The sequence below is a fragment of the Chryseobacterium sp. NFX27 genome (assembly GCF_049887855.1).
GTDB lineage: Bacteria > Bacteroidota > Bacteroidia > Flavobacteriales > Weeksellaceae > Chryseobacterium.
Genome location: NZ_JAGEKK010000025.1, coordinates 1 through 56548, shown reverse-complemented (window position 1 = coordinate 56548; position 56548 = coordinate 1). Strand labels below are relative to the sequence as shown.

Here is a 56548-nt window from a genome sequence, read left to right as displayed (position 1 = left end):
TGCATAAACAAAAGGAAATCAAAATGAAAACTTATAAAAGCAAAAACCAAAGCAAAAACAAATTTGCTCTGGTTTAATTATTTATTTTTGTCCTTTAATCTGTATCGGATTTTCAGGACGAGACATCTTTATCCGATTCAGTGTTTACTGAATCTGTAAAATACTTGAGATCTGTTCCGCCAGAGAAAGTCCGATCCTGTCCTGAGCTTCCAAAGTAGAAGCACCGGTATGCGGAGTCAGGGAAATCTTTGAATGGTTCAGTATTTCTTTAGAAGGAGTAGGTTCGTTGATGAAAACATCCAGGCCTGCAAATTTCACTTTTCCTGAATCTAATGCAGCAATTAAAGCTGATTCGTCAATAACACCGCCTCTTGAACAGTTTACAATGGCAACACCGTCTTTCATGATATCAAACTCATTCTTCCCGATCATGTATCCGTCTTTCTGAGCCGGCACATGCAGGGTAATGAAGTCTGAATGTTTCAGAACATCCTGAAGCGGTTCAGTTTCTATGTCTACATTAATGAACTGGTTGTTGTAGAATTTCACTTTAATGCTTGCCTTTCCTACATTATTATCCGCTGCAATCACTCTCATTCCTAATCCAAGAGCAATTCTGGCAACCTCCTGTCCTATTCTTCCCATTCCAACGATACCGATTGTTTTACCTCTTAATTCGATACCGGCAGTATATGCTTTTTTCAGACCCGCAAATTCCGTATCTCCTACTAAAGGCATTTTTCTGTTTGAATCCTGAAGGAATCTCGCTCCGGAAAACAAATGGGCAAAAACAAGCTCAGCAACCGATTCCGAAGAAGCAGAAGGGGTATTGATTACATGAATTCCTTTCTCTCTTGCATAATCTACATCAATATTATCCATTCCTACACCGCCTCTACCGATAATCTCAATAGACGGGCATCCATCAATAATATCTTTTCTTACCTGTGTGGCACTTCTTACCAGCAGGGCACGGATCTTGTGCTCATTAATGTAATCTACTAAAAACTCCTGCGGGACTTTTGCAGTGATCACTTCAAAACCTTTCTCAGCCAGAGCATCAATTCCAGATTGATCCAGACCGTCATTTGCTAAAACTTTCATAAATACAATTGATATTAAAAGTGAAGAGATTTAAAAATTAAAGAATTTCAGTGCGTACACTTTTTATCATTCAATTTTTAAATCTCTGTATATGTTTTCTTAATCTTCTTTGAAAACTTCAATGGTAACCTGCTTTTCTACAAGGTCTGTGAATCTGCCTTTGTATCTTGTCGCTCTTACCAGGTGGTTGTCTATCCAGTGATAATTTCCTCCTCTCGGTTTTCCGCAAAGTACACTGTGGTATTTGAAGCCATTCTTATCCAGCCAGTCGATGGTGATCTGTTTCAGGTTTTCTGTTCTTGAAGTGAAGAAGCAGATCTGATGTCCCTCGTCATACCATTTGTTGATGGTTTCAAGTGCATCAGGATAAGGTTCACAGGTAACCATTCTTTCGGGTTCTTCATTCGGAACATCGTCTGTAATGGTACCGTCTATGTCTATTAAGTAATTTTTTACTCCATCCTTAAGAATAGGACTTAAGTGCTCGATATATTCTAACTCCATCATTAAAATTTGAAATGCAAAGTTACAGCTTTTACCTGTAAGCTCAATGTCAAATTTGATATATATTGAAAATACACTGTAAAAAATGTTATTTAATGAATAAATTTAACAATACTTTATCATTAACCTAGCTGTAGTTAATTTTATTCCGTTTTTAATGTGACTTTAAAATTTTTAAATGTTACGATAAATCTGAAATAAAAAATGACCTTTAAAATTTATCTCCCAGACTGATCCGTAAACGGTTCAGAGCGTTCATCAGGGAAATACTGGAGGTGAGTTCTGCAATTTCTTTTTCTGAGAACTCTTTTTTCAATTCTTCAAGCAAGATCTTCAGGTCTTCGGTCAGCAATGTCACAGCATCCGCCCATCTTAATACCAGAATCTGCTTCGGGTCGAATGATACAGAATGTTTGTACCCCGGTATTTTATCTATTAAAGATAATTCCATTCCCATTTCTCTTAATTCATTAGCATGAAAACTGCAGCAATAGGAACATCCGTTCAACTGGGATATTCTTAGTTCAGCCAGGGCAATAAGTGTATTGTCTATTTCTGAATTTCTGATGCTTGAGTGTGCCTGATACAGATATCCTACCGTTTTTTTTGAAATCTCTTTATAATCCATTTCTTTTTTTGGCAAAGTTAGAAGTACAGCTGCTTCCGAAAGAGTATAAAAATGGGATAAATAAGTAAAAATAAAAGATCTAATTTTGCCGGATCAAGCCTGACAAAAGCATGGACCATATTCAAGAACTTATCGAGATCGAAACCGCCGAACTTACTGAATGGAAAGACAGATTCCGCAAAAACAGTTTTTTCGAACTGGTATTTATCCTGAAGGGAAAAGGAATTCAAAGTATAGAATACCAAACTAAAGCCTATGAAAAAAATGATTTTTTCCTTTTACCGCATTCTAAATGTCATGCTTACACAATTTCGGAACCCACTACTTTTTTCTTTATCCGGTTTACGGAACATTATTTCAAAAATCTTAAAAATACCTCTATAGATTATTTACAGTGGTACAGTAAGCTCAATTATATTATTGGGTTTTATGATTTCAGTACCGGCCTCTATTTCAATGATGAAAAAGACAAACGCCAGGTAAGGAGGTTATTTGAAATCATACAGCTTGAAAAAGAACAGGAATCCGAGTATTCGGAAACCTTAGTTGCCAATACATTAGCCTCTATATTAACAATAATAAGTTCAAAATTAACGGCATCCCATCATCTATACAAAAAAATTGATGATAGATTTGCAGACATCATTCAGCATATCAATCAGAATATTATTGATGAAAAAAAAATATCGGTTGTCTATCTTTCAGAGAAGTTTAACATTTCTAAGAAGTATTTCAGCGAATATTTTAAAAGAAATGCTCATGAACCATTAAAGGAATACATTCTAAAAACAAAGCTTCAGATAGCAGTTAACAGAATACAGTATACGGAAGCACCTTTCCAGGAAATTGCATGGAGCCTTGGGTTTACCGACAGCAGTCATTTAAACAAATCTCTAAAAAAGCATTTGGGGGTAACTTCATCTGCTTTAAGAAAAGAGAAAATTTCAATAAAATAATGAGGCTTGGTGCCGGAAGACATCTTAAAACAACTCTGCCCCTCCCTTCGAGAATTCTCATCTGATATTTAGCCGAACTCACGTTATGGATATTTTCAACTTCACCTCTTACCCCATATCATATGATGTTTCTCCAAAAATTTTCAAAATACATTTATTAGGCTTACATTTGTAGAAATGGAAGAATTTGTAGTTTTAGTAAATCCCGAAGATAAAGTTCTGGGCCTTATGGAAAAGCAGCAGGCTCACATCAACGGTCTTCTTCACCGTGCATTTTCCGTGTTTTTGTTCAACAGCAAAGGCGAAATGCTTCTTCAAAAAAGGGCACCCGGAAAATACCATTCTCCCAGCCAGTGGACTAATGCAGTCTGCTCTCATCCAAGAGAAAATGAAACCTATCTTGAAGCTGCCAACCGCAGGTTAAAAGAAGAACTCGGAATCGAAACGGAGCTTTCGGAAAAATTCAATTTTATCTATAAAGCAGATGTAGGAGGAGGTCTTTGGGAACATGAACTCGACCACGTATTCGTAGGGAATTATGAAGCAGATTTCAAGTTAAATCAGGATGAAGTGGAAGAAGTAAGATTCATTTCCATGGAAAATCTTGATCAGGAAATGCTGAAAACTCCTGAAAACTTCACAGCGTGGTTTAAAATCATCCTTGAAGAATATAAACACCATTTTTAAATGATGAAAAAAGTATTACTGATATCCGCTTTTTTATCGGCAAGCCTGTTTTTTGCCCAAAAAGCAAAAGTTTATGACAGTCCCGGTTACACAATTAATGTTCCTGAAGGCTGGAAATCTACCAATGACAGCGATATTGTCAATATTTTCCCTGCCAATGAAATCGGAGCCATTACCATTTCAGAATATCACGACCTGAATCTTCCGAAAGCAGAAATGAAAAAGTTTATCCTGGCTCTTTATAAATCTGAAGATCCGGAAAGCAAAATAAAGGAAACCAAAGGCAGAAAAGGATATACAGAATATTCTTACGAGTATTTTGACGAAAAAGACCAGCTTTTCTGGATCACCAGGGCTTTCCAAAAGGATAAAGATCTGTATCTGGTTTCCATCAACTGTGGCCAGAAGTACTGGAACGGAAATTATATGAGCCTTTTTAACGAAACTTTCAACAGCTTTAAAATAAAGAAATAAAATTAAATATGAAGAAAACAGCCTTATACGATAAACACGTTTCTTTGGGCGCTAAAATCGTACCTTTTGCAGGTTTTGAAATGCCTGTACAATATTCTGGTGTAACGGAAGAACATTTTGCAGTAAGAGAGAAAGCCGGATTGTTCGATGTTTCGCACATGGGACAGTTTTTTATTGAAGGACCGGGATCTAAGGATCTTTTACAGTTTGTTACAACCAACAATGTAGATGCTCTTGAAAACGGAAAAGCTCAATATTCTTGCCTTCCTAATGAAAACGGTGGAATCGTAGACGATCTTATTGTTTACAAAATGGAAGACGACAAATATTTTGTAGTGGTAAACGCATCAAATATCGAGAAGGACTGGAATCATATTTCAAAATACAACACGTTCGGGGCTAAAATGACCAATGCTTCTGATGACATGTCATTATTAGCTGTTCAGGGGCCTAGAGCTACAGAGATCTTACAGAAGCTTACAGAAACCAATCTTTCTGAGATTCCTTACTACAGTTTTACAGTAGGAAGTGTGGCAGGAGTAAATAATGTGATCATTTCGAATACAGGATATACAGGAAGCGGGGGTTTTGAGATCTACTTTAATAATGAAAATGCTGAACAGCTTTGGGATGCGATCATTAATGCAGGTGAAGCAGAAGGAATTATTCCTGCCGGGCTTGCTGCAAGAGATACTTTAAGACTGGAAAAAGGTTTCTGCCTTTATGGGAATGATATCGATGATACTACTTCTCCTATTGAAGCAGGATTAGGATGGATCACAAAATTCGACAAGGATTTTGTCTCTAAAGATACATTTGCAAAACAAAAAGAAGAAGGTGTTACAAGGAAATTAGTAGGTTTTGAGCTTCAGGATAAAGGGGTTCCAAGACATGATTACCCTGTAGTAGATGCAGAAGGAAATGTAATTGGTAAGGTAACCTCAGGAACACAGTCACCTATGAAAAAAATAGGTCTGGGTCTGGCTTATGTAGACAAGCCTCACTTCAAACTGGGTTCTGAGATCTTTATTCAGGTAAGAAATAAGAACATCCCTGCAAAAGTAGTGAAAGCTCCTTTCGTATAATTGTTCAAAAAAACATAAAAAAGAGGCTGTAATTGAATTACAGCCTCTTTTTTGTATTAATAACAGATACAGCAGAGTATTCTGTCCGGTGTACAGGCATCACCTACTCCCGGTGTATTGGAGATAGCCCCGCCTGCCGGTCCGCACAGCGTATAACAGTTGACAACAGGTCTGAACCCTCCGTTAATTTTTTTTAATGCCGATCTGTTAAGGTTTTTTGTTCGTAAAAAGTTTTTCATGATATTATTTTTTTTGTTTTATAAATATAAGTATTTAATACTGAATCCATTAAAAATAAATCACAAAATATTGATAAAATAATTTAAAAATACTTCGACTCCACTCATGCTGAGTGGAGTCGAAGTATTTTTGATCTTAAAAACCGTAATTAATCAAGAAAATTATTCCTCAACTCCAAAGAATTCTCTTAAGGCTTCAACATTTTTCTTGTCATTCCCTACAAAAATTTCATTGTCGGTGAGAAAAACAGGACGTTTCAAAAATGTATAATGATCAAGCAGTAAGTCTTTAAAATCTTTCTCTTCAAGAGATTTTGTATCCAGACCTCTTAATTTGATCTGTGTGGATTTTTTACTGAATAAGGCTTCGTAGGATTTTGTTTTTTTATACATAGCTGCCAGTTCTTCCTTTGTCACCGGCTCTTTTTTGATTTCACGGAGTTCCCAGTCTGTAAGGTCAAACTGCGCCAGAATCTTTCTGCATGTATCACATGTATTGAGATGAAATACTTTCTTCATTGTTACTTTTAAATCTGTTATGGGTTAAATTTCCTTCTTCACTGAAGTTTTATCTTTCAAAAGTAGGATTTAATCTAAAATTCTGGAAATTATTAAATAACTTTATTAAAATTTTATAAAGATGCAGAACAAACCTATTACTTTTCAGTTTATTTCAGAACCCTCGGACGTGAATTATGGAGGAAATGTACATGGAGGAAGCGTTATGAAATGGATTGATCAGGCAGGTTACGCCTGCGCCACTACTTGGAGCGGAAATTACTCCGTAACCGTTTATGTGGGTGGGATCCGTTTCTATGAGCCTATCAAGATCGGAGAAGTGGTCAAAGTAGACGCACAGGTCATTTATACCGGAAAATCGAGTATGCATATTTCAATCAATGTGTTTTCAAGAAATTTAAAACAGCCTACCTTTGATAAGAAAACCCACTGTATTATTGTTTTTGTGGCAGTAGATGAAAACGGTAAAAAGCTCCCTGTCCCAACATGGGTTCCGGAAACCGCAGAGGAAAAACAGCAGGAAGAATACGCAAAACGCCTGATGAACCTGAGAACACAGATTGAGGATGAAATGAAACCATTTTTATAATCTATGCAAAGAAAAGATTTCATTACCCTTTCATCATTAGGACTTCTGGGCTTATACTCCTGTGGGATTTCCAGCGTTAGCCGTAAAAAGCCTTTAGCTATTCAGCTTTATACCATCCGCGACGCTGTTTCGGATAATCTTGAGAAAGCCCTGGAAAAACTGGCTGCTTTGGGCTTTACAGAGCTGGAAATTTATGGTTACAATGGAACATTCTTTGGAAAAAGCAGAACTGAATTTCAGACTATTCTTAAACAAACCGGTTTAAAAGTCATAAGCTCGCACCATACTACAGGAATTATCCATCAAGACGAAGGAACTTTATTGTATGGCTGGGAAAAAAGTGTAGAAGATCTGCATTTTATCGGCGCTCAGTATATGGTATGCTCTTATATTTTTCCTGAAGAAAGAACTGTTGAAAACTATAAAAAGCTTCCTGAATTATTTGAAAAATGTGGTAAAGCAACCCAAAAAGCAGGAATTCAGTTTGCTTATCATAACCATGATTTTGAATTTGAAAAACTGGAAAATGATAAAAGTGTGTATGATTTTATTTTAGAGAATACATCTTCAGAACGGGTTAAAATGGAGCTGGATCTATACTGGATTTCAAAAGCCGGTCTTGATCCGCTGGCCTACTTTGAGAAATACCCCGGACGCTTCCCTCTTTGGCATGTAAAAGATATGAAAGCCGGTACAAAAGATTTTACAGAAATAGGAAACGGACTTATTGATTTCAAAAAGATTTTCAGTGCGAAAGAAAAGGCAGGCCTGCAATATTGGTTCCTTGAACAGGACTCCAGCGACAAAGATATTTTTGAAAGCATCCGGATAAGCAAAAAGTACATTCTTGAAAACAGTTTCTTTTGAAATAATACTTATATTTGCACGAAAGGAAATGGTGCTCTTCCTTACCCAACCGCTTTACAGAAGCTGATGACGCCTGATTAAGAGATTATTAACCAATAACTTATCAGGATTATTATGTCAAAAAAACAACGAACACTACGCAGAAAAATAATTTTCCATACTCAATACTTTTTCAGAAAATATCCTGCCCTGCCCTATATTTCAAAATGGCTTTGCATCAGCATTATTCTTGGTGCTTTGGTAGGAACGGCCTCTGCTGGATTTTTGCAGTCTCTGGAATGGGCTACAAACTTCAGGGAAAATCATATCTGGCTGATTGCCCTGCTTCCTGTTGCCGGATTTCTTATTGGCCTCCTCTATTATTACTACGGAAAGGACGTAGAAGCAGGAAACAATCTACTGATTGACAATATTCATGATCCGAAAGAGATGATCCCTTTCAAAATGGCTCCTTTTGTATATCTTGGAACTATTGTTACGCACTTCTTCGGGGGTTCTGCCGGCCGCGAAGGAACTGCACTTCAGATGGCGGGAGCTATAGCAGACCAGCTCAGCCGACCTTTTAAGCTTGACAGACACGATAGAAAAATTCTTCTCATTGCAGCAATTGCAGCAGGTTTCGGGTCCATTTTCGGGACACCTCTGGCCGGCGCGGTTTTCGGGCTTGAAGTTTTCCTGATCGGAAAAATACGGTATAACGCTATTTTCCCGGCTTTTGCATCAGCAATTCTTGCAGATCTGGTTACCAATCTTTGGAATGTGAAACATACCCATTATCATATAGATCTCATCCCAAAACTGGAATTTCTTCCTGTTTTGTACAGTATGCTGGCCGGAATTGCTTTCGGAATCTGCTCTGCAGGCTTTAGCAGAATTATCCATTGGGTGGGTTCAGTTTTTAAATCTAAAATTAAATATCCGCCATTCCGCCCTGTAATCGGGGGAATTATCATTGCTCTGGCTGTTTTTGCGATGGGAACGACGCGATATATCGGATTGGGAATTCCTGTGATTCTGGAATCTTTTGAGAAACAGCTTCCGCTCTATGATTTTGCTTTAAAAATGATCTTTACCATTGTTACTCTTTCTGCAGGATTTAAAGGCGGAGAAGTAACTCCTTTATTTTTTATCGGCGCCACTCTCGGAAGTGCTTTGTCCCTGTTTATCCCTTTACCGTTTGGTCTGCTGGCCGGAATGGGTTTTGTTGCTGTATTTGCCGGAGCAACCAACACTCCACTGGCCTGCATGCTGATGGGAATAGAGCTATTTGGTGCAGAAAGCGGTGTTTACATAGCTATTGCGTGTGTGGTTTCCTACCTGTTTTCTGGGCGCCACAGCATTTACACGAAGCAGAAAATCGGGGAAGCGAAGAACAGAAGGTATGAAAGTGACCGGGATAAATCTATTTCGGATTTATGAAAAGTTTGAGGGGTTTAAGGTGTGAATGTTAAAGTGTCTTGCTTCTAACAAAAAATTCTCAACATTATAGCGCTCAAACTTTACAACACTCAACTCCCAATTTAAAACTCCGCATAATTTTACTAAGTTTGTTAGTATAAGTTCGCAATCAAATGTTTGACTACAGATTAAAAGTTTTTCATACAGCCGCATCAAGACTCAGTTTTACTAAAGCTTCTGAGGAACTTCATATTTCACAGCCGGCCGTCACCAAGCACATCAAAGAAATTGAAAGTCAAATGGGGACCAAACTGTTTGACAGGAAAGGAACTTCGGTGCAGCTTACCCAAAGTGGAAAAATTTTATATGAATATGCAGAAAAGATCCGGAATATCTACCGCGATCTGGAATTTGAAATGAGTCAGATTAAGGAGCAGCATAAGGGAAAACTGATTATTGGAGCCAGCACCAGCGTCGCACAGTATGTTTTACCTGAAATACTGGCCAAATTCAACTCTTATTACAGGGATATTAAAATTGAGCTGATCGCTCATAATACTGAGATTATTTCCGAACTTCTGAAGGAAGGAAAGATCGACCTGGGAATTATTGAAGGGGAATCCCAGTCATCCTTTTTTGATTACAGAATTTTCAAAGCTGATGAAATTGTTCTTACGGCAAAAACAGAACATCCATTGGCTCATAAAACTTTAAACTTAAAAGATCTTTATGATCTGAATCTGATCTTCCGGGAACAGGGCTCTGGCACCCAGGAATTCATCCAGAACCGCTTAAAGGAAAAAGGGATCAACATTGAAGCGCTCAATACCGTCATGCAGCTTGGAAGCAGTGAAAGTATCAAGAATTATCTTTTACACTCAGATTGTATGGCATTTTTGTCTATCAGCACCATTTTGAATGAACTGAAAAATAACAGCCTGACTATAGTTGATATTAAAAACTTTAGCATTGAGAGAAATTTCCACTTTATTCTTCCAAAAGGTGGTCAGTCTGAAATGATTGAGCTTTTTCTGAGGTTTGTAAGGAGTTAGGTTCCAGATGTTTAAATTACAGTCATTTATTTAGATTTTACACGGATGGATGTCAATGGTGAATTTTAAGTTTGTAGAAAGAACGAATAATCAGGAATCAAGATGCCAGGCATTCAGACATCAGACGATAACTCATTAACTTTACTACTACGAACCAGTAACCATCAACTGACCACAGTACTTAACTCATCTACTCTAAAAGTTCTCACACTCATAACTCTATCACTCTCAAACTCTCCTACCTAACTCAACCCAAACCATAACCAAAAGTTATCCATTATAATAAAATACAATTTACTTTGTAATACTATATTTCGGAATTTTGGAGTCTGATTTCAAACCTTATTTTATGAAAGATTTCCGAAATGAAAAAATACGAAAAGCTGTATTTATTATACTTGCCGTTATGTGCCTTACTCCTTTACTATCTTCTCCTATAGCCTTGGCCTTAGGTTTTGGTCTTGCTGTTTTTATAGGAAATCCGTTTGAGCAGCATCTTCACAAATACATCCACTTGCTTCTTCAGATTTCCATTGTAGGATTGGGTTTCGGCCTTAAACTAAATGAAGCACTCCAGGCAGGAAAAACAGGGTTTCTTTTAACGGTTGTAAGCATTCTGACAGTAATGATTCTTGGGTATGTATTGGGAAAAGTATTCAAGCTTGAGAAAAAACTTTCCTACCTTATCTCTGCAGGAACAGCAATCTGTGGCGGAAGTGCCATTGCCGCTATTTCACCTATCATAAAGCCCGATACAAAAGAAATTTCTTTGAGCCTGGCCATTGTTTTTACTTTGAATTCTGTGGCTTTATTCATTTATCCGGCCATTGGACATCTGCTGCATCTTTCGCAGGAACAGTTCGGGCTTTGGTGTGCTGTAGGAATACATGACACGAGTTCTGTGGTAGGTGCAGCCGGAAAATATGGAAATGAAGCATTGAAGATCGCTACTACAGTGAAACTGGCCCGTGCTTTATGGATTATTCCGGTTTCTATCATTACTATGTTTATCTTTAAAAATAAAGAATCGAAGGTGAAAATCCCTTGGTTTATCGGTTATTTTATTATTGCTATCCTGCTTAATACTTACCTTCCTTTTCCGGAACACTTAACTATTTCCATTACAGCTCTTGCAAAATCCGGATTGAATCTGACCTTATTTTTTATAGGCTCTACCCTATCGATCCAAACTTTAAAAACAATAGGCTTCAAACCATTGGCTGCAGCTGTTATTTTATGGGTGGTTATCAGTATAGGAAGTCTGTCCTACATTATACGGTAATCATCCCGATAAATACTACTTACAAAACTTTACCTAACAGTATTTAAAGCTATTTCAAAGACTGTTTCTTGCAAAGCACAGATCAAAACATAATTGATAATCAACAAGATTCATACACTGATGTACATTTGAAGTATGTTTGATGTATGGCCAATTAATTCATCTTGTTTAGAATTATATAGATTTGTGTCTGAAACAGATAATAATTTTATACTTTGAAAAAACACAATGAGAAAAACAATTTTAAGCCTGTTATTTATATTTTCGTCCGGAATATTTTTTTCACAGGTAGGCATAAACACGGCACAGCCCACTGAAGCATTAGATCTGGCGAATGGTAATCTAAGAATCAGAGACATTAATACCAATATCAGCAATGACTCTACTGATAAACTGGTGGTCACTGATCCCAATGGAATATTAAAGGTAAATAATCAACTTTTCATCCCAAGCACTTCTGTAGTAGGAAATAAAACAACTCCTACCTCTAATATTGCGGCGAATTTCAATGAAACAGTTATTTTTAACACAAATCCTCTTTTAAATAATTTTACTTATAATTCAGCTACCGGAGTATATACAGCTTTAAAATCAGGATATCATCAAATCACGATAAACGTAAATAAAGATATCAGCATGAATAATCCAGCAACAGACGGATCATCTGTGGTAAGGTTATTAGTAAACAATATTATAAAAAATTCCATGATTGACGGATATCTTTCCGGAACACAGACAATTAATCAGAATTTCACATACGTTACTTATTTAAATTCCGGTGATACTTTCAAATTTATCACATCTTTTACGAGAACTTCTTCCATTGTCAGTGCGCAGGTTTCCGTGATTGCCTTAGGAGGATAAGAGCAGTATACGGGTGATCAGTTTTTATATACTTTATTCAAAATAAATAAAGTCTAGTAATACCCCTTGCCTATGGCATCTTCCATATTTTACCAATAGTCAATATTGAAAAAATATAAACATTAACAAAAAACACATATTATGAAAAAGTCTATTTTTTTAATAGTTTGTTTTGCGCCGATTCTTTTCTTTTCACAAGTTGGCATCAATACAGCATCTCCGACAACCACACTTGACATTGTTTCCAGTCCCGCTGATTTATCTAAAAAAGATGGTATTACCATACCCAAACTTACCAGACAGGAGCTAACTAATAAAGGAGACACACTATATACTGCAAATGAAAAGGCTACTATGATCTATATTACAGATGTCAGTGGAGGAAATACTACGTCTCAGAGAATAAATATCACAGCAGCAGGTTATTATTACTTTGATGGTAAAGTGTGGCAGAAAATGAGCCCTGACAAGTCAACTCCTATGCCTGCCTATTTTAAGCTCACTAATGATATCCCAAACTTTTTAGCTTCCCAGTCTAACGGTCAATCTGCAAGAATATCTAATCTTTCACAAGTAAAAAATGCAATACCCGGCCTTACTTATAATCCCTCTACTTCTACAATTACGTTTCCTCCGGGTGTATTTCAGATTACATTAGTATATGAAGCAGTCCACTTTTCAAAAGGCTGTACTTTGAGTTCATATTATGTTGATTTTCCTGAAGGGGCTGCTCCTACCAATACGAGAGTGCACAGTACGGCCAGCCACAACGAAGGAGGAACTTCCAATCATGGTGGTAATATTACCTATACAACAATGTTTACGGGAAACAGAACCTGGCAGGTCACTTTGGGAAGAGGGCAGTCCGGTAATTGTAAAGGAAGCGGAATGACTCTGAAAAAGCAATCAACCCACTTACTGATTTTTAGAATTGGAGATTAATATGAATATAGTTCGATTCAAAGTATAAACATGCTACTGCTTCAACTTTGTTTTATTCCACAGACAAGTTTCCTAATCAGAACCCAATCAGTTTAAAACAAATTGATCGTCTAAAAGTAAAAATTTTAAAATACAAAAGCCTTTTGAAAATCCAAAAGGCCTTTGTGTATTAAATGTGGAAATGTTTATTTCTTATTGAAATAAGTCTTAAACCGGCTTAATCAAGACAGTTATAAACCTGCGGGCATCCTATATACTGTACACAGTACCAAGGTCCGGTTACAGAACCTGAGCAGCTGCACCCGCAAAGTGATAAATCAGGGTTTCCGCTGATTCCTCCATTAATGTTCTTTAGATCTGCTTTTTTTAATTTCTTAGCATTTTTCATAGTGTAAATGATTTGATTTGAGATTAAACAATATAGTTTAGTTACGTTCCAAAGTTAAACAAATATTAATTATTCGCAACATAATTTAATTAAATTTTTAATAATGTATTGATTTCATTACTTTTATTATGTTATAATCGAAATAATACCGCTTAGCATTTATTAAACAATTTTATTATCCGGCCTTTTAACCCAACATAAAACCGTTCAGGAGAAGACAACAGGTTTTCTTGAAATTCTTAAGTGTAAATCAATAAAACCTTTCAATTGCTCGAAAGGTTTTACTGATTTTTTTATTAACAGGTTATTACCTGCAGACACTTTTTATACTTTATACAATATGACGGACCTGTTACTGCCCCTGTGCAGCTACATCCACATTGTGAAAGATCCGGAGTGATTACTCCACCAACTCCGCCGATAATGTTTTTAAGGTCATCCTTTTTTAACTTTTTTGCTTTTTTTAAAATTTCCTGTGACATGATGTTTTTATTTTAATTAAACAATAGAATTAATTTCCTTTACCTTCAAAATTAAACAATTAATAATTATATAAAACACAACAAAATGTTAATTTATTTATTTCATTGAATCTAAAAAGAGATAATTTTTGTTAAAAATATTATATTATTCGGTGAATTCCAGGTCTTTATTGTGCGTTTCCGAAATCGTCAGCGATGAATAGAAAGCCAGCCCAAATACAACAATTCCTACAATTGCTGCACTTATAATGACAGTGAAATTATTTTTTAACAGATCAAATGCGAGAATCATTACAGGCACCAATCCTCTTACCATATTGGGAACGGTAGTAGTTGCCGTATTTCTGATATTGGTCCCGAACTGTTCTGCCGCGAGGGTAACAAACATTGCCCAATATCCAGTGCCTAAGCCCAGCCAGACACAGAACATATAGTATTTTGTTTCTGTATTGGTATTTCCAAACAGCATGACCGCCACCCCAATTATGGTGAACAGCAGCATATAAAAAATAGCCATTTTACGTGATTTCAACGCGTGGGAAATAAAACCGCTCATCAGATCGCCGACAGAGATCCCTATATAAGCCCACATAATGGCTTTTCCAGGGTTAAGATCCTTTATCCCTAATTCCGGGGCAAACTGATTGGCTAAAACCGCCAGAATGCCTATACAATACCATGTAGGCAGGCCGACTGCTATGCATTTGAGATATCTGGTCAAACGTTCTTTATTGGTAAAAAAGGAAAGAAAGTTTCCTTTGGAAACACTTTTATGCTCAATATTTTTATAAATACCTGACTCTGATACGCTTACTCTTAAAATCAATAACATGATTCCCATAATTCCACCTATAATGTATGAAATATTCCATCCTCCAGCCAGTTCTACAGTAAGCTGGGCCACTACTGCACCCATCAATCCGAAACCGGCTACTACAGAAGTTCCTATGGCCCGCAGGCTCTTCGGCAGGCTTTCAGAAACCAGGGTAATTCCGGCTCCAAGCTCTCCGGCCAGGCCTATTCCTGCAATAAACCTTAAACCGGCGTATTGATACACGAGATGCTCTTTGGGGAAATAGGGTAAAAAACCACAGGCTATGTTGGCAAGGGAATACACCAGGATGGACCCGAAAAGTACGGAAAGCCGCCCCTTTTTATCTCCAAAAATACCCCAGAAAACTCCACCGATAAGAAGGCCTACCATCTGGCAGTTCAGGATAAAGGTTCCGTCAGCATCCGGATTCAGACCTAAAGCTTTTAAACTCGGAATTCTTACGATACCGAATAAAAGCAGGTCGTAGATATCTACAAAATAACCCAGAGCGGAAATGATAACAGGGATTGAAAAGATGTACTTCAGTTTTGAAGACAAAGACAGTTCTTGCATTTTTAAGTTTTGATAAAAATAAAAAACCTTTCAATCTCTTGAAAGGTTTTTATTAAATATCTTGATCGTGTTATTATCTTGCAATATTCACGGCTCTTGTTTCTCTGATTACCGTTACTTTTACCTGTCCCGGGTAGGTCAGTTCATTCTGGATCTTTTCAGAGATGTCGTAAGACAGCTGGTTGGCTGTTTCATCACTTACTTTTCCGCTTTCTACCATTACTCTCAGTTCTCTACCGGCCTGGATCGCATATGCACTGGAAACTCCGTCAAAGCTTAATGCTGCAGATTCAAGATCTTTCAGTCTCTGGATGTAAGATTCCAAAACCTGTCTTCTCGCTCCCGGTCTGGCTCCTGAGATGGCATCGGCCACCTGAATGATTGGCGATAAGAGTGATTTCATTTCAATTTCGTCGTGGTGAGCTCCGATTGCGTTAACAACTTCTGCATTTTCACCATATTTTTCAGCCCACTGCATTCCTAATAAGGCGTGAGGAAGTTCAGACTCCTGCTCAGGCACTTTACCGATATCGTGTAAAAGACCTGCTCTTTTGGCTAATTTTACGTTTAATCCTAATTCTGCAGCCATTGTTGCAGCAATGTTTGCTACTTCTCTTGAGTGCTGTAAAAGGTTTTGTCCGTAAGAAGAACGGTATTTCATTCTACCTACGATTTTGATCAGTTCAGGGTGTAATCCGTGGATCCCAAGATCAATGATTGTTCTTTTTCCTACTTCAATAATTTCTTCTTCGATCTGTTTTCTTGTCTTTTCTACTACTTCTTCAATTCTCGCCGGGTGAATTCTTCCGTCCGTTACCAATCTGTGAAGTGAAAGTCTTGCAATTTCTCTTCTCACTGGATCAAAACATGAAAGAAGAATAGCTTCCGGGGTATCATCAACGATAATTTCAACACCTGTCACCGCTTCTAGTGCACGGATGTTTCTCCCTTCTCTACCGATGATCCTTCCTTTTACTTCATCAGATTCAATATTGAAAACCGATACTGAATTTTCAATCGCCTGCTCGGTTCCGATTCTCTGGATCGTCTGGATAACAATTTTTCTTGCTTCGTTCTTAGCATTCAGCTGTGCTTCTTCCATAATGCCCTGAACATGAGCCTGAGCTCTGGTCTTAGCTTCTGCTTTCATAGTTTCCACCAATTCTGCTTTAGCTTCTTCTGCCGTATAATTGGCGATTTTTTCCAGGATCTCTACTTTCTTAGTGGTAGCCACATCCAGTTCCTGCTGTTTTCTTTCTAAGATCTCGTTTTTCTTGGCATAATCTGCAATCTGCTTGTCAAGGTCCTTTTCAAGTTTTCCGGTCTTGCTAAGCTCATCATTAAGCTTATGCTCCTTGTCTTTAATTCTCTTTTCAATCTCCTGCATTTTTTTCTCGCGGGACTGGATGTCTGCATCATGCTGGGATTTCAGTTCCAAAAATTTTTCTTTGGCCTGTAGATTCTTTTCTTTCTTTATGGATTCAGCTTGAACATTTGCTTTTTCTATAAGGTTTTCGGCATTTTTCTTTGCATCATCTACAATAAATTTTGCTTTGGTATTCAGAGAGCTTTTAGAGAAAAGAATCCCTAACACTGCTCCTACAACTAAGCAAATAACGCCGACTATAATGGCTGTTGTCATAATATATATTGAGTTTTAATTGTCTTACACTTATCTAAATAAAAAAACCTACAACAATTCAGGGATTGAGAGTAAACTCCTAATCAACACGATTTGAACTGATTTCCTCTGTCTGTAATCCGGGAGACCCGGCACGCCATTCAGCGGACATTTGCTCGGTAATTGTTTAGCGTTGAGTTTACCTTAAATGTGTTAGAATTATTGTAGGCAGTCTGATGGGAAAAAATCTATTTCCCAATTTCATTCAACGACTGATTAATCTGCACTAATCTTTCGTTGGTAGAATTTATATTTTTTTCGTAATTAAGAGAAACTACTTCAGCATTGGTTCCCAGTTTCAGGGCACACATAGCCAAAGCATCCTGTTTGTCTCTTACATCGAAGTTCTGTTCAAAATCTTTAATCATACTTTCAATCTGCTTTCCTACTTTACGCAGAGTTTCTTCTTCTGCGGCCGGTACGTTCAGCGGATATACCCTTCCTGCGATGTTGATGGTTATTCTTCTTACATCCATTATAGTCCACTGTTTTGAAGCTGTGCAATACAGAAATCAATTTCTTTCACCAATCTGTTGATATGGTTTTTCATTAATCTGTTGTGTTCAGGATTTCCTGATATTGCTGAATAAAGCTTTATATTTTTTTGTTCTTCTGCTAATACCTGATTTCTTCTTCTTTCCTCATCATATTTCGTTTTCAGTGCTTCATGTTCAACAGTTAATTCAGATAGTCTTTCAGTAAGATTTTTATAGTTCTTTTGTAAAAGCAAAATCTTTTTTTCTAATTCTGAAAAATTGTTTTCTAAATCTTGAAGCATTTCAGGTTTTCTATATTCTAACTAATAGCAAAAGTAAAAAAATAATAACAGTAACAAAAATAAAAGTCTCTATATTTTGATTGTGCACTAAAAAAAGGAGATGCACAAGCACCTCCTTTTATATTATATTCGTATTTTTTTATTCGAATTTCAGAACAAACATCACAGCTCTTGTCTGAAGCGTAGACATTGCCGTTGCCCAGTACGGAGGTGTCGTTGCATTATCTGCCACTTTCTCGTTATTCATGAAGAATGTTCCTCTGATAGCCGGAGTAAGTTTAAATTTGTTGAAATAAAACTGTATTCCCATTTCAGCAGACCACGCAAAGTTGTGCGTTGTTGATCTGAAAACCTGCTGCATATTGTCATCTTCAGAATCTGAATTGGACTGAAGGTTCACTATATAGTTCACCCCTGCCGCAATATAGGGTCTGGAATTGTACCATCTCTGGCCGTGAAGCTCCAGCAAAACAGGAACATCTACCAATGTAGATTTGATCTCTCTTATTCTGTCTTTTTCAGTTAAAGCGATTGGGAAAAAAGGAGGGTTCGTCAATGTTCCGGCTGCATACTGGTCATTGGACTGGGTGTTAAAGATCAACTGCCTTTGAGCAAATTGCAAGCCTGGTTCCAATCTTAGGTCCAGATAGTCATTCAGTCTCCATTTGGCGATCAAACCGGCACCAAAACTGTAGCTTTCTCTGGATTTAACAAGATTCTGATTACCTTCCGAACCATATCTTGGATGTAGGACGATACGGTAGTCCAGCCTGTTGCCGTTCAAATAAAAACCCCAACTGAATTTCTGCTCGTCAAAGTCTTCCAACTTATCCATTCTGTTTCGGGTTCTGAATTGTGCATCTGCAAAAACTGCAATATTGACTGAGGCTAAAACCAGTGCTCTTAATAGAAATTTATTCATAGGTTACTTTGTTGCTTTATAAATTGTGGCTATACCTAAACTTAGCTTTTTATATTCTACTTTCTTAAATCCTGTATCTAAAAGAATTTGCTTCATCTTTTCCCCGAAAGGAAAAGCATTTACAGAATCCGGAAGGTATGTATACGCCCTATTATCTTTGGAAACCAGTCTGCCGATGGCAGGTAATATGTTTCTGAAATAAAACATATAAAATGGACCTAAGAACCCCTCAACCTTTGAAAACTCCAGTATATAAACACTCTTGTTATCTTTAACTACTCTTCTTAATTCTGCCAAACCTTTGGTAAGGTTTTCAAAATTCCTCACTCCAAATGCAACGGAAACAGCATCAAATCTATTGTCCTCGAAAGGTAAATTTTCTGCATCCCCCTTTTGCATGGAAATTTTGCCGTCTAATTTAAGTTTTTTTATTTTAATAACGCCAACATTCAGCATTTGTTGTGATAAATCCAGACCAATTACTTTCGCATTGGTTCCTTTTTCAATCGTGATTGCTAAATCTCCCGTTCCTGTAGCCACATCCAGCACTTCCTGCGGATTGTCTTTTTTCATCATTTTCACCAATGTATTTCTCCATAAAACATCAATTTTCATAGATAAAACATGATTCAGAAGATCATACTTCGGTGCAATATTGTCGAACATATCCTCTACCTGGCTTTTCTTGGTAGCCTCAGAATTGTAGGGAGTAACTTTGGTAATATCTTTTGTCAAAACTTTAAAACTTGTAATATTCTTTGTAATAATTTAGGAAATCCTGCTTTCTGAAGATTTTTGATCTTGATTCCACTTTCTGGATGTTTTTGATCACTTTATCGTAATCTTCATCTACATTGTAATAAAAATCTTCAGTGTAAAGCTTATTGAAGTGCCTTGCTCCTCCGAAATAAGCTTTTCCGTCAATTGTGATTTTGTCCAGGGCCAAAAGTAATGAATCTTTTTTAAGATTGTACCCATAATATTGATCATTAATATAATAATCCTGATGGGCAATATTGATCAGTCCACGTATCTTATTTACTTCAAATGCAGAATCATACAGCATTTTCTTGTTCTGGTCGAAAACTTTGATGGAGTTTTTCCCCTTTTTAACATCTACATGAACGTACTGGCCTGCAGAAATAACTCCTTCGGAACCGTTATTGATCTTAAAATAATACGTATTGGACGTAGGGTTGTCTACTACAAAATAATTTTTCTTGGCTAAAAAAAAGAAGTAGACCCCAAAGGCAACGATAAACACCAGAGCTGCAATAAGTAAGCCTTTTAAGGACGAGTTGTTTTTCATACGATTGTAAAGTACAATTTTTGCAAATTTAATAATATTTTTAATTCTCCGTTATTAATATTAATTATTAACTTTGCATCTTTAAAAAATCATATAAACGAATGCCGAATACGATCATTATTGGTTCCGGATCCTATATTCCTAACAGAGTTATTGGTAGAGATTATTTCATGGATTCTGAGTTCTACACTGAAGACGGAGTTAAGATTGAGAAACCTGCAGAAGAAACCATCGCAAAGTTTGTAGAAATCACAGAAATAGAAAACAGAAGATTTATTGAGGACGATCTTTCCAACTCGCAGATCGGCTCTGAGGCTGCCAAAGCTGCCCTTGAGGATGCTAAAGTAGACGGTGAACAGCTGGACTATATTATTTACGCGAGCAACTTCGGAGAAGTTACGGTAGACGGATATGTAAATTTTATGCCCAATATGGCAGCAAGAGTAAAAAACAGGCTGGGCATTAAAAACAGAAAATGCATCACTTATGATATGATCTTCGGATGCCCGGGATGGGTAGAAGCCATGATCCTTGCGGACAACCTTATCAAAGCAGGAGCTGCCAAAACCATTCTAGTGGTAGGTGCAGAAACATTAAGCCGCGTTACTGATCCTCATGACAGAAACAGAATGATCTTTGCCGACGGAGCCGGAGCAGTGGTAGTACAGGCTACAGACCAGGAAAATGTAGGTATTATTGCCCACAACACGATCTGCGACAATGGTCCGGAACTGTGTTATCTGGAAAATGCGCCTTCTATTAACGCCAATGTGGACCAGAGACGTCTTTACGTAAGAATGCAGGGAAGAAAGATCTATGAATATGCCCTTAAAAATGTTCCTTCAGCCATCAAGGAAACTATTGAAGCTGCAGAACTTTCCATTGAGGATATCGACAAGATCCTGATTCACCAGGCGAATGCAAAAATGGATTATGCCATGATTGAAAGACTTCACAAGCTTTATGATGTGAAGGATTATGACCATGCCATCTCTCCTATGACCATTCAGAATCTTGGAAATACGTCTGTAGCAACCATTCCTACAATGTATGATTTAATAATTAAAGGAAAAATGGAGGGTCAAACGTTTAAAGATAAAGGTAACATTGTAATGACTTCGGTAGGTGCCGGAATGAACATCAATGCTATCGTTTACAGATTTCCTTAAAATATTTAATTAACAAAAAATATAAAGCACAGGGAAACGTATTCTTTGTGCTTTTTTAGATTTATCATGCAAAGAAATTTTTTGATCATCACGGCCATCTTCCTGTTCCTGGAAGCCTATATTTACCAGGCTATCAGAACATTAACTGATAATTTCTGGATAAGACTTGGTTATTGGGTGATATCTTTAGCCGTTTACGGGATCTTCGCCTATGAAATTGCCCACTTCCAAAGATCGGACAGAAGTACGACCAGGGCACAGATTATGATCTCATTATTCCTGATCTTTATTCTGCCGAAAATTTTCGTGGTCTTATTTTTATTAATCGATGATATTTTCAGAACCGGAGGATACCTGATCGGGCTAACACAGCCCAAAGAAAACTTTTTTCCTGAGAGAAGAAAGTTCCTGAGTATGGTAGGATTAGGTCTTGGAGGTGTTCTTTCTGCTCTTTTCATTGACGGAATTACATTTGGGAAGTACAGACATACCGTAAGAAGAATAAAAGTAAAAATACCCGGGCTTTCTAAAAGTTTCGAAGGTTATAAAATAATCCAGATTTCTGACGTTCACAGTGGCAGTTTCTCTGAGCCGGACAAACTCCAGCACGCGATTGACCTGATTAATGAACAAAACCCTGATCTTGTTCTGTTTACAGGAGACATGGTCAATAACGTGGCAGATGAATTCAAACCTTTTATCCCGTTATTCTCTAAGATCAAAGCCAAAGACGGAAAATTTGCAGTGCTGGGAAACCATGATTACGGCGATTATGTATCATGGACATCCAATGATGCCAAGAAGAAAAATCTTGAAGCTCTTATTGACTATGAAAAACAGGCCGGTTTTGATATGCTGAGAAATGAAAACAGGATAATTGACAGAAACGGAGAAAAGCTATTCATCCTCGGTGTTGAAAACTGGGGGCTGAAACCATTTCCTCAGTTCGGGAAGATCGACGACGCTTTAAAAGGCGTACCGGAATCTGCCCCGAAAATATTAATGAGCCATGACCCTACCCATTTCGATTATGTCGTAAAAAAGCATCCGGGAAACATTCACCTGACTCTTTCGGGACACACTCACGGAATGCAGTTTGGTCTGGATCTGAAAAATGTAAAATGGTCTCCGGTACAGTACCGTTACCCAAAATGGGCTGATCTTTATGAAAGTGAAGGAAAGATGCTGTATGTAAACAGAGGATTTGGGGTATTAGGCTATCCGGGAAGAGTTGGGGTCCTGCCGGAGATTACGCTTTTTGAACTGTCTTAAATAGTCTCTCGCAGATTTAGCAGATTACGCAGATCTTTATGCAGATTAATTCAAATTCAAAATAAACATAAATATTTCCGGTTAAAAATTACAACTTATAATCCATTACAAGATTGTATAACGCAAACATCTGTGTAATCTGCAAGAACACAAAATCTGAAAATCTATAAAATTTTGCACGAGAAACCTAAAAAATATAATCCTTCATACGGGAAGTAGCCAATTCCTTCTCGTTGATCCAGGTAAGGAGGGCATCCAGTTTGTCCTCCATTTTTTTGCCTGAAAACAGGCTTCTGTAAAACGGAATATCAAACCGGTATTTCTTAAAATCGGTGAACTGCCAGGAATTGAGATAGATCAGTACAAAGTCATCATTTTTGAGGGTTTCAAAAACCATGTTCTGATAGTAATTCATCGGCAGGATCTGAAATACAAAATCATTATAGGGCAGCTGGCTGTATGGAGAGATACTTTCAGGGACAATACTCAGTCCGTCTTCTTCATTGATCTCCGTATCTCTTTTGAGTCTTTTAAACGGAAAAAGAATATCGGCATTATCGATATTGGAAACATAATTAAACTCCACCGATTTCAAATCCTGCTGAGAAAGTCTGAAGTCTTTCTGCCTGATTCCCCTAACCTGTTTTTCCAGAAGATCCTGAATATTCTTTTTAACATTTTCAATCTCCTGAAGATTGGAATTCAAATTATAAAAAGCAATTTCATGCCCTTTGGATGAAATTGCTTTTATTAAATTCTGCAGTTTTTCAGCGATAGAAATCTCCACAAAAAAACTTGCTTTTATATCATGAATATCTAAAATCCTAAGAATAGCTTTTGTATTTTCTTCTGTGATTTTCAGTCTTTCCACATCAGAAATTTCTGCACTGTTTTTCGCCTCAGCTTCAATATTCAAGATGTTAAAAGTCAATAAAACCATTTAAATTAAATTTTAGATAAATATTATAATATTTTGAAAATCAGGTGTTAAAAATAAAACTAATTAAATATACACTTTAAGTAATTAATTCCTATTCAATTTCACCTTAAGATTCTTGATCATGTCCTTCGTCATTTCAGAAATTCCGAAATCATAAGTGAGTCCCCAATCTTTTTTCGCTACGGAATCATCAATGGAAGCCGGCCACGAATCTGCAATTGCCTGTCTGAAATCCGGTTGATAATCGATAGAAAAATCAGGGATTTCTTTCTTGATTTCTTCTGACAGTTCTTTCGGTGTGAATGACATTCCACCTAAATTATAGGAGGAACGAACGGTAAGATTTTCCTTCGGAGCTTCCATTAATTTCAATGTTGCATTGATAGCATCATCCATGTATAACATCGGCATTCCTGTATCTTCGGAAATGAAACTTGTATATTTTCCCTCTTCTATTGCTTCGTAAAAGATCTCAACGGCATAGTCTGTTGTACCACCTCCTGCAGGAGTTTTCCACGAAATAAGTCCAGGATATCTTATACTTCTTACATCTACTCCATACTTGTCGAAATAATATTCACACCACTTCTCTCCTGCCATTTTTGAAATCCCATAAACCGTTGTAGGATTCAGAACCACATCCTGACCTACATTGTGTTTTGGAATTCCTTTCCCAAATACCGCAATTGAGCTTGGCCAGAAAATCTTTTTAAGAAGGCCTTCTTTCGCCATTTCGCAAAAATGAAGAAGAGGTTCAAGGTTCAGTTTCCAGGCAAAAATTGGCTGTTTTTCTGAAGTTCCTGACAAAAGCGATGCTAAATGATACACTGTTGTGATCTCATAGTCTTTAATAACCTGTTTTACCAGCTGCGTATTGGTAACATCCATTCTTTCATAATGTCCGGCAGCAGTAATTCCTTTTTGCCATCTGTCCAGTCCTGACGCTACTACATTATCAGCTCCGTGAATTTCAACAAGCCTGTTTGTCAATTCGGTGCCGATTTGTCCCAAAGCACCCGTAATTAGTATTCTTTCCGTATAGGATTCCATTTCACATATTTTTTTAGAATTCTACAAAAGTAAAAAAATCATATCAACCAAAATAAAAAAGGTATGCATAAACATACCTTTTTCACAATAACCAACAAGAAATTCCTAAAAGGTCAGATTGACTCTTGCAAAAAGAAATCTCCCATTCATCCCGAACTGGGATGTATTTCTGGAGTAAATGAACTGATTCTGATTGGTAAGATCTATAGGAGCAGCATTAACGTAAGTCAAATTACCGGAACTATCCAGAGCAGGTACTTTCACCGCAGCAGGTCCGTAATTTTTATCCGGATAAATATCAAATAAGTTATTGGCTCCAATGGTCAGCCTGAAACTGTCGCTGAATTTGTAGCCTACGGATAGATCTGTAATTACCTTTCCACCCCAAACAGGATGTTCTGTGGCCACAGCCTGTCCGTTAATAATTTCACCGCTTATAATACCGTCTCCATTGGCATCCATTGCATTCGGATCCGTAACCTCTCCGAAGTATACATTTCTCAAAAGCACATTAAATCTACTGATTTCCAAAGCGTTATTAAGAGAAGCTTTAAATCTTGGTACAGCCTCTTCAAGATAAATCCTGCTGGATTCCGAGTAATAACGGTTGATCTGCCCTGCTTTAATCAAAGCATCCGAACCATGAATATCTCCTACCCTGTTGGTCTTGGACACCGTGACTGCCAGATCAGAATTTAACGAAAATTTCTCGGAAAATTTACCTCTGTGAGACACTACTCCTTCTATTCCTTTAGTTTGAGTATCAATAGCATTGGCAAAAAATGTAGCCGCATTGGCATTAGCCTGATCAAAAAGATTCTGCAGAACTTTTTCAGGACTTCCGTCAGCATAAGTTCCGGCCGGTCTTGAGAACTGATCGGTAAGAACCACTCTGTTTTTAATTTTAATATAATAACCGTCTACAGTAAAAGTAAGGTTAGCCTGTGGAATTTTCGCCGTAAAACCAACGGAATAACTCGTTGACTCTTCCTGTTTCAACTGTGGAATGCCCAGGAGCCCTGCAGCTTCTGAATCATTTGAAAATGTCCCTACTTCAAATGCTGTCCCTCCTACAAACTGAGTTGCCGTGGCATTGAAATAAATCTGTTGTAAAGAAGGAGCTCTGAATCCGGTTGAATGAGCTGCTCTTATATTAATCTGGTCGGTCAGCTTATACCGTGTTGCTATTTTATAATTGAACGTAGATCCAAAGTCCGAATAGTTTTCATAGCGCAAAGCAGCACTCAAAAGCCACTTATCCGTAATATCCAGTTCGGTATCCACATAAGCCGCTACGGAACGTCTTCCTTCATTTAAAGCATTTTCAGGTCTGAAACCGGGAAATACCTGCGATCCGCCCGGTCTGGTAGCTCCTAAAAAATCTGTTGGTTTTAAAGAAACAGCGGTTGATGGCGTCTGGATTCTTCCATTGATATCATAAAGCGCCCAAGACGCCTCTTCTCCATTTTCTATTTTATACCGTTCAAATCTTGCTTCAGCTCCGAAGGCAACATTAAAACCTTTCAGCCAGTCAAATTTTGTATCGAAATCAGCATTGATTGTATTTTGCATAAAGCTCAGTCCACCTGCATCAAATTCCGTTTTACCGGGATAGGCCATAGACGCATTAGCTGTATTTTTAATAGTATAATCAAAAGTATTCTGCCCAAAAGTGTTGCTGATGTCATAGTTGACATTCCCTAATTTTCCTTTAATTCCACCTGCAAAAGAAAGATCAATAACATCAGAGGCTATTTCCGGCAAGAAACCGTTCGGGTACAGGGCCGTAGACGTTCTGTTTTGATTGGGTCTTCTGAAAAAACCGGCTGCATTACCGTCTCTGTAAGAAATTCCTCCAAAAGCATATCCTTTCATAGATGACGAAAGATCAAACTCAGAATTCATAAAAAACTGGCCGGACATCAATTTTGACTGTCCTACCCGCATATTAAAATCATCTCTCGTTAGCTTCCTGTAAGCCAATTCATTTTCAGTCACATTAACCTTCAACAAATTCTGCAATTGCGTGATCGAGTTCGCAGACTGAATATCTGCCTGCTGCTGCGCTGTAAAATAACCGACTTGTGGAGCATACTGATGAATATAATCTATGATCTGCTGGGTATTCGGAGTATTGGCAATGTTCCCAAACAGGGAAGAAAGATTCACTCCGTTTTCCAGCGCCCGTTGTTCAATGGCATTATAGGCATTAAAAATATCACCGGTTGCCGCCATGGCTCTTCTGGTATCGTCTCTGCTTAATAAACTTGCTGTGAAATTGATGAATCCATTGGTCCCGACTTTAGTCCCGTAATTAAGATCTACCTGGTATTTTCCACCGTCCCATCCTCCATGATGGTCATTGGCTCCTTTAGAATTAAAAGCTCCTGCTGTAATAGCAGCTGTAAAAGCATTGGTGTTTTTCTTCATGATGACATTAATCACCCCGGCAATAGCGTCAGACCCGTATTGTGCAGAAGCTCCGTCTCTCAGCACTTCCAGCCTCTCAATAGCAAATGCAGGAATAGCATTAAGATCAGTCCCAACTGAACCTCTGCCCGGTGAACCGTTGATATTAACCAAAGAAGAGGTGTGTCTTCTTTTTCCGTTGAGCAGGACTAATACCTGATCGGGTCCAAGTCCTCTTAGCTGGGCAGGATCCACATGATCCGTTCCATCTGCTACAGTGGTAGAATTAGACGTAAAAGAAGGGGCTGCATAATTCAGAATCTGATTAAGATCCATCTGAGGACTTAAAACTGACTGAGAACCAATATTAATAACATCTACCGGCACCGGAGTATCGGTAGCAACCCTTGCTTTATTTCGTGAACCAATAGTAATTTTTACTTCATCCACCTGATTCGTCTTTATAGAATCATTAGTTTGGGCATTGGCATTGGCTGAAATAAAAAACAATACTCCAAGCAAAGCAATTTTCTGATAGTTTTTCTTCATATGTATTTTTTTGAAATTAGTAATTATCATATAAAAATACACTAAAAACAACAAAATAAAGATTAATTTAACAATAAAAAAGAAAAAAGGAATATTTACATGAGATTTATCAATACAATTGATTTTTTACATATCAAATAAATAATTCAGGAAATAGTTTACTTTCTATTGGGCGATATAGTGATAAACATCTGTTAAAGACAGATCAGTTTCTTTAAAATTATCTACTTTTGCCTCAAACATAATCTTATGAAACGAATATTTCTGGCTGCCTTATTGATGGCATTTAATTTTTCATCTGCTCAGTTTACTGATTTCAATATTATAAAGGAGGTAAAAGTAAAGAATAAGGGTGTAGTGGTTTCTGCACACCCTCTTGCCAGCGAAGCAGGAGCTGAAGTGATGAAGATGGGCGGAAATGCCTATGATGCTGTTGTAGCAACACAGTATGCTCTTGCTGTAGTTTATCCTCAGGCCGGAAACATTGGCGGTGGCGGCTTTTTAGTAGGCGTTAAAAACAATGGTGAAAAGTTCACCCTGGATTACAGAGAAACAGCTCCTAAAAAAGCATCTAAGGACATGTATGTTGATAAAAACGGAAAAGCGGATACAGATCTTTCCCAATATGGAAGACTGGCAGTAGGTGTGCCGGGAAGTATCTCCGGATTTTTTGCGACTTTAAAATACTGCAAACTTCCAATGGACAAAATTATCCAGCCTGCCATTGATCTCGCGGAAAAAGGATTTAGCATTACAGAAATGGAAGCCAATATGCTGAATACACACAAAGAAAATTTCTTAAAACACAATAAATCCTCTATTGCTTTTGTGAAAGATACGCCCTGGAAGGCCGGTGATCTTTTAGTTCAGAAAGAACTGGCTGCAACATTGAGATTGATCCAGAAACTGGGAGCAAAAGGATTCTATGAAGGAAAAACTGCTGAGCTTATGGTTTCGGAAATGAAGAAAGGCAACGGAATTATTACTTTGGAGGATCTTAAAAGCTATACCACGGCAGAAAGAAAACCTTTGGAATTCAATTATAAAGGAAGTCGTGTAGTTACTATGCCTCTTCCGTCCAGTGGCGGCGTATTGCTCGCTCAAATGCTGACGATGGCCGGGTATGAAAATCTGGAAAAGTACCAGCAAAATTCAACGGAGGCAGTACAGATCATGACGGAAGCTGAAAGAAGAGCTTTTGCAGACCGGGCAGAATACATGGGCGACCCGGATTTTATTGAAGATAAAACGGCTTACCTGACTTCCGATTCGTATTTAAAAAACAGATGGAAAAGTTTTAGCTTCAGTAAGGCTACACCAAGTTCAGAAGTCGGAAAAATCATCAGCCAGCCAAAAGAATCCACCCAAACCACCCATATTTCCGTTATAGATAAGGAGGGAAATGCAGCTTCTGTGACCACCACACTTAACGGGTATTACGGAAGTAAGGTGGTTGTTTCGGGGGCAGGTTTTTTTTTAAATAACGAAATGGATGATTTCTCTATCAAACCCGGAGTTCCGAATATGTTTGGAGCCGTAGGCGGAGAAGCCAACTCTATACAGCCCAATAAAAGAATGCTTTCTTCTATGACCCCTACCATTCTGCTTAAAAACGGGAAACCCTATATGGTAGTGGGAACACCGGGCGGAACAACAATTCCTACTTCAGTTTATCAGTCTATCGTGAATGTGGTAGATTTTAAACTGAACGCCAATATCTCTGTGAATGCACCGAAATTTCATCATCAGTGGCTTCCTGAGAAAATTACGGTAGAAAATAATTTCCCTGAGAGTACAATTACAGCGCTTAAAAGTAAAAATTACGTAATCGAAAAAATAAAATACATCGGAAAAACAGAACTGATCCTGATGGATGACAACGGAAATATCCATGCTGTGGCAGACGGCCGCGGGGATGATTCTGTAGCGGTGGAATAATTTTTTATTAATAGTATAGATGCTTCGACTCCGCTCAGCATGACACAGTTTACATCAACGTGGCCATGCTGAGCGGAGTCGGAGCATTATTTTATCCACTACTCTTATTATCCTAAACTTCCAGAACCTCTATCTCCCATCTCTATTCATCATCAGTTTTAACTGACTTTCGTCATGTTTTAAGATAAAAATTCTTAATTTTCCGCGTTCAAAATCTAAAAAAAATCCTTTGAAAGCTAAAAAATTCTATCAGCAACTTTATTTTCAAGTCATTATTGCCATAGCAGCCGGTATACTCCTGGGAAGGTTCTATCCTGAACTGGGTGAAAAAATGAAACCACTTGGTGATGGATTTATCAAGCTGGTAAAAATGATCATTGCTCCGGTGATCTTCATTACCCTTACTTTAGGAATTGCTCATATGACCGATCTCAAAAAAGTCGGCCGTATTGCGGTAAAGGCAATGATTTATTTCTTTACTTTTTCCACCTTAGCCCTGATTATCGGATTGATCGTAGGTAATATTTTACAGCCAGGACACGGCTTAAATATTGATCCTGCTACTCTATCAGGCGATGTTTCACAATATCAGCAAAAGGCCCATGACACTACCCTGACAGGCTTTGTCATGAATATTATCCCGGAAACACTTTTCAGTCCGTTGGTAGGGGAAAATATACTTCAGGTCCTTCTGGTAGCCATTCTGATGGGTATTGCACTGGTTCTGACCAAAGAAAAAAGCCAAAAAGTAACGGATTTTCTACAGGATCTTTCTACCCCGGTTTTTAAAATTGTTCATATGCTGATGAAGCTGGCCCCAATCGGAGCATTTGGTGCTATGGCATTTACGATTGGAAAATACGGTCTTCATTCTGTCGTGAACTTAATATTTTTAGTAGGAACCTTCTATATCACCTCTATTCTTTTCGTTATCATTATTTTGGGAGCGGTTGCATGGTATAATGGATTCAGTATTTTCAAGCTGATGTTCTACCTGAAAGAGGAGCTTCTATTGGTATTAGGAACCAGCTCTTCGGAATCCGCACTTCCGGGAATTATGGAAAAGCTGGAAAAGGCAGGCTGTTCAAGAGCGATCGTAGGACTTGTAGTCCCTACTGGATATTCTTTTAACCTGGACGGAACAAACATTTATATGACACTGGCTTCCCTGTTTATTGCCCAGGCTCTGAATATTGATCTTCCGCTGGAAAAACAGCTGATACTTCTTTTGGTAGCCATGCTAAGCTCAAAAGGTGCTGCAGGTGTTACGGGAGCAGGGTTTGTGACATTAGCAGCAACACTGGCTGTGGTTCCTGAAATACCCATTGCAGGAATGACTCTTATTCTGGGAATCGATAAGTTTATGAGTGAATGCAGAGCTTTAACGAATGTGATTGGAAACTCGGTGGCTACGGTAGTTGTAGCCAACTGGGAGAAGCAACTGGATAAGACACAGCTGCAGTACTGTCTGGATCATCCGAGTGAAATTGAGAAGAAGCTTGAGGTTTGATATTAAGATTAAAGTGCCGGAAGCTGGAAGAGGGATGCAGAAGTTACTATTGGGCTAATAATTTCTTAAAATTAAATTAATTAGTCTTGAAGAAATTAATACCGAAGTATAATTAAATTTTACGTCCTCAATAACTTCCCCTTCCAGCTTCCTTACTATGTTATTTTTGAGATTGCTTCACTGTTTCGTTCTTCTCAAAACTGAAAAATCAAATCAAAATATTCAGACTGGCTGGTAAAACTTTTACATGAACGGGTGATTTTATCTTATTGAATTCACCGTCAAGATGCCAGTTTTTGGTCGTTACTTTAAATGAAATCTCCGAAACGGGCAGATAAGTTACATATTCATCGTCTTTCAGTCTTTTGGTAAACATCCTGAAAGCAAAAAGAGCGGAATAGGTCAGCGGAAATTTCTTTACCAGCACCATATCTACTAATCCGTCACTTTTACTTGCATTAGGAGCAATATAAGCATTGTTTCCAAACTGGCGTGTGTTGGCTATATTCAGCATCAGGTATTTCCCATTGTACTGCTGATAGGCTTCATCAAAAAATTTAACCTTGATAGGTTTATAATTGAAAAATGTCTTCAGGGATACTTTGATATAGTTTTTGAATCCCCGGTTGGTTTTTTCGAATTCTTTAACTACTTTTCCGTCAAATCCGGTTCCTGAAACATTGATAGACAGTCTGTCATTAACGGTAAAAGTATCAATCTTTCTGGATGCTCTCGTTTTAATTTTTTCTAAAAGCTCATCGAGGTTTTTACTGAATTGGGTCTCATTGGAAAAGCCGTTGCCTGATCCGGCTGGAAAAATGGCCAGAATTTTATCCGTATTAATAAGATTTCTTGCCACGGTTGAAATAGTTCCGTCCCCTCCTATGGCCACAAAAATATCAATCTGATCAAAATTTGCTCTGATAAAATCATCTGTCGCCGGAATAGATTCGGAGATATAATACAAAGGATTGTCAACCTTTTTTTGAAGTTCGTCAAGAAACGGCTGATAATTTTTTTTGGCCGAAAAAGGATTAATGATAAAAGCTACTTTTTCCATTACCGCAAAAATAGAAAATGCTTCCAGATCCGGAAGCATTAATTTACTTTATTTTCATTCTTTCTTTGAATTCTGCATTCAGTGTTCCTTTCAGTTCTTCCCAGGATACAGGAATAACAATATCTCCGGCTGCAAAAGCGGTAATTTCATACGGACTGTAATGGAAGTAGAGATTTTTCTGGTCAAAGTAGAAATTATCTGTAGCAGGAATGACTTCTACCAGCAGCATATCTGAATTCTTCACTTCGCCTTCACCGTCTGTTGTCCCGCTGTGTACTTTATTAATATTCTTCATCAATACAGCTTCAAGTTGAGCTTTTGGCATTGAAGTAATATCTTTAAGTTCCAGCTTTTTATTGTTTTTAAGGTCAAAAATCCTTTCTGAAAATCCATAATTATCGTGGGCACCACCTTCATAGGAACTCCATGCATATCCAATATGCATATAATCATTATCAGTTGAAACCAGGTTCATCTGGGTATTTGTATACCATTTCTGTGCATAGGAAATGCCCGAAAGCCAGTCTTTACTGTCACTTTTTACAGAACTGAAATATTTATTTTTCTCACCATCCAGAAAAGCCTGCAGTCCTTTTTTAGAGAAGTCTTTGATTCCTTTATTTTGAAAATAGATACTGTCCAGCAATTGTTTGTCTTTCAGCGTTGGAAAAACAAGCAGTTTGGAAGCGAAGGCTATGGTTAATGAATCTGCAATCTTTGAGGAGTCGCTCACTTTCACAGAATCCACTATGAATTTTTCCGGTTGAGAAGTTTCTGTCTGATCAGGTAGACTTGTATTTTCTCCTTTTTTGCAGGCTGAAAAAACAAGGAGGGAAGAAACTGCCAGAACGGCAATGGTGTTTTTCATAATTATATCTTTTGGGTGTGAATGCAAAAACCATTCAAAAATGAATGGTTTTGCAAAATTATTTGTATTTGATCCCATAATTGGTCTCAGAAAACTCTCCTCTATGATTTTTTAATCAGGCTTATCACCTGGTTTTCACTTTTTGAGGCAGTTCCCCAAATCTGTTTGAATGCAGGATAATATTCTTTAGGATAGTCCGGACTGGCAATTTTTGTAGTAGAGATTATTTCAAGTTTATTACCTTTCTGCTCGGCAATATAGCTGTACTCAATTTCTTTATCTTCTGTTACGATCTTTTTACTTTTAGGCATTGCTTCTATGATGTAGCCTTCCGGTATTTCAAGGGTTACTTTTTTCACCTTAGTAATTGAAGAAATAAAGTCGATGGGATATTTTCTTTCCTCGGTCTGATCAAATTCATTGGAATTTTTGCTCAGGAAAAGCATTGGATTGATGATCATTTTCTTCCCGATCTTATCGATCAGGTTGTCTGAAGAGAATTTCATTGTACTTTCGAAATCTCCATTTTCCAGAGTTTTGGTATCAATTCCCGTAAAATCTATGGAGAAGTTTTCTTTATACTGCTTTTTATATTTTTCAGCATTTTCGTCATAGCTTTCCTTGGCAAACATGGCATATGAACCGGTATCCTTATCGGAATATGTTCCGGAAATACTGCCATCTTCATTGATTTTTGCTTCTGTGGTAAGATAATTGAAACTGGTTGTCGTATTTCCCATCTGCATCAGCGCGGCTTTATCCTTAGCCATGAGAACACCATACTGATTCCAGTCTCTTGGAGGCAGATTATTCATTGACGACTGCTTTGAAGTGGCATCATAGAGATTAAGAGCATCTTTTATTTTAACAGTTGCAATAACAAAATTCATCCCGACTATGCTGGGAGAAGTCAGGTTGATCAAACCGTTGTCTACCGTGGAAATAACAAGAGGATCTGCTTTCAGCCCTGCTTCTCTAAGCATCATGACAAGCAAAAGGTTTATTTCTGCAGCATTTCCGGTTTTGGTTTCTATCAGTTTCTTTATTCCGTCTTCTGTATAAATTCCTCTGTCTTTGTTCCAGGTGAATGTATTTTTTACATAATTAAAAATGGCATCGGCTTTTTCAGCATCGGAATTGAGGCCAGAAATAAGTGTTGATACATTTTCTTTAACCAGTTTCGTTTTTTTCAGCTCTTCGCCAAAATCTTCGTCTTTATACAGCTTTTCTTTGATTTCTTCCCAGGAAGAGGAATGCATCTTAAGTTCTCTAAAATTAGTGGAATGCAGCTCTGCACTTACTTTTGTACGGTAATTCCTGTCATTTTTCACAAACTTTTCAGTTTTGAATCCTTTCAGATTTTCATACGCGAACCTATAGGTTTTAAACGGCATTCCGTACATGTTTTTTTCTTCCACCGTTCTGTATTTTGGAGACAGTGAGCCTGTATAGTTTACATTATAAGCTATATGCAAAGGGCTGTCCAGAATATATTCGGTATACAGTGAAGGAGCATCAGACTCTATGATGATCTGTGGAACTGAATATAAAAAGGGTGATGAAACTTCATACTGGTATTCTATAACCGATCCGTTCTTTACATTGGGAAAAGCAAATTTGGTAATGGTTGTATATTTGCTTTCTTTGCTCTTGTATTTTGAACTCTTATCTACTTTCGTAGCAACTGCAGTTCCGTTTTCGAGATTATATACGAAAGCTTTCATTTTATTTAAAATCTCTTCATGCCCACCATTACTTTTGTGTAGCGGAATTTCAAGATTCAACCAGTCTTCTGCTTTATCTTTATCATAGATCTTCACTCTGTAAAAAACCTTTTTCCTAAGATCTCCTGTAGAGGTATCAATATCAAAGTGTATTGATTTATATAAAATTTCCGCCGGGGCATTTTCATCCAGTGTTGATTTTGTTTTGGACAGATCAGCATTGTTAAATTTAGGGGGATCAAGAAATTCATGCTTCTGGCCGTTTATATGAAGCAAAGTTCCGAAGAAGAATGCTGTTAATATTATTTTTTTCATGGTTAAATTTTAGTCAGTAAAATTTTGGAATTATCGGTATTCAGTGTCTTTTTTCTGAAGCTTACGTAGTCGTTATATTTTTCTTTAGGGAATATTCCTTTGTTAATTTTAATGAATCGTGTCACTTTCAACGATTCGCCGTTTTTTACAATATTCAGTTGATAGGTTCCAAATTCAGAATTGATGGTAACATTCTCCGGAACTTCGTCAATTTTATAATTTTTTGGAATGATAAAATTAATTTCATATTCATCCTGGAACGACTGTCCTATTTCAAAGGGAAGCTCTCTATTTTCATCTGATTTATAATAATTGTTGGCGAAAATAGGCACTGCCCTGAAAATTAAGTTCGTTCCTGTATTTTTGGAGTAATTATTCGCCTTAAAATCCATGTTGAATTTTATCACTGCATGGTCTTTATCATTGACAAAATCTTTCATTTCAACTTTTTCAAAACTCAGAACATCAAATCTTGATTTCATGGCCTCAATTCTTTCCTTTGGTGATAAATAAACGTAAGGCAAATTATTATCATACTGACTTCCGGTATAAGCAAACTGGATTTCTCCGTTGATGCTGTTGTCTTCTGTAAGATTAATTTTTAAAATCTGTTTTTCCCTGTTCTGTTCGGCTGTATAGGTAGGTGTATTGATAAGTTCGATTCCTTTTTTGGTGACAGCAAGAACATTTCTGTCAGCGGTACTGTAGCTCAAATGGTTAAAAGCAATCTGCTGCGAAGTATTTTCCAGCCAGATATTTCCTTTTTCCGTAGGTACCATCAGGATCGCATGATTCCCACCCATAGATGGAAAATCCGGATCGAAGGACACCTGCGATGAGCCGGAATTGATCACGCAGTAATGAGAAGGAATTCCAGCCTCATTCAATAAGGTTTTCATATAATTGGTAAGGCCTTTACAGTCTCCATATCCTTTCTTCTGAACTTCATCCGGAAACATAGGCAGCCATCCTCCGATTCCCAATCCAACAAATATGTATCTGGTTTTCGACTGCATGTGCTGATAGATCTTTTTCACTTTTTCCTCCGTTGTTCCTTCCAGTTTCAAAGCAGCCACCTCAGCTTTAATGGCAGGAGTAGAGGCAGCAACAGGTTCTACCAGGTTAGTATAATACCAGGTTCCAAAATCTGTCCAAGTGTTCAATGTTCCCTGTTTGCCTTCTAAATTAAATTTAGCCAGGGCAAAGCTTACTTTAGGCAAGATCTTTTCGGGCTGAGGAAGCATCAGGGCATCGTCTATTGCCGGGACATTTTTATAGGAATAGGTTTTTTCTGTGCCATTGTCAGCTATGGACACAGAAGTATAGTTATATTTCGACGGATAAGTTTTGGTTTTAAGGTCAATCCCGGATTTATTGATCACCTTGAACTCTGCATCTTCCAAAGCTGTGTTGGGAGAGGAGAACGGCATAAAATCCGGAATAAAAATGGTGTTCTCATTCGTGATCTGATACGAGAAATCAATGGTATACGGATAATACGCAGAAGTATAGGGCAATGCCAAAATTCTGTTGTCTGAATAAAATACACCTTGGGTATTGTTGGCAAAGTCACCAAAATCTGATTTTGAAAAGCTTTTTACTTTCTTTCCGGATTCATCATACACAGTAACTTTTACATCAGAAATATTGTCTCCTTTTTGATAGGGAATATAAACCTGCGCTTTAGAATCGCCGTCCTTATTTAAAACTGTAATTACTGTATTATGCTGATATTTAATTTCATCAATTTTATTAATCTGAGCTGTTGTAAAATCCTTTCTGATTACAACATTGGCATTTTTCTTCAGATTTTCAGGAATAGCAGATACAGGGTAAGTCTGTGCAAAATATAAAGAGGCTGTAGATAAGGCCCCAATAATTATAATTTTCATCATGGTTATTAAAGTTGGGCAAAAATAATAAAAATCTTAATAAATGTTAATTTTTTATTTTAATATAAATAACAATACTATTAGAAAATACTTCATCATCAATGTCACTTTATATTATAATTTTAATAGTTTATATCTCTAAATAAGGATATTTTTATTATTTTCCTGTGAAATTATTTTACAACATTATATTTAAAATTTCAATCTGTGAATGAAGACATAAAAAAAGACTTCATTTCTGAAGTCTTTTTATCTTTTTAAGTTATTGATTATTGGTCATTTGGAATTCTGTTGCTGTCGTATTGATCACTGCTGAAAGCAAGAACAGGGATGAAAATAAATCCAAAGAAAAACAAAAGAAGGGTATAAACCGGAGTTTCCTTTCCAAAAGCTTTTGCCAGTCTGTCATTAACCACCCATGACGCATAGATATTAGCAAAAGGAATGAAAAATAAAATGATCCACCATATTGGTTTCTTGACAATATCCAGCAGCACAATCATATTATAGATGGGTACAAAAGCGGCCCACGCATCTTCCCTTCCTGCCTTCTGAAATATTTTATACATACAGTATCCATAAAATATATAGATAAGCAATCCGAAAATCATAGTCCCCATTCCCAGTCCTGCAGCTGCTGCACCCGACATTGCATCGACCCCATCATAAGGATCTGTTTGTAAAAGAGTTAACATAGTATTAATTTTTATTGGTTTTCACCAAATATAAAAAAAGCTTCTAAATATTAGAAGCTTTTTTAAATATATTTTTATTAAGAATTATGCATCAATCTTTGCATATTTTGCATTTTTCTCAATAAATTCTCTTCTTGGCGGTACCTCATCACCCATTAACATTGAGAAGATACTATCAGCCTCTACTGCATTATCAATCGTTACCTGCTTTAAAATTCTGTGTTCAGGGTTCAGGGTGGTTTCCCAAAGCTGCTCAGGGTTCATTTCCCCAAGACCTTTATAACGCTGAACTTCTACGCCTTTTCCGTCCGGAGCCATTTCCAGAGTAAATTCTTCACGCTCTTTCTCGTTGTAAGCGTACATTTTCTTGTTTCCTTTCTTTAATAAATATAAAGGCGGCTGAGCGATATAAATATATCCGTTCTCAATAAGTTCCTTCATAAATCTGAAGAAGAAGGTAAGAATAAGCGTAGAAATGTGAGACCCGTCAATATCAGCATCGGTCATGATCACCACTTTATGATATCTCAGTTTAGCCATATTCAGGGCTTTACTATCTTCTTCGGTTCCTACAGAAACTCCAAGAGCGGTGTAAATATTCTTAATCTCTTCGTTATCATATACTTTGTGAAGCATAGATTTTTCAACGTTCAGAATCTTACCTCTCAAAGGTAAAATAGCCTGGAAATGTCTGTCTCTACCCTGCTTAGCAGTTCCACCTGCGGAATCTCCCTCCACAAGGAACAATTCAGATTCTGCCGGGTCTTTAGATGAACAGTCAGACAGTTTTCCCGGAAGTCCTGAACCTCCCATCGGAGATTTTCTCTGAACCATTTCACGGGCTTTCTTAGCAGCCTGTCTTGCTTTGGCAGCTAAAACCACTTTCTGAACGATAATTTTCGCCTCATTAGGGTTTTCCTCTAAGAAGTTAGTAAGCATTTCCCCTACTATTTTATCTACAGCCCCTGAAACTTCGGAGTTTCCTAATTTTGTTTTGGTCTGTCCTTCAAACTGAGGTTCCATTACTTTTACAGAAATTACAGCCGTCAGTCCTTCACGGAAATCGTCTCCTGTAATTTCTACCTTTTCTTTAGCAGGAATTCCCAGATCATCGGCATATTTCTTCAGTGTTCTTGTTAAAGCACGTCTGAAACCGGCCAGGTGGGTTCCCCCTTCATGCGTATTGATGTTATTAACGTAAGAGTGAAGGTTTTCACTGAATGACGTATTATAACGCATCGCAACTTCTACAGGAATATCATCTCTTTCTGCTTCCATGAAGATCACATTCTCCATGATAGATTCTCTGTTTCCGTCGATAAATTCAACAAACTCCTTTAAACCTCCTTCTGAATGGAAAACTTCCATTGCGAAAGATCCGTCTTCGTTCTCTGCTCTTTCATCAACAAGAGTGATCGTAATTCCTTTGTTAAGGAAAGCCAGTTCACGTAACCTTGTTGCAAGGGTATCATAGTTGTAAACAGTTTCCTGAAAGATCGTAGCATCCGGCTGAAAGAAAACTTCTGTTCCTCTTTCAGTCGTAGTTCCTATTTCAGCAACATCTGCAAGGGCTTTACCTTCTGAATATTTCTGTTGATATAATTTTCCGTTAAGGCTTACTGTAGCCACCAATAAAGTAGAAAGTGCATTCACACAAGATACTCCCACTCCGTGAAGACCTCCGGATACTTTGTAAGAATCTTTATCAAATTTTCCACCTGCTCCAATTTTAGTCATGACAACCTCTAAAGCAGATTTTTGTTCTTTTTCGTGAAAATCTACAGGAATACCTCTACCATTATCTTTTACAGAGATACTCTCTCCTTTGTGGATGGTTACCAAAATGGTATCGCAATACCCCGCCAAAGCCTCGTCAATAGAGTTATCTACTACTTCATAAACCAAATGATGAAGACCTCTTACTCCTACATCTCCAATGTACATTGATGGTCTTAATCGTACGTGTTCCATTCCTTCTAAGGCCTGGATACTGCTAGCTGTATATTGTTTTTGACTCATATAAAAATTAATAATTTCGCGTAATGCAAAGACCTACAAATATCGTGATTTTTTTCGACTTATGAAAGTTAAAATATGTCAAAAAAAGACAGGGCTTTTAGTGAAAAAAAGAAAATTATTCCACTAGAAAAAAGGATTAAAGTTATTATCTATTTCTCAAACCTCAACTGTATTAAATCATATTATACATCCGTAATTTATCCTTAAATTTATTTACTCAAAAGTTGATCGTATGGATGATTTTATTGCAGCCCGCGCGCAGATGGCCTTGTCGCTGGGTTTTCATATCATTTTCGCCTGTGTGGGAATGGTAATGCCTTTTCTGATGGCCTTTGCCCACTGGAAATACCTTAAGACCAATAACGAAGTATATAAAGGCCTCACAAAAGCCTGGAGCAAGGGAGTTGCTATTCTTTTTGCCACCGGTGCCGTTTCGGGGACCATGCTTTCTTTTGAGCTTGGCCTTCTGTGGCCGGGATTCATGAAACACGCCGGACCCATCTTCGGAATGCCGTTTTCTCTTGAGGGAACTGCATTTTTTATTGAAGCTATTGCCATTGGATTCTTTCTCTATGGCTGGGAAAAATTCAATAAATGGTTTCATTGGTTCTGCGGATTTCTAGTCGGTCTGAGCGGACTGGCTTCCGGAATTCTTGTTGTAGCAGCTAATGCCTGGATGAATTCACCAACAGGTTTTGATTATATCAACGGACAATATACCAATATAGATCCTATAAAGGCTATGTTTAATGATGCATGGTTCCCGCAGGCTCTTCATATGACGGTCGCGGCATTCTGTGCAACAGGATTTGCCGTAGCAGGAGTTCATGCCTTTTTAATCATGAAGAAAAAAAATGTGGAATTCCATACAAAAGCATTCAGGATTGCGGCAGGATTTGCATTAATTGGGGCATTTGGAGCTCCCTTAAGTGGTGATGTAGCTGCTAAATCCGTTGCAGAAAGACAGCCTATTAAACTTGCTGCAATGGAAGCTCATTTTGAAACTGAAAAAGGAGCCCCTTTCGTTATTGGCGGAATTCCTGATGAAGAAAAAGGAGAGGTGAAATATGCAGTAAAAATTCCAAAAGTGTTAAGCTTCCTGGTGAGCAATGATTTCAACCACGAAGTAAAAGGATTAAATGATTTCCCACGTGATGAATGGCCTCCGGTAGCTGTTGTCCATTACGCTTTTCAAATTATGATCTTCTTCGGCGTGGTCATGATCATCATCGGAAGTATTTACCTGTATGCTTTCTTTTTCAAAAAGGAATGGCTGAATAAACACTGGCTTTTAAAAACATTTCTGATCGCAACACCTTTCGGATATATCGCCCTGGAAGCGGGATGGACAGTGACCGAGGTCGGAAGACAGCCATGGATTATCTATGGAATTATGAAAACGGCAGATGCTGTAACACCTATGCCGGGAATACAGTATTCATTTTACTTCTTTACGGCCATCTTTGTATCATTATCACTGATTATTATCTTCCTTTTGAGGAGACAGATCCAGATGGTTCCTAAACTTTATGACCCTACAGACGCTCAGTTTAACGATAAAAACAAAAAATCATGATCTACGTTGTTATAGGATTTCTGTGGCTTTCTATCTGCCTTTATATCATTCTGGGCGGCGCTGACTTCGGAGCCGGAATTGTTGAGCTTTTCACCCATAAAAAAGCCCGTCACAAAACAGAGCAGATCATGTATCAGTCCATTGCACCGGTATGGGAAGCCAACCATATGTGGCTGATCATTGCGATCGTTATCCTTTTTGTAGGATTTCCTGAGATTTACACGACCATGTCGACCTATCTCCATATTCCATTGGTACTGATGCTTTTAGGGATTATTGCAAGGGGAACAGCCTTTACATTCAGACATTATGATGCTGTGAAAGATAACTGGCAGGTTTTATATACCCAGATTTTCTATTATGCAAGCCTGTTGACCCCTTTCTTCTTAGGATTAATTGCAGCCGCTACCGTTTCACATTCTATCAATCCTGATGCAGTTGGATTTTTAGATCTATATATTTTCAGCTGGCTGAACTGGTTTGGGGTTTCCGTAGGTCTTTTTACAGTAGCGCTTTGTGCTTATTTAGCCTCTATATTTTCATTAAGAGAAACGCGCGATAAGGCTGATCTTACCCTGATGATCAAAAAATCCAGACAGACCATGGTATTTGTAGTGATCACAGGGATGTTGGTGTTTCTGACAGCTTATATTTCTGATATTCCTCTTGTAATGTGGGTCTTTTCAAAGCCATTAGGCGTTATGGCGATATCTTTTGCTACAGTAGCTTTGGGACTGATCCTTCGTGCTCTGCATCAGCGGAAACTGCTTCCTGTACGCGCACTGGCAGGATTCCAAATGGTCATGATTCTGGTTGCCGCTACTTACCAGCATAATCCTGATATTATCTTACTGGGAAATGGGCAGCACCTTTCGCTTCTGGAACATATGGCACCTCCGAAAACTATTAATGCCCTAGGTTGGGCATTGATGCTCGGCTCTTTGTTTATTCTTCCGTTTTTGTTTTATCTGATGGCCTCGTTCAGCAGACAGAGAAAATAATATGGTACAGTACAAAGACAAGACAGAACTTATTGAAGCAATAAAACAGTATTATCTGCTTTATGATAAAGAGTTTGATGATATTTCTGAAGACAAAAAAGACATACTGAAACCTGGAATTGATAAAAGTCCTTCACAGAATATATCGTATCAGCTTGGATGGACCCATCTTCTGCTGCAATGGGAATCGGATGAAAAGGAAGGCATAAAAGTACAGACTCCGGCACCGGGTTATAAGTGGAATAATTTAGGCGGATTATATGAATCTTTTTATAAAAAATATGGAGCTTTAAGCCTTCTCCAACAAAGAGAGATTCTGAAAAATCAGGTCAATGAAATTATAGAATGGATTAAAACTCTTGATCACGAAACTCTATTTGTTCCTGAACAGAGAGAATGGGCTACAACACCTGCGAAATGGCCAGTCTGGAAATGGATACATATCAATACTGCTGCTCCTTTTAAGAATTTCAGGACACAGCTGCGAAAATGGAAAAAAGAAACCGGTACAGAATGATTCTGTACCGGTTTTTGTTTGTTTTTATATTAAAAGCTTATGCCAGTTTCATCAAAAGAACCTCATCAATCTTATCCACTTTCACAAGATTATTCTTAGTCAAAGTTTTAGATGCTTTATCCCATTTTTTACCGGATAACTGGCTTCTTTCTTTCACTTCGGCTAAAGTAAACGGTTCTTCCTGAGAATTAAGGATCTCAAGAATCACCTTTTCATCCTCACCCAATTCAATCTGAGGAACAGTTTTTTCAGGTCTCATCTGAGGGAAGAATAATACTTCCTGGATGGATGCGTTGTTTGTAAGGAACATGATCAGTCTGTCCATCCCGATTCCTAATCCGGAAGTTGGAGGCATTCCATATTCCAGTGCTCTCAGGAAGTCCTGGTCGATAAACATTGCTTCATCGTCCCCTCTTTCGGATAGAGCCATTTGGGATTCGAAACGCTCTCTCTGATCAATAGGATCATTTAACTCGGAATATGCATTGGCAATCTCTTTTCCGCAAACCATTAATTCAAAACGCTCTGTTAAGCCTTCTTTGCTTCTGTGTTTCTTGGTTAATGGAGACATTTCAATCGGGTAATCCGTAATGAAAGTCGGCTGTATAAAGTTTCCTTCACACTTTTCACCGAAGATCTCATCAATCAGCTTTCCTTTACCCATCGTTTCATTTACATCAATTCCGATAGATTTAGCAAAATCAAACAGTTCCTCTTCAGTCTTCCCGGTGATATCGAAACCTGTATATTTTTGGATCGCTTCCGTCATAGAAACTCTTGGATAAGGCGCTTTCCAATTGATGGTATGCTCTCCGAAAGTAGATTCCGCACTTCCATTCACCTGAACTGCACAGAATTCCAGAAGTTTCTCCGTGAAATCCATCATCCAGTTGTAATCTTTGTAAGCTACATAGATCTCCATAGCTGTAAATTCAGGATTGTGCGTTCTGTCCATTCCTTCATTTCTGAAGTTTTTAGAGAACTCATATACCCCGTCAAAACCTCCGACGATCAGTCTTTTCAGATATAGTTCGTTCGCAATTCTTAAATATAAAGGAATATCTAAAGCATTGTGATGCGTGATAAATGGTTTTGCTGCCGCTCCTCCCGGAATCGACTGTAAAATAGGGGTCTCCACTTCAAAGTATCCGGCATCATTGAAAAAAGTTCTCATCGCATTGAACATCTTTGTTCTTTTTACAAAGATTTCTTTTACCTGCGGATTAACCGTTAAATCTACATAACGCTGTCTGTATCTCAGTTCAGGATCTGTAAATCCGTCATGCACTACTCCATTTTCGTCAGTTTTTGCCTGAGGAAGCGGACGTAAAGCTTTGGTAAGAAGCGTAAAGTTTTTTACCAAAATCGTCATTTCACCTACCTGAGTAGTGAATAAAGTTCCTTCGATACCGATAATATCACCGATATCCAAAAGGTGCTTATAGACTTCATTATAAAGCTCTTTATCTTCACCCGGACAGATTTCGTCTCTGTTAAAATAAACCTGGATCTTCCCTTTAGAGTCCTGCAATTCAGCAAAAGAAGCCTTCCCCTGAATTCTGCGGGACATCAATCTACCAGCGATCTTCACCTGTTTATTCTCAGAAAAATCCTGTTTTATAGATTCTGTAGTATCTGTAATCGTATACTCTTCCGCAGGGAATGCATTAATTCCCATTTCAGTAAGCTTATTCAGCTTTTCTCTTCTAATGATTTCTTGTTCTGATAATTGCATTTCTTATTTTTCTAAAAGCGTACAAATTTAGGCATTTTTAGTGATTTGTCAATTATGAATTGTGAATTTGCTTGCCGGCGGAAATTATCACTGACTATTAGCGGATTAAGCGTGAATTATCACTGGTGAATCTGCTTCACCATGATTTTTTTGGTAGGATTATCATTGACCTTTGACTTGCGCAGCAAAAATTGACCATTGACATTTTTATATCCACCCCTTCCTCTCCTTCTCAGGAATAAATGTCCAGGCCAGCATCCTGCTCACTTTTTGTCCCTGAGCCATATCAATAGTTTTGACATCTAATGCTTTGACCTTCTTTAAAAGTGTGGTCAATTTATAAAGATTATCTTTTTTAGATACCAAGCATGTAAACCAAAGGATCTGGGAGGAATACAGAGTACTTTCTTCAATCATTTTTGAGATAAAAGCAATTTCTCCACCTTCACACCACAATTCTGCCTGCTGTCCGCCAAAATTAAGGAGAGGCTTTTTAGACTTTGATGTATTGATATTCTTTGTTTTTCTGAGATTTCCCTTTAGCGCAGATTCTTCGGAATCATGGAAAGGAGGATTACACATAGAAAATGTAAAACGGTCACCAGATTCAATGATATTTTTAAAGATATGATTGGGATCAGACTGTTGTTTTAATTGAATAACAGGTAACAAATCTGGATTTTGATCTAAAATATGCTGTGCATTTTCCAAAGAATCCTTATTAATATCTGTCCCAAAAATTTTCCAGCCATAAGATCTGTGAGCCAGTAAAGGATAAACAAGGTTTGCGCCTGTTCCGATATCTAAACCAGACACAGAAGCTCCTGTCGGGATTTCAGGTTGGTATTCGGCGATAAGATCGGCGATATAGTGGATATAATCAGCCCGTCCGGGAATAGGAGGACATAGATTGGTTTCGGGAATATCCCAGTTTTTGATATGATAAAAATGTAAAAGTAATGCCTGATTAAGCAGTTTTACCGCTTTGGGAAGACTAAAATTAATGGTCTTTGTTTCATAAGCATTGACGAAGACATAGTGTTTCAGTTCTGGCACACAAGAAATAAGCTGATCAAAATCATAGGGATTGCGATGCAGATTTCTTGTGTGCAGACTGGATTTTTCGGTAGCCATATTTATTTTTTCTGACTCAGAATATATTCTACCATTTTTTTAGCATCTTCTTTAGATACCTGTGGATGAGGAGCCATCGGAACGCCACCCCAAACTCCGCTTCCCCCTTCTATGATCTTGGAAGCCAGCAGTTCAATATCTTTTTCAGAATACTTTTCTGCGATTTCCTTATAAGAAGGTCCTATCATTCTCTCATTGACGGCATGGCATCCTGAACAGTCTAATGTTTCGATGATCTGGTCACCTGAAAGATTAGTCTTTACCGGTTCCGAAACAGCGGATGTTTCGGAAGGCATACTCGGCACCTCCGTATTTTCTTTTTTAGAACAGGAAAGGATCAACAATCCCATAGTTCCTGCCAAAAGGAATTTCTTCATTATTTTTTTGCTGCAGCAGAATCTGTTTTAGCGGCTTCAGGAGTAGCTGGTGCAGGTGTTGTGGATGCATCCGGAGTTACTTTCTTAGCTGTAGAATCCACCACAGTTGTAGCCTCAGGTTCTTCAAGCATAGTGTTGCTGTCCTGTAAATTATTTTCCGGTTTCTTAGAACAGTTTACGACGAATAAACTTCCGATAAATGCAAGTGCTAATACTTTTCTCATTATTTTTTCTATAAAATTTACACAAAAATATAAAAAATAAGCTTTGGAATTAATGACATTTTCCCATTTAATAATATTTTTGCTGTATTAAAAAAAATGATATTATAACTAAAAGATCATTTTTCAGATATAATATCCGGATGTTAAATCTCCATACGTTGTTAATTTCACTTCCGTTTATCAGATAAATCAAAAATGAATAACAACTATAATTACAATAAAGAAAAAAAGTTAAATAGTAAACTTATCTGGGTTTTATTCATTTTGAGTTTTATTTTTCTCTTCGTTTCAATTAAATATTCTTTATCCAAATTGCCAAATACAAACAGCATTACCGAAATAAAAGGACTTTTAAAAGATTTTAAAATAAATAGAGGAAGAAGGGGAGGTAATTTCTTAACGATCAAATTAAATGAGTATCCTGAAATTAATTTTATAATTGGAAGCGTCTCTATGAGCCAAATATACTACCAAGAATTTGTGACTGAAAATAAATTGGGAGACTCAATTAGCCTTTTTATCGAAAAGCATCAGTATAACAGAAAAATATTAAAATCAGAAAAGATTCCATTTCCGGAAAAGTATTTACACAAAAACAATATAAGTATTGTGGAACTTCATAGTAAGAACACAGAATATTTATCTTTAAATGATTATATTAAAGTAAATCAAAACAATAATTATCTAGCAATTGCATTTTTTGGATTTTTGGGACTCTTAATGTTGCTTGTTGGAATTAAACATTTAAAATATTATAATACAAAATTCCGGTAAGAAAGTTAATTTTCGCTATATGTTTTTTATCTGTTTAAATTTTTTAACTTAGTAAAAAATAGCTTGCTCATCAAATGATTTTTATCTCCAAAATTCTGTTTTTCACCAGTCATCATGGTTTTTACACGGTGATCATACTTCTGATGTTCTTTGGTCTGCTTTCATTCGTGACAAAAAAGGCATGGTTCCTGGCACCAATTCTTCCTCTTGCTATTCTGAACGGTGTTGCCGGACAGTATCTGAATGCCTGGTTTTTAAATAAATACGGTGTAGAAAGTACAGCTGTCATTACCTCTGATGTGGAAACCAATTCCACGCTGAATGACATGTACATTCATGATTATGAAGCCATTGTAAAAAAGCAAGACGGAAAATATACCTCAACGTATTTCTCCACGACGAGTGCCGCAATCTACCCTATTGAAAATGCCATCAGGATTCCAAGGATGGAACAGCATTTTCCTGTAAAATATATTCCGGGATATGAAAAAAACATGGTGATTCTTTATTATCAGTCTGAAGAAGGAAATGCCTTACTAAAGTATGAAAAAATGGCTCCGGTAAACTCTGCGAAGATCAAATATGAGGCCGACAGAACCAATAAGGAATTCATTGAAGAATATATTTCTGCTTTGGAAGATTATGTAAAATCCTATGACAGTGAGGAATACAGAACAAAAATTGAGGAATTAAAAAAGGAGCTGAAGCAGCTTGAATAAGGCATCTACATTTTAAGTTATTTTATTTTTGGCCTTTTTTTGTTTTTATATTAAAAAAATCTCTACATTTGTCACATGTTTAATATGAGCAACAATATTTGGTGGTGGCTTTCAAACTCTTCGTCGGGTCTGAAGGTATTGTCATGTTGCTAACGAGATAGCAAAATAATAAATATACAATATATAGGCTTTGACGGATTCCGTTGAAGCTTTTTTTATTTCATCCAAACAAAAAATACAAGTCAGATGACCACTCAGAAAATAAAAATAAAAACCGATTCCAAAAAAACACTGGGAGATCTTTATACTCCCATGAATATCTATCTTCAGATCAGAGACCGGTTCCGGGATACTATTCTTTTGGAAAGTTCAGATTCTAAGAATATTGACAATAATTTCTCATTTATTGCAGTGAATGCCGTTGCAGGAATTGAGGTTAAGAATCTTACTGAATTTGAAATCAAGTTACCGGGTTCAGATCCTGTGAAGCAGCTGATAGGCGAACGCAATATCACTGATATTTTTGATGAATTTCAGAGTATTTTCGAATGTGAAATCACTCATGATCCTATTGAACAGACCGCTCAGAGTCTTTTTGGATATACCAGTTTTGAAGCCGTACAGTTTTTTGAAGACATCAGCTTAAAGCCACAGAGCCCGGAAGTAGAGATTCCGATTCTGCGTTACAGATTATACCAATACGTTATTGCCATCAACCATTACAATGACGAGATGCATATCATTGAAAATCAAATCCCTGGATTAAAATCTGAACTTTATCTGTTGGAAAACCTGATCAGAAATCAGAATACTCCGGTTTATCCTTTCGAAAAAACCGGCAGCGAAACCTCTAATCTTACGGATGAAGAATACATTGAGCTGGTAAAAACGGCGCAGAAACACTGTATGAGAGGTGATGTTTTCCAGCTCGTTTTAAGCAGAAGATTTGAACAGAAATTCAAAGGGGACGAATTCAACGTATACCGTGCCCTTAGAAATATCAATCCTTCTCCCTATCTTTTCTTTTTCGATTACGGAGACTATAAATTATTCGGCTCCAGTCCGGAAAGCCAGCTGATTATTAAAGACAATAAAGCCATCATTCATCCTATTGCAGGAACTTTCAAAAGAACCGGGCATCTGGAAACCGATCTCCAGTCTATTGAAGCTTTAAAAAATGATCCGAAAGAAAATGCAGAACATACCATGCTCGTAGATCTGGCAAGAAATGATCTCGGAAAACTGGGCAAAAACGTAACCGTTACCAAACTAAAGGAGATCCAGCTTTTCTCGCATGTTATTCATATGGTAAGTGAAGTCACAGCTGATCTTCCTGAAAACCTCAATCCTCTGGATATGGTTTCAGCAACTTTTCCTCAGGGAACTTTAAGCGGGGCACCCAAACATAAAGCTCTTCAGCTGATCGATCAGTATGAAAAGGATTCCAGAGGCTATTATGGCGGATGTATCGGCATGATCGGACTGAATGGCACCTGCAACCAGGCGATTATGATCCGTACCTTTTTAAGCAGAAACAACACGCTTTATTACCAGGCAGGAGCAGGATTGGTCGCAAAATCTGTCCCTGAAAATGAGCTTCAGGAAGTGAATAATAAATTGAATGCTCTGAAAAAAGCAGTCGACAAAGCGGGTAAAATAGTGTTGAGCTAAGAGCAATCCAACAATTAAAAAACAAAAAATGAACAACGATATAAATCAACCGGCAGCCAATGGACAACTGAAAGTTCTGGTTTTTGATAACTACGACAGCTTTACGTACAACCTTGTCCAGATTATCGAAAGAATTCTGGATCAAAAAGTGGACGTGGTAAGAAATGATCAGATCAGTTTGGAAGAGATCGGGAAGTATGATAAAATTATCCTTTCCCCGGGCCCGGGAATTCCCGAAGAAGCAGGAATTTTGCTGGATCTGATCAGAGAATATGCACCTACAAAAAGTATTTTAGGCGTCTGCCTCGGACAGCAGGCTATTGCTGAAGCGTTTGGAGGAAACCTGATCAATCTTTCTGAAATTTTTCATGGTGTGGCTACTTCTGCCGAACTGGTGAAAGAAAATACCAAAATTTTCAGGAATCTGACTTCAGGAATGGAAGTGGGAAGATACCACAGCTGGGCAGTGAATCCGGAAGGTTTTCCTGAAGAACTTGAAATCACGGCTGTAGACAAGGACGGAATGATCATGGCATTGCAGCATAAAACCTATGATGTTCACGGCGTACAGTTCCATCCTGAAAGCATTTTAACTCCTGATGGAGAAGTTATTATCAGAAATTTCCTTTTACCTTGAAAACTACAGAAACACCCAACCCTATAAAAGCCCCACAGATGAAAGAGATCCTCCAATACCTGTTTAACCATCAAACCCTGTCCAAATCTGAGGCAAAGGCTACGATGATCGAAATCGCCCAGAATAAATTCAATGATGCAGAAGTTACAGCCTTTATCAGCGTTTTTCTGATGCGGAATATTACTTTAGAAGAACTGAAAGGTTTCAGGGAAGCCCTGTTGCAAATGGCAGTTCCTGTACATCTTAATTTTGAAGATACCCTGGATATCGTAGGAACCGGTGGCGATGGAAAAAATACGATCAATATATCCACTCTGGCGAGCTTTGTCGTTGCAGGAACCGGTCAGAAGGTGGCCAAACACGGAAACTATGGAGCTTCTGCTACCACCGGATCATCCAATGTGATGGAAGAGCTTGGCTATCAGTTTAAAAATAATTCAGATCAGCTGAATAAAGATCTTGAGAAAGCCAATATCTGCTTCCTGCATGCTCCCTATTTCCATCCTGCATTACAGTCTGTCGGTGCTTTACGGAAGGCTTTAGGACTGAGAACATTTTTCAATCTTCTGGGCCCTCTTGTCAATCCTGCCAAGCCGAAATATTCCGTAATCGGGGTGTATAATCTGGAAATTGCAAGAATCTACCAATACCTTCTGCAGAAAGAAGAACGGGAGTTTATTCTTGTACACGGCCTGGACGGATATGATGAAATAAGCCTTACGCAGGACAGCAAGATTATTACAAAAAGCGGTGAAGAAATTTATTCTGCTGAAGATCTGGGATTTGAATCTGTAAGTCCCGAAAGTATCAAAGCCGGTGAAACTCCTCAGGAGTCAGCAAAAATATTCAGAAATATTCTGGAAGGAAAAGGCTCGGAACAACAAAACGCGGTGGTTCTCGCGAATGCATCAACCGCTCTTTTCCACACTAAGAAATTCGGAACCTATGAAGATTGCCTTGCACTGGCAAAAGAAAGCCTCGAAAGCGGAAAAGCATTAAGAAGCCTTGAATTACTGGTGAATGGCTAATACCTGATAATTAATTAGTTGCTTGTGCTTGTTGTCAGTTATAGTGAAAATCTTAAACTATTCTCCCGCACATCTAACTTCTAATTTCTAACTTCTAACTTCTAGTTAAACAATGACAATACTGGATAAAATTATTGAAAGAAAAAAAGAAGAAATTGCCGTTTCGAAAGCGAAAATTTCAATTGATGATCTGAAGAATTCTGAATTTTTTGGAAGGCAAAGTTTTTCTTTAAAAGAATCTGTAAAAAACAAAAGCGGAATTATTGCCGAGTTTAAAAGAAAATCTCCTTCAAAAGGAATTATTAATGATCAGGTTCAGCCCTTGGAAGTGGTTTCTGCCTATGAAAATTTTGGAGCATCCGGAATTTCTATTCTGACTGACACTGATTTTTTTGGAGGAAGTTCTGATGATATTTTAAATATAAGGAACCATATCCATATTCCTGTTCTCAGGAAAGATTTTATGGTAGATGAATATCAGTTTTATGAAGCCAAAAGCATTGGCGCGGATGCTGTTTTACTGATTGCAGCCTGCCTGTCTCCCGGCCAGGTACAGGAATTTACAGAACTGGCGCATCAGCTGGATCTTGAAGTCCTTCTGGAAATTCATACAGAAGACGAGCTGGGACATTTCAATTCTAAAATTGATCTTGTCGGTATCAATAACCGGAATTTAAAGGATTTTAAGGTTGATCTTCAGCATTCCGTTCTTTTAAAAGATCAGCTTCCGAAAAATGTTCTGTCTGTTGCAGAAAGCGGCATTTATACTATAGAAGATTTTAAATATTTAAAGGAAAAAGGATTTGACGGTTTTCTGATGGGAGAATACTTTATGAAGAATGAAGATCCGGGAGACAAATTCGCTGAATTTGTTTCTAATGTAGCAAAGTAACAGTTTATCAATCTAGCAATGAATAAAAACCTGCGGCCAAAACTAAAAGTGTGTGGATTGACTCAATTAAAACAGATTCACGAACTGATTCCTATGAAAACAGATTTTCTCGGTTTTATTTTTTATGAAAAATCGCCAAGATATGTTTTGAATCATTTGAGTCTGGAAGATATTTCGAAAATCAGTCATCCGGGAAAGACGGGAGTTTTTGTCAATGAAGAAATCGGTATCATTACAGATATTGCAGAACAAGCAGGATTGAATCTTATTCAGCTTCACGGTGATGAAAATGAAGATTTTGTGATCAGATTACAACAAAATATCAGATCGGAAATTAAAATTATAAAGGTTATCAGGATCGGAAGCAATAATGAAGAAACGAAGGAAAAAATAGAAAAAACAATCAGCTCACATGTTTCAGTTGTCGATTATTTTCTCTTCGATACAGACAGCAAGGCGTTCGGAGGTACAGGAAAACAGTTCGACTGGACGGTCCTGAATAAGATGGAAATTCCACTTCCCTATTTTCTGAGCGGTGGAATTTCAGAAGAGAACGTTGAAAATATCAGTCTTTTGGACAAGAAGCCTTTTGTGGTAGATATTAATTCAAAGTTTGAACTGGCACCGGGAATTAAAGACCTGGAAAAAATAAGAAAATTAATTTCGAAAGCGTTCTGAAAGAACTGCTAAAAAATACACACAAAGATGATGAACATACATCTGCTTAAAAAAACATTTTATAAAACCTTATTTCCGCCTAAATTCGGGAATGAAAAAATTCAGGCTCTGTACAATTTTGTTTCACAGAATGACAGCGATGCAGAGAACTGGACTATGGACAAACAGTTACAGGAATTTATAGATATTATCAAAATTTTTGATGGTGATGATATCCAGTATTTCTTTGAAAGAATCAGTCTGTGGAACAGCTATTATCTTGTGATTATATCTGATAAGTTTTTAGATAACCACGTCAAAACGAATGTAAAATACGATCTGGGAAAGATTTATGCTAAAATTTTTCTGCTTTATGAAGATTCCGATCCTTATTTCTTAATTGACAATCTGGAAATTGCCGTTACCATGTATGATTCAAAGATAGATGTTGCCACCTTAATTGACCTGATGAGTAAAATTGAATTGCTTCATCATAAAAAACTGATCACCAGACAGCAGCGGAATTATAATATAGAATTTATCAACAGTTTAACCGATGAATTATCAAATTAAAAAGTCAAGTGAATTAACGGATCACGAAACGCAACACATTTTAAGCCTTTGGGATGTCCCTGAGTGGAGCGGAATGCCCCCATCAGACTTCCGCAGCTCCTTTAAAAACTCGGAATTTCATTTCATATCAGGATCTGAAAATGAAATACTGGCAATAATCAGGCTTAACCTTGATTTTGTCTTAGAGATCTCCGGAAAGCAGTATCCTTTTGCTGAGGCTGTAGGATTGGTTTCTGCTCAGAAAAAAAGAGGATATGGGTCACAAATTGTTCATGTTTTTAAAGAAAATATGATTCAGAGGAAAATTGAAACCATTGGCTTCTGTTATGCTGATTTGAGACCTTTTTATCAAAAATGTAATATTGAAATTCTGGAAAACAAGGCTAAAACTATTCTTGAAACTAGTGAAAACAGATGGATCAGCTCTGAAGACGATGATATTTTGATTTTTAATATGTCCGGAGAAACCCGGGAACTCCTCAGACAGCTTAGCCCGGAAAAAAATGCTTATTTAATTGCTAAAAAATAATACTATGAATTATAAAAACCCTAATGAAAACGGATATTATGGTGAATTCGGAGGTGCTTTCATCCCTGAAATGCTTTATCCTAATGTAGAGGAGCTGCAGAAAAACTATTTGAAGATCATAGAGTCTGAAGAGTTTCAGGATGAGTATCAGGACCTGCTTAAAAATTATGTCGGACGTGCGACACCACTCTATTTTGCTAAGAATTTAAGTCAGAAATACCATACTCAGATTTATCTGAAAAGAGAAGATCTCAACCATACCGGAGCCCATAAGATCAACAATGCTTTGGGGCAGGTTTTATTGGCAAAACGACTTGGAAAAACAAGGATTATTGCAGAAACTGGAGCCGGGCAGCACGGCGTGGCAACGGCTACGGCCTGCGCCTTACTGGGGCTGGAATGTATCGTTTATATGGGCGAGATCGATATCCAACGACAGGCTCCTAATGTAGCAAGAATGAAAATGCTGGGTGCAGAAGTGATTCCGGCAACCTCAGGCTCCAAAACCCTGAAAGACGCAGTCAATGAAGCTCTTAGAGACTGGATCAACAATCCTGTAACAACCCATTACGTGATTGGAAGCGTGGTAGGACCTCATCCTTTTCCTGATCTGGTGGCCCGGTTTCAAAGCATTATCTCAAAGGAAATCAGAGAACAGCTGAAAGAGAAAACCGGAAGAGAAAACCCTGATTACGTAATTGCCTGCGTAGGCGGAGGAAGCAATGCTGCAGGAACTTTTTATCATTTCGTCGAAGAACAAGAGGTGAAGATTATTGCCGCAGAGGCTGGCGGATTGGGCGTAGATTCCGGAAAATCTGCAGCCACAACTTTTTTGGGAACCCTGGGTGTTCTTCATGGAAGCAAAAGCCTTGTGATGCAAACCGAGGACGGACAGGTGATTGAACCTCATTCTATCTCTGCGGGACTTGATTATCCGGGAATCGGGCCTTTCCATGCTCATCTGTTCAAGGAAAAACGGGCAGAATTTTTCAGCATCAATGATGAGGAAGCTTTACAGTCTGCTTTTGAATTAACAAAACTGGAAGGAATTATTCCTGCACTGGAAAGCTCACATGCTCTGGCTGTCTTAAATAAAAAGAAATTCGGTGAAAACGATATTGTTGTCATCTGCCTGAGCGGACGTGGGGACAAGGATATGGAAACGTATTTAAAAGAAATTAGAAGTTAGAGATTAGAAATTAGTCTTTTGACAGCTTCAATTTATAATACTCCTCTAACTAACTTCTAATCTCTAACTTCTAACATCTATTATAACAATGAAAAAACTAAATATATATTTCACAGCAGGAATTCCGCAACTGGAAGATACCGCTGACGTTATACAACTGATTCAAAATTCGGGAGCTGACATGATGGAAATCGGGATGCCATATTCTGATCCTGTAGCAGACGGTCCGGTGATTCAGCAGGCACACGAACTGGCTTTAAAGAACGGAATGACCATTGAAAAATTGTTCTCACAGCTGAAAACAGTAAAGAATGACATTCACATTCCCGTTATCCTGATGGGATATATCAATCCTGTTTTGAGTTTTGGATTTGACGAGTTTTGTCGTGAATGTTCGGAAAGCGGAGTTTCAGGACTGATCATTCCTGATCTGCCACCTATTGAATTTGAAAACAATTATCAGCAGATTTTAAAAAAATACAACCTTAATTTCACGTTTCTCGTTACTCCCGAAACTTCTGATGAAAGAATTCTGTATCTAGATTCTTTAAGTTCCGGATTTTTGTATGCAGTAAGCTCTTCATCTACGACAGGAAATGACAATGCTGTTCTGAAAAATGAAAACTATCTGTCTAGGCTGGCCTCTCTTCCTGTTAAAAATCCTGTGATGATCGGTTTCGGAATCAAATCCAAAGATGATTTTGAAAATGTCACGGAAAAAGCTGCCGGCGGAATTATAGGAACAGCTTTCGTTAACACCTTATTGAACCATAAAGACTGGAAGAATGCTGCCATAGATTTTATCCATGCTGTAAAAGGGTAAAATTCACTAAATTTGTATGTCAAAAAATGGTTTTGGAATTACAGTTTCATATAACCATTGCAAGAAAACAGACATCAACGTATGAATACAAATCAAAATAAATCGGTAGAATTTGAAGATCTGGGTATAAAAGAATATCAGCCCGCCTGGGATTACCAGGAAAGCCTGATGAAAAATATCATTGATACCAAGATAAAAAACCGTGATTTGCCGGCTGAGCAGCACATCACGACTCCAAATCACCTGTTATTGGTAGAGCATCCTCACGTTTATACATTGGGGAAAAGCGGTCATGAAGAAAATATGCTTGCAGGTATCGACAAGCTGAAGGAAATAGACGCTACTTTCGTGAAAGTGAACCGTGGCGGAGATATTACGTATCACGGATACGGACAGATCGTTGGCTACCCTATTCTGGATCTTGAAAATTTCTTTACAGATATTCATCTGTATATGAGAAACCTGGAAGAAGTGATCATCAGGGCTATTGGTGAATTCGGTATTAAAGGTGAGCGTTCCCCGGGAGAAACCGGTGTATGGCTGGATGTGGGAAAACCTTATGCCAGAAAGATCTGCGCGATGGGTGTAAAAGCCTCGCGATGGGTTACCCTGCATGGTTTTGCGTTGAACGTGAATACGGATATGCGGTATTTTGAATATATTGTTCCGTGCGGGATTAAAGACAAGCAGGTGACTTCTGTAAAAAGAGAACTTGAGAGAGAACTTTCTCCTGAAGAAATGGAAGACCTGAAAGCAAAGATCAGAAAGCATTTTGCAGAGGTTTTCGGAGCTGAACTTGTTCATAAATAATTAAAATTTTGTCTCGTCCTGAAAATCCGATACAGATTAAAGGACAAAAATAAATAATTAAACCAGAGCAAATTTGTTTTTGCTTTGGTTTTTGCTTTTATAAGTTTTCATTTTGATTTCCTTTTGTTTATGCAT

The 56548-nt window shown here is 37.7% G+C and carries 57 protein-coding genes and 1 riboswitch; of the genes, 30 read left to right on the top strand and 27 right to left on the bottom strand.

From position 1 onward, the window contains the following. Positions 1 to 144: 144 nt before the first annotated feature. The 3 genes from J4Q03_RS20005 to J4Q03_RS19995 all read right to left on the bottom strand — a co-directional run bounded on the left by J4Q03_RS20005 (position 145) and on the right by J4Q03_RS19995 (position 2236). Positions 145 to 1104 (bottom strand): D-2-hydroxyacid dehydrogenase, encoded by a 960-nt coding sequence (locus J4Q03_RS20005; RefSeq protein WP_426049874.1) that lies wholly within the window; start codon positions 1102 to 1104, stop codon positions 145 to 147. Positions 1105 to 1203: 99 nt separating this feature from the next. Continuing rightward, the gene (locus J4Q03_RS20000) at positions 1204 to 1608 is read right to left on the bottom strand and encodes an LNS2 domain-containing protein (RefSeq protein WP_426049877.1); all 405 of its coding nucleotides are present in this window, start codon (positions 1606 to 1608) and stop codon (positions 1204 to 1206) included. Positions 1609 to 1819: 211 nt separating this feature from the next. Continuing rightward, positions 1820 to 2236 carry a carboxymuconolactone decarboxylase family protein gene (locus J4Q03_RS19995; RefSeq protein WP_426049873.1) on the bottom strand — a complete coding sequence of 139 codons (417 nt, stop codon included), beginning with the start codon at positions 2234 to 2236 and terminating at the stop codon, positions 1820 to 1822. Positions 2237 to 2346: 110 nt separating this feature from the next. Here J4Q03_RS19995 and J4Q03_RS19990 point away from each other — a divergent pair, with 110 nt between their 5' ends. The 4 genes from J4Q03_RS19990 (at position 2347) to gcvT (ending at position 5438) form a co-directional block, all read left to right on the top strand. Continuing rightward, on the top strand, positions 2347 to 3192 hold the full coding sequence (locus J4Q03_RS19990; protein WP_426049872.1) for an AraC family transcriptional regulator: 846 nt from the start codon (positions 2347 to 2349) through the stop codon (positions 3190 to 3192). A 177-nt stretch (positions 3193 to 3369) separates the two neighbouring features. Next, a complete protein-coding gene (gene idi / locus J4Q03_RS19985) occupies positions 3370 to 3879 on the top strand; it encodes an isopentenyl-diphosphate Delta-isomerase (RefSeq protein ID WP_426049871.1) in 510 nt (169 codons plus the stop codon). A 3-nt stretch (positions 3880 to 3882) separates the two neighbouring features. Continuing rightward, positions 3883 to 4353 (top strand): hypothetical protein, encoded by a 471-nt coding sequence (locus J4Q03_RS19980; protein ID WP_426049870.1) that lies wholly within the window; start codon positions 3883 to 3885, stop codon positions 4351 to 4353. Between the two features lie 8 nt (positions 4354 to 4361). Next, positions 4362 to 5438 (top strand): glycine cleavage system aminomethyltransferase GcvT, encoded by a 1077-nt coding sequence (gene gcvT, locus J4Q03_RS19975; protein WP_426049869.1) that lies wholly within the window; start codon positions 4362 to 4364, stop codon positions 5436 to 5438. Positions 5439 to 5494: 56 nt separating this feature from the next. On the opposite strand, the gene J4Q03_RS19970 is transcribed toward gcvT, so the two are convergent. Both J4Q03_RS19970 and J4Q03_RS19965 read right to left on the bottom strand, forming a co-directional pair. Continuing rightward, positions 5495 to 5677, bottom strand: a complete 183-nt coding sequence (locus J4Q03_RS19970) for a hypothetical protein (RefSeq protein WP_426049868.1) — start codon at positions 5675 to 5677, stop codon at positions 5495 to 5497. Positions 5678 to 5839: 162 nt separating this feature from the next. Continuing rightward, entirely contained in the window at positions 5840 to 6196 is a 357-nt protein-coding gene (locus tag J4Q03_RS19965; protein ID WP_426049867.1) for an arsenate reductase family protein, read from the bottom strand. A 121-nt stretch (positions 6197 to 6317) separates the two neighbouring features. On the opposite strand from J4Q03_RS19965, the gene J4Q03_RS19960 reads away from it, so the two are divergent. The 7 genes from J4Q03_RS19960 (at position 6318) to J4Q03_RS19930 (ending at position 13190) form a co-directional block, all read left to right on the top strand. Then, positions 6318 to 6785: an acyl-CoA thioesterase gene (locus tag J4Q03_RS19960; protein ID WP_306845682.1), complete on the top strand. Its 468-nt coding sequence runs from the start codon at positions 6318 to 6320 to the stop codon at positions 6783 to 6785. A 3-nt stretch (positions 6786 to 6788) separates the two neighbouring features. Further along, a complete protein-coding gene (locus tag J4Q03_RS19955) occupies positions 6789 to 7652 on the top strand; it encodes a sugar phosphate isomerase/epimerase family protein (protein ID WP_426049866.1) in 864 nt (287 codons plus the stop codon). Positions 7653 to 7667: 15 nt separating this feature from the next. Continuing rightward, positions 7668 to 7735, top strand: a riboswitch (Fluoride riboswitch). A 31-nt stretch (positions 7736 to 7766) separates the two neighbouring features. Then, positions 7767 to 9071: a voltage-gated chloride channel family protein gene (locus J4Q03_RS19950; protein WP_426049865.1), complete on the top strand. Its 1305-nt coding sequence runs from the start codon at positions 7767 to 7769 to the stop codon at positions 9069 to 9071. A 152-nt stretch (positions 9072 to 9223) separates the two neighbouring features. Then, on the top strand, positions 9224 to 10102 hold the full coding sequence (locus J4Q03_RS19945) for a LysR substrate-binding domain-containing protein (protein ID WP_426049864.1): 879 nt from the start codon (positions 9224 to 9226) through the stop codon (positions 10100 to 10102). 349 nt (positions 10103 to 10451) lie between these two features. Beyond that, the gene (locus J4Q03_RS19940) at positions 10452 to 11384 is read left to right on the top strand and encodes a YeiH family protein (RefSeq protein ID WP_426049863.1); all 933 of its coding nucleotides are present in this window, start codon (positions 10452 to 10454) and stop codon (positions 11382 to 11384) included. 228 nt (positions 11385 to 11612) lie between these two features. Further along, entirely contained in the window at positions 11613 to 12248 is a 636-nt protein-coding gene (locus tag J4Q03_RS19935) for a hypothetical protein (RefSeq protein WP_426049862.1), read from the top strand. 141 nt (positions 12249 to 12389) lie between these two features. After that, positions 12390 to 13190 carry a hypothetical protein gene (locus J4Q03_RS19930; RefSeq protein ID WP_426049861.1) on the top strand — a complete coding sequence of 267 codons (801 nt, stop codon included), beginning with the start codon at positions 12390 to 12392 and terminating at the stop codon, positions 13188 to 13190. A gap of 217 nt (positions 13191 to 13407) precedes the next feature. On the opposite strand, the gene J4Q03_RS19925 is transcribed toward J4Q03_RS19930, so the two are convergent. The 9 genes from J4Q03_RS19925 to J4Q03_RS19885 form a co-directional block, all read right to left on the bottom strand. Next, positions 13408 to 13578 (bottom strand): hypothetical protein, encoded by a 171-nt coding sequence (locus J4Q03_RS19925; protein WP_426049860.1) that lies wholly within the window; start codon positions 13576 to 13578, stop codon positions 13408 to 13410. A gap of 296 nt (positions 13579 to 13874) precedes the next feature. After that, positions 13875 to 14060, bottom strand: coding sequence for a hypothetical protein (locus J4Q03_RS19920; protein ID WP_426049859.1), 186 nt, complete (start codon positions 14058 to 14060; stop codon positions 13875 to 13877). Positions 14061 to 14205: 145 nt separating this feature from the next. Continuing rightward, a complete protein-coding gene (locus tag J4Q03_RS19915; RefSeq protein ID WP_426049858.1) occupies positions 14206 to 15447 on the bottom strand; it encodes an MFS transporter in 1242 nt (413 codons plus the stop codon). Between the two features lie 73 nt (positions 15448 to 15520). Then, on the bottom strand, positions 15521 to 17089 hold the full coding sequence (gene rny / locus J4Q03_RS19910) for a ribonuclease Y (protein ID WP_426049857.1): 1569 nt from the start codon (positions 17087 to 17089) through the stop codon (positions 15521 to 15523). 227 nt (positions 17090 to 17316) lie between these two features. Further along, positions 17317 to 17604: a cell division protein ZapA gene (locus tag J4Q03_RS19905; RefSeq protein ID WP_111957769.1), complete on the bottom strand. Its 288-nt coding sequence runs from the start codon at positions 17602 to 17604 to the stop codon at positions 17317 to 17319. Continuing rightward, complete coding sequence (locus J4Q03_RS19900; RefSeq protein WP_306845664.1) at positions 17604 to 17906, bottom strand: hypothetical protein; 303 nt, start codon at positions 17904 to 17906, stop codon at positions 17604 to 17606. The genes J4Q03_RS19905 and J4Q03_RS19900 overlap by 1 nt, the downstream gene beginning before the upstream one ends. Positions 17907 to 18045: 139 nt before the next feature. Continuing rightward, complete coding sequence (locus J4Q03_RS19895) at positions 18046 to 18828, bottom strand: porin family protein (RefSeq protein ID WP_426049856.1); 783 nt, start codon at positions 18826 to 18828, stop codon at positions 18046 to 18048. 3 nt (positions 18829 to 18831) lie between these two features. Next, a complete protein-coding gene (ubiE, locus tag J4Q03_RS19890) occupies positions 18832 to 19563 on the bottom strand; it encodes a bifunctional demethylmenaquinone methyltransferase/2-methoxy-6-polyprenyl-1,4-benzoquinol methylase UbiE (RefSeq protein ID WP_426049855.1) in 732 nt (243 codons plus the stop codon). A 4-nt stretch (positions 19564 to 19567) separates the two neighbouring features. Continuing rightward, a complete protein-coding gene (locus tag J4Q03_RS19885; RefSeq protein WP_426049854.1) occupies positions 19568 to 20137 on the bottom strand; it encodes a hypothetical protein in 570 nt (189 codons plus the stop codon). Between the two features lie 101 nt (positions 20138 to 20238). Between J4Q03_RS19885 and J4Q03_RS19880 the strand changes: the two genes are divergently transcribed. Then, positions 20239 to 21306 (top strand): 3-oxoacyl-ACP synthase III family protein, encoded by a 1068-nt coding sequence (locus J4Q03_RS19880; RefSeq protein WP_426049853.1) that lies wholly within the window; start codon positions 20239 to 20241, stop codon positions 21304 to 21306. A gap of 66 nt (positions 21307 to 21372) precedes the next feature. Next, positions 21373 to 22578 (top strand): metallophosphoesterase, encoded by a 1206-nt coding sequence (locus J4Q03_RS19875; RefSeq protein ID WP_426049852.1) that lies wholly within the window; start codon positions 21373 to 21375, stop codon positions 22576 to 22578. A gap of 187 nt (positions 22579 to 22765) precedes the next feature. Here the strand turns inward: J4Q03_RS19875 and J4Q03_RS19870 are convergent, their stop codons facing one another. The 3 genes from J4Q03_RS19870 to J4Q03_RS19860 form a co-directional block, all read right to left on the bottom strand. Further along, positions 22766 to 23518, bottom strand: coding sequence for a polysaccharide deacetylase family protein (locus J4Q03_RS19870; protein ID WP_426049851.1), 753 nt, complete (start codon positions 23516 to 23518; stop codon positions 22766 to 22768). Positions 23519 to 23602: 84 nt separating this feature from the next. Then, positions 23603 to 24568 (bottom strand): NAD-dependent epimerase/dehydratase family protein, encoded by a 966-nt coding sequence (locus tag J4Q03_RS19865; protein ID WP_426049850.1) that lies wholly within the window; start codon positions 24566 to 24568, stop codon positions 23603 to 23605. 105 nt (positions 24569 to 24673) lie between these two features. Next, positions 24674 to 27526: a TonB-dependent receptor plug domain-containing protein gene (locus J4Q03_RS19860; protein WP_426049849.1), complete on the bottom strand. Its 2853-nt coding sequence runs from the start codon at positions 27524 to 27526 to the stop codon at positions 24674 to 24676. A gap of 249 nt (positions 27527 to 27775) precedes the next feature. Here J4Q03_RS19860 and ggt point away from each other — a divergent pair, with 249 nt between their 5' ends. Together ggt and J4Q03_RS19850 are read left to right on the top strand one after the other, a co-directional pair. Beyond that, on the top strand, positions 27776 to 29464 hold the full coding sequence (gene ggt / locus J4Q03_RS19855; RefSeq protein ID WP_426049848.1) for a gamma-glutamyltransferase: 1689 nt from the start codon (positions 27776 to 27778) through the stop codon (positions 29462 to 29464). A gap of 229 nt (positions 29465 to 29693) precedes the next feature. Continuing rightward, a complete protein-coding gene (locus tag J4Q03_RS19850) occupies positions 29694 to 30974 on the top strand; it encodes a dicarboxylate/amino acid:cation symporter (protein ID WP_426049847.1) in 1281 nt (426 codons plus the stop codon). Between the two features lie 208 nt (positions 30975 to 31182). On the opposite strand, the gene J4Q03_RS19845 is transcribed toward J4Q03_RS19850, so the two are convergent. The 6 genes from J4Q03_RS19845 to gyrB form a co-directional block, all read right to left on the bottom strand. Continuing rightward, positions 31183 to 32073, bottom strand: a complete 891-nt coding sequence (locus tag J4Q03_RS19845) for a diacylglycerol/lipid kinase family protein (protein WP_426049846.1) — start codon at positions 32071 to 32073, stop codon at positions 31183 to 31185. Positions 32074 to 32077: 4 nt separating this feature from the next. Further along, positions 32078 to 32902, bottom strand: a complete 825-nt coding sequence (locus J4Q03_RS19840) for an RsiV family protein (protein ID WP_426049845.1) — start codon at positions 32900 to 32902, stop codon at positions 32078 to 32080. Between the two features lie 101 nt (positions 32903 to 33003). Continuing rightward, positions 33004 to 34941 carry a transglutaminase-like domain-containing protein gene (locus J4Q03_RS19835; protein ID WP_426049844.1) on the bottom strand — a complete coding sequence of 646 codons (1938 nt, stop codon included), beginning with the start codon at positions 34939 to 34941 and terminating at the stop codon, positions 33004 to 33006. Positions 34942 to 34943: 2 nt separating this feature from the next. Then, positions 34944 to 36836: a DUF3857 domain-containing protein gene (locus tag J4Q03_RS19830; RefSeq protein ID WP_426049843.1), complete on the bottom strand. Its 1893-nt coding sequence runs from the start codon at positions 36834 to 36836 to the stop codon at positions 34944 to 34946. A 266-nt stretch (positions 36837 to 37102) separates the two neighbouring features. Continuing rightward, on the bottom strand, positions 37103 to 37528 hold the full coding sequence (locus J4Q03_RS19825) for a DUF5684 domain-containing protein (protein WP_426049842.1): 426 nt from the start codon (positions 37526 to 37528) through the stop codon (positions 37103 to 37105). Positions 37529 to 37612: 84 nt separating this feature from the next. After that, complete coding sequence (gyrB, locus tag J4Q03_RS19820; RefSeq protein ID WP_426049841.1) at positions 37613 to 39547, bottom strand: DNA topoisomerase (ATP-hydrolyzing) subunit B; 1935 nt, start codon at positions 39545 to 39547, stop codon at positions 37613 to 37615. Positions 39548 to 39779: 232 nt separating this feature from the next. Here gyrB and J4Q03_RS19815 point away from each other — a divergent pair, with 232 nt between their 5' ends. Genes J4Q03_RS19815 through J4Q03_RS19805 form a run of 3 tightly spaced genes read left to right on the top strand, consistent with a single transcriptional unit; the run spans position 39780 to position 42641 of the window. Continuing rightward, complete coding sequence (locus J4Q03_RS19815) at positions 39780 to 41123, top strand: cytochrome ubiquinol oxidase subunit I (RefSeq protein ID WP_426049840.1); 1344 nt, start codon at positions 39780 to 39782, stop codon at positions 41121 to 41123. Beyond that, positions 41120 to 42124: a cytochrome d ubiquinol oxidase subunit II gene (locus tag J4Q03_RS19810; protein WP_426049839.1), complete on the top strand. Its 1005-nt coding sequence runs from the start codon at positions 41120 to 41122 to the stop codon at positions 42122 to 42124. Before J4Q03_RS19815 ends, J4Q03_RS19810 begins: the two co-directional genes overlap by 4 nt. A 1-nt stretch (position 42125) precedes the next feature. Then, complete coding sequence (locus J4Q03_RS19805) at positions 42126 to 42641, top strand: ClbS/DfsB family four-helix bundle protein (protein WP_426049838.1); 516 nt, start codon at positions 42126 to 42128, stop codon at positions 42639 to 42641. A 37-nt stretch (positions 42642 to 42678) separates the two neighbouring features. Here the strand turns inward: J4Q03_RS19805 and lysS are convergent, their stop codons facing one another. The 4 genes from lysS to J4Q03_RS19785 all read right to left on the bottom strand — a co-directional run bounded on the left by lysS (position 42679) and on the right by J4Q03_RS19785 (position 46111). Continuing rightward, on the bottom strand, positions 42679 to 44376 hold the full coding sequence (gene lysS / locus J4Q03_RS19800; protein ID WP_426049837.1) for a lysine--tRNA ligase: 1698 nt from the start codon (positions 44374 to 44376) through the stop codon (positions 42679 to 42681). A 207-nt stretch (positions 44377 to 44583) separates the two neighbouring features. After that, a complete protein-coding gene (rlmF, locus tag J4Q03_RS19795; protein WP_426049836.1) occupies positions 44584 to 45510 on the bottom strand; it encodes a 23S rRNA (adenine(1618)-N(6))-methyltransferase RlmF in 927 nt (308 codons plus the stop codon). Positions 45511 to 45512: 2 nt separating this feature from the next. After that, a complete protein-coding gene (locus J4Q03_RS19790) occupies positions 45513 to 45887 on the bottom strand; it encodes a c-type cytochrome (protein WP_426049835.1) in 375 nt (124 codons plus the stop codon). Further along, positions 45887 to 46111 (bottom strand): hypothetical protein, encoded by a 225-nt coding sequence (locus J4Q03_RS19785; protein ID WP_426049834.1) that lies wholly within the window; start codon positions 46109 to 46111, stop codon positions 45887 to 45889. Before J4Q03_RS19785 ends, J4Q03_RS19790 begins: the two co-directional genes overlap by 1 nt. 195 nt (positions 46112 to 46306) lie before the next feature. Between J4Q03_RS19785 and J4Q03_RS19780 the strand changes: the two genes are divergently transcribed. The 12 genes from J4Q03_RS19780 to lipB all read left to right on the top strand — a co-directional run bounded on the left by J4Q03_RS19780 (position 46307) and on the right by lipB (position 56413). After that, positions 46307 to 46885, top strand: a complete 579-nt coding sequence (locus J4Q03_RS19780; RefSeq protein WP_426049833.1) for a hypothetical protein — start codon at positions 46307 to 46309, stop codon at positions 46883 to 46885. Between the two features lie 74 nt (positions 46886 to 46959). After that, on the top strand, positions 46960 to 47604 hold the full coding sequence (locus tag J4Q03_RS19775) for a hypothetical protein (RefSeq protein ID WP_426049832.1): 645 nt from the start codon (positions 46960 to 46962) through the stop codon (positions 47602 to 47604). Between the two features lie 246 nt (positions 47605 to 47850). Then, complete coding sequence (locus J4Q03_RS19770; RefSeq protein WP_426049831.1) at positions 47851 to 49275, top strand: anthranilate synthase component I family protein; 1425 nt, start codon at positions 47851 to 47853, stop codon at positions 49273 to 49275. 67 nt (positions 49276 to 49342) lie between these two features. Then, a complete protein-coding gene (locus J4Q03_RS19765; protein WP_426049876.1) occupies positions 49343 to 49912 on the top strand; it encodes an anthranilate synthase component II in 570 nt (189 codons plus the stop codon). A 38-nt stretch (positions 49913 to 49950) separates the two neighbouring features. Continuing rightward, the gene (trpD, locus tag J4Q03_RS19760; RefSeq protein WP_426049875.1) at positions 49951 to 50940 is read left to right on the top strand and encodes an anthranilate phosphoribosyltransferase; all 990 of its coding nucleotides are present in this window, start codon (positions 49951 to 49953) and stop codon (positions 50938 to 50940) included. Positions 50941 to 51052: 112 nt separating this feature from the next. Beyond that, entirely contained in the window at positions 51053 to 51832 is a 780-nt protein-coding gene (gene trpC / locus J4Q03_RS19755; protein WP_426049830.1) for an indole-3-glycerol phosphate synthase TrpC, read from the top strand. A gap of 18 nt (positions 51833 to 51850) precedes the next feature. Next, entirely contained in the window at positions 51851 to 52510 is a 660-nt protein-coding gene (locus J4Q03_RS19750; RefSeq protein ID WP_426049829.1) for a phosphoribosylanthranilate isomerase, read from the top strand. A gap of 27 nt (positions 52511 to 52537) precedes the next feature. After that, the gene (locus tag J4Q03_RS19745) at positions 52538 to 53062 is read left to right on the top strand and encodes a hypothetical protein (RefSeq protein ID WP_426049828.1); all 525 of its coding nucleotides are present in this window, start codon (positions 52538 to 52540) and stop codon (positions 53060 to 53062) included. After that, the gene (locus tag J4Q03_RS19740) at positions 53046 to 53591 is read left to right on the top strand and encodes a hypothetical protein (protein WP_426049827.1); all 546 of its coding nucleotides are present in this window, start codon (positions 53046 to 53048) and stop codon (positions 53589 to 53591) included. Before J4Q03_RS19745 ends, J4Q03_RS19740 begins: the two co-directional genes overlap by 17 nt. A gap of 4 nt (positions 53592 to 53595) precedes the next feature. Continuing rightward, the gene (gene trpB / locus J4Q03_RS19735; RefSeq protein WP_426049826.1) at positions 53596 to 54780 is read left to right on the top strand and encodes a tryptophan synthase subunit beta; all 1185 of its coding nucleotides are present in this window, start codon (positions 53596 to 53598) and stop codon (positions 54778 to 54780) included. 88 nt (positions 54781 to 54868) lie between these two features. Then, complete coding sequence (gene trpA, locus J4Q03_RS19730; RefSeq protein ID WP_426049825.1) at positions 54869 to 55603, top strand: tryptophan synthase subunit alpha; 735 nt, start codon at positions 54869 to 54871, stop codon at positions 55601 to 55603. Between the two features lie 81 nt (positions 55604 to 55684). After that, on the top strand, positions 55685 to 56413 hold the full coding sequence (gene lipB, locus J4Q03_RS19725) for a lipoyl(octanoyl) transferase LipB (protein ID WP_426049824.1): 729 nt from the start codon (positions 55685 to 55687) through the stop codon (positions 56411 to 56413). Positions 56414 to 56548 lie beyond the last annotated feature (135 nt).

What these genes read in the sequence shown, in the direction of transcription:
- J4Q03_RS20005 (WP_426049874.1), bottom strand. Translation starts at nt 1,104, where the DNA reads ATGAAAGTTTTAGCAAATGACGGTCTGGATCAATCTGGAATTGATGCT.
- J4Q03_RS20000 (WP_426049877.1), bottom strand. Translation starts at nt 1,608, where the DNA reads ATGGAGTTAGAATATATCGAGCACTTAAGTCCTATTCTTAAGGATGGA.
- J4Q03_RS19995 (WP_426049873.1), bottom strand. Translation starts at nt 2,236, where the DNA reads ATGGATTATAAAGAGATTTCAAAAAAAACGGTAGGATATCTGTATCAG.
- J4Q03_RS19990 (WP_426049872.1), top strand. Translation starts at nt 2,347, where the DNA reads ATGGACCATATTCAAGAACTTATCGAGATCGAAACCGCCGAACTTACT.
- idi (WP_426049871.1), top strand. Translation starts at nt 3,370, where the DNA reads ATGGAAGAATTTGTAGTTTTAGTAAATCCCGAAGATAAAGTTCTGGGC.
- J4Q03_RS19980 (WP_426049870.1), top strand. Translation starts at nt 3,883, where the DNA reads ATGAAAAAAGTATTACTGATATCCGCTTTTTTATCGGCAAGCCTGTTT.
- gcvT (WP_426049869.1), top strand. Translation starts at nt 4,362, where the DNA reads ATGAAGAAAACAGCCTTATACGATAAACACGTTTCTTTGGGCGCTAAA.
- J4Q03_RS19970 (WP_426049868.1), bottom strand. Translation starts at nt 5,677, where the DNA reads ATGAAAAACTTTTTACGAACAAAAAACCTTAACAGATCGGCATTAAAA.
- J4Q03_RS19965 (WP_426049867.1), bottom strand. Translation starts at nt 6,196, where the DNA reads ATGAAGAAAGTATTTCATCTCAATACATGTGATACATGCAGAAAGATT.
- J4Q03_RS19960 (WP_306845682.1), top strand. Translation starts at nt 6,318, where the DNA reads ATGCAGAACAAACCTATTACTTTTCAGTTTATTTCAGAACCCTCGGAC.
- J4Q03_RS19955 (WP_426049866.1), top strand. Translation starts at nt 6,789, where the DNA reads ATGCAAAGAAAAGATTTCATTACCCTTTCATCATTAGGACTTCTGGGC.
- J4Q03_RS19950 (WP_426049865.1), top strand. Translation starts at nt 7,767, where the DNA reads ATGTCAAAAAAACAACGAACACTACGCAGAAAAATAATTTTCCATACT.
- J4Q03_RS19945 (WP_426049864.1), top strand. Translation starts at nt 9,224, where the DNA reads ATGTTTGACTACAGATTAAAAGTTTTTCATACAGCCGCATCAAGACTC.
- J4Q03_RS19940 (WP_426049863.1), top strand. Translation starts at nt 10,452, where the DNA reads ATGAAAGATTTCCGAAATGAAAAAATACGAAAAGCTGTATTTATTATA.
- J4Q03_RS19935 (WP_426049862.1), top strand. Translation starts at nt 11,613, where the DNA reads ATGAGAAAAACAATTTTAAGCCTGTTATTTATATTTTCGTCCGGAATA.
- J4Q03_RS19930 (WP_426049861.1), top strand. Translation starts at nt 12,390, where the DNA reads ATGAAAAAGTCTATTTTTTTAATAGTTTGTTTTGCGCCGATTCTTTTC.
- J4Q03_RS19925 (WP_426049860.1), bottom strand. Translation starts at nt 13,578, where the DNA reads ATGAAAAATGCTAAGAAATTAAAAAAAGCAGATCTAAAGAACATTAAT.
- J4Q03_RS19920 (WP_426049859.1), bottom strand. Translation starts at nt 14,060, where the DNA reads ATGTCACAGGAAATTTTAAAAAAAGCAAAAAAGTTAAAAAAGGATGAC.
- J4Q03_RS19915 (WP_426049858.1), bottom strand. Translation starts at nt 15,447, where the DNA reads ATGCAAGAACTGTCTTTGTCTTCAAAACTGAAGTACATCTTTTCAATC.
- rny (WP_426049857.1), bottom strand. Translation starts at nt 17,089, where the DNA reads ATGACAACAGCCATTATAGTCGGCGTTATTTGCTTAGTTGTAGGAGCA.
- J4Q03_RS19905 (WP_111957769.1), bottom strand. Translation starts at nt 17,604, where the DNA reads ATGGATGTAAGAAGAATAACCATCAACATCGCAGGAAGGGTATATCCG.
- J4Q03_RS19900 (WP_306845664.1), bottom strand. Translation starts at nt 17,906, where the DNA reads ATGCTTCAAGATTTAGAAAACAATTTTTCAGAATTAGAAAAAAAGATT.
- J4Q03_RS19895 (WP_426049856.1), bottom strand. Translation starts at nt 18,828, where the DNA reads ATGAATAAATTTCTATTAAGAGCACTGGTTTTAGCCTCAGTCAATATT.
- J4Q03_RS19885 (WP_426049854.1), bottom strand. Translation starts at nt 20,137, where the DNA reads ATGAAAAACAACTCGTCCTTAAAAGGCTTACTTATTGCAGCTCTGGTG.
- J4Q03_RS19880 (WP_426049853.1), top strand. Translation starts at nt 20,239, where the DNA reads ATGCCGAATACGATCATTATTGGTTCCGGATCCTATATTCCTAACAGA.
- J4Q03_RS19875 (WP_426049852.1), top strand. Translation starts at nt 21,373, where the DNA reads ATGCAAAGAAATTTTTTGATCATCACGGCCATCTTCCTGTTCCTGGAA.
- J4Q03_RS19870 (WP_426049851.1), bottom strand. Translation starts at nt 23,518, where the DNA reads ATGGTTTTATTGACTTTTAACATCTTGAATATTGAAGCTGAGGCGAAA.
- J4Q03_RS19865 (WP_426049850.1), bottom strand. Translation starts at nt 24,568, where the DNA reads ATGGAATCCTATACGGAAAGAATACTAATTACGGGTGCTTTGGGACAA.
- J4Q03_RS19860 (WP_426049849.1), bottom strand. Translation starts at nt 27,526, where the DNA reads ATGAAGAAAAACTATCAGAAAATTGCTTTGCTTGGAGTATTGTTTTTT.
- ggt (WP_426049848.1), top strand. Translation starts at nt 27,776, where the DNA reads ATGAAACGAATATTTCTGGCTGCCTTATTGATGGCATTTAATTTTTCA.
- J4Q03_RS19845 (WP_426049846.1), bottom strand. Translation starts at nt 32,073, where the DNA reads ATGCTTCCGGATCTGGAAGCATTTTCTATTTTTGCGGTAATGGAAAAA.
- J4Q03_RS19840 (WP_426049845.1), bottom strand. Translation starts at nt 32,902, where the DNA reads ATGAAAAACACCATTGCCGTTCTGGCAGTTTCTTCCCTCCTTGTTTTT.
- J4Q03_RS19835 (WP_426049844.1), bottom strand. Translation starts at nt 34,941, where the DNA reads ATGAAAAAAATAATATTAACAGCATTCTTCTTCGGAACTTTGCTTCAT.
- J4Q03_RS19830 (WP_426049843.1), bottom strand. Translation starts at nt 36,836, where the DNA reads ATGATGAAAATTATAATTATTGGGGCCTTATCTACAGCCTCTTTATAT.
- J4Q03_RS19825 (WP_426049842.1), bottom strand. Translation starts at nt 37,528, where the DNA reads ATGTTAACTCTTTTACAAACAGATCCTTATGATGGGGTCGATGCAATG.
- gyrB (WP_426049841.1), bottom strand. Translation starts at nt 39,547, where the DNA reads ATGAGTCAAAAACAATATACAGCTAGCAGTATCCAGGCCTTAGAAGGA.
- J4Q03_RS19815 (WP_426049840.1), top strand. Translation starts at nt 39,780, where the DNA reads ATGGATGATTTTATTGCAGCCCGCGCGCAGATGGCCTTGTCGCTGGGT.
- J4Q03_RS19810 (WP_426049839.1), top strand. Translation starts at nt 41,120, where the DNA reads ATGATCTACGTTGTTATAGGATTTCTGTGGCTTTCTATCTGCCTTTAT.
- J4Q03_RS19805 (WP_426049838.1), top strand. Translation starts at nt 42,126, where the DNA reads ATGGTACAGTACAAAGACAAGACAGAACTTATTGAAGCAATAAAACAG.
- lysS (WP_426049837.1), bottom strand. Translation starts at nt 44,376, where the DNA reads ATGCAATTATCAGAACAAGAAATCATTAGAAGAGAAAAGCTGAATAAG.
- rlmF (WP_426049836.1), bottom strand. Translation starts at nt 45,510, where the DNA reads ATGGCTACCGAAAAATCCAGTCTGCACACAAGAAATCTGCATCGCAAT.
- J4Q03_RS19790 (WP_426049835.1), bottom strand. Translation starts at nt 45,887, where the DNA reads ATGAAGAAATTCCTTTTGGCAGGAACTATGGGATTGTTGATCCTTTCC.
- J4Q03_RS19785 (WP_426049834.1), bottom strand. Translation starts at nt 46,111, where the DNA reads ATGAGAAAAGTATTAGCACTTGCATTTATCGGAAGTTTATTCGTCGTA.
- J4Q03_RS19780 (WP_426049833.1), top strand. Translation starts at nt 46,307, where the DNA reads ATGAATAACAACTATAATTACAATAAAGAAAAAAAGTTAAATAGTAAA.
- J4Q03_RS19775 (WP_426049832.1), top strand. Translation starts at nt 46,960, where the DNA reads ATGATTTTTATCTCCAAAATTCTGTTTTTCACCAGTCATCATGGTTTT.
- J4Q03_RS19770 (WP_426049831.1), top strand. Translation starts at nt 47,851, where the DNA reads ATGACCACTCAGAAAATAAAAATAAAAACCGATTCCAAAAAAACACTG.
- trpD (WP_426049875.1), top strand. Translation starts at nt 49,951, where the DNA reads ATGAAAGAGATCCTCCAATACCTGTTTAACCATCAAACCCTGTCCAAA.
- trpC (WP_426049830.1), top strand. Translation starts at nt 51,053, where the DNA reads ATGACAATACTGGATAAAATTATTGAAAGAAAAAAAGAAGAAATTGCC.
- J4Q03_RS19750 (WP_426049829.1), top strand. Translation starts at nt 51,851, where the DNA reads ATGAATAAAAACCTGCGGCCAAAACTAAAAGTGTGTGGATTGACTCAA.
- J4Q03_RS19745 (WP_426049828.1), top strand. Translation starts at nt 52,538, where the DNA reads ATGATGAACATACATCTGCTTAAAAAAACATTTTATAAAACCTTATTT.
- J4Q03_RS19740 (WP_426049827.1), top strand. Translation starts at nt 53,046, where the DNA reads ATGAATTATCAAATTAAAAAGTCAAGTGAATTAACGGATCACGAAACG.
- trpB (WP_426049826.1), top strand. Translation starts at nt 53,596, where the DNA reads ATGAATTATAAAAACCCTAATGAAAACGGATATTATGGTGAATTCGGA.
- trpA (WP_426049825.1), top strand. Translation starts at nt 54,869, where the DNA reads ATGAAAAAACTAAATATATATTTCACAGCAGGAATTCCGCAACTGGAA.
- lipB (WP_426049824.1), top strand. Translation starts at nt 55,685, where the DNA reads ATGAATACAAATCAAAATAAATCGGTAGAATTTGAAGATCTGGGTATA.